Genomic DNA, 47,043 nt, shown 5'->3' with positions numbered 1-47,043 from the left:
CGAAGATCGCCGCGCTCCTGGAGCCCGAGCGGATCGGCGTCGAGCTCTCCGAGGAGTTCCAGCTCCACCCCGAGCAGTCCACCGACGCGATCGTCATCCACCACCCCGAGGCGAAGTACTTCAACGCACGTTAGTCGTACTCGTCGTACACTGGTCGGTCCAGTGCAGGCCGGTCGCCTTTTCCAGCGGGGAGCCCCCGCGGCGAAGGCGGCCGGCCTTCTCGTCCCTCATGGAGGTGTGCCGGATGACCAGTACGGTCCCCGCGTCCTTGACCCGTTCAGCCGAGGGCTCCGCCCTTCAGGCGGTCTTCCTCGACATGGACGGCACCCTCGTGGACACCGAGGGCTTCTGGTGGGACGCCGAGGTGGAGGTCTTCGCGGACCTCGGCCACCGGCTCGACGAATCATGGCGGGACGTGGTGGTCGGCGGCCCCATGACCCGCAGCGCCGGCTATCTCATCGAGGCCACCGGCGCGGACATCACCCTCGCCGAGCTGACCGTGCTGCTCAACGAGCGCTTCGAGGACCGCATCGGCCGCGGCGTGCCGCTGATGCCGGGCGCCGCCCGCCTGCTGGCCGAGCTGGCCGCGCACAATGTGCCCACCGCCCTGGTCTCGGCCTCCCACCGGCGCATCATCGACCGCGTCCTGGCCTCGCTCGGCCCGCAGCACTTCGCGCTGTCGGTGGCCGGCGACGAGGTGGCGCGCACCAAGCCCCACCCGGACCCGTATCTGATCGCCGCCCGCGGCCTGGGCGCCGACCCGGCCAGATGCGCGGTCATCGAGGACACCGCGACCGGTGTGGCGGCCGCGGAGGCGGCGGGCTGCCGGGTCGTGGCGGTGCCGTCGGTGGCGCCGATCGCGCCCGCCGACGGCCGGGTGATCGTCCGCTCGCTCGAAGAAGTCGACCTTGTCTTTCTCCGTACGCTCATCACCACGCTGAACTGATGCGTGTACTGTCCGTGTTTCTTGAATGCGGGGAAAACTCCGGGCGTCCGCTCTTTTCCTTTCCGTGGCCCTCCGCTTACTTTGCCGTGGCCCTGACAGATGAATTCACCGCGTGACGTTCGTCACTGTGAGTGCGCCCCTGGCCCGCGCCCCAGCCGCCCGGCGTCTCGATCATGAGACGCCGGGCGCACCTTTGTGTCCGGATTGATGGAGCCGTGTACGAATCATCCATGGCATAGCCATCCACTCACCGGCATTACTGATCACTCAGCGCTTACGGCCCAACTCGGGCCTGGTCAAGCATTCCTGGCATCGCCTACTAATCTCATCGCGAGAACTCCGTCGCATCACCGACGAGTCTCGGCGGCCACCCAGCCATGGGGAGCACAGTGCCGATCGCCCTGTTTACCCGGCCCGACGCACCGCTCCGAACGAGCGGCCGCGGCGGAGTGCCCGCGCGCCGACAACGCTGAACCGCAGTGCCGTATGAGGAGAACGTCCAGGATGAACCGCAAGACCTTGGTGCTGCCGGCCGTGGCCGGACTGCTCGCGCCCGCGCTCGTCGCCTGCGGCAGCACGGTCGGCGCGTCCAGCAGCGACAACGCCATCGTCGTGGGCACCACGGACCAGTTCACCGCGACCCAGGACGCCCCCGCGCCCCTCGACCCGGCCTACGCCTACGACACCGGCGCCTGGAACGTGCTCCGCCAGACCCTCCAGACGCTGATGCACGCCCCGCGCGGCGGCGGCGAGCCGGTGCCCGACGCCGCCAAGTCCTGCTCCTTCAAGGGCAAGGCCAGCGAGACCTACCGCTGCACGCTGCGCCCCGGGCTGAAGTTCGCCGACGGCACGCCGGTCACCGCCGAGGACGTCAAGTTCTCCATCCAGCGCGTCCTGGACATCGACGCCGACAACGGCACCGCCGCACTGCTGTCGAACATCGCCTCCATCGACGCCGCTGGAGACGAGGTGGTCTTCCACCTCTCGACGCCCGACGCGACCTTCCCGTACAAGCTCTCGACACCGGCCGCCGCCATCGTCAGCAAGAAGAACTACGACGGCAAGAAGCTCCGCGAGGGCTTCCAGGTGGACGGATCGGGCCCCTACACCATGAAGACCGAGACCGACGGCGAGCGGCTCACCAAGATCGTCTTCAATAGGAACCCCGAGTACAAGGGCGACCTCAAACTCCGCAACGACGAGGTCGAGCTCCGCTCCTTCGACGACGCCGAGTCCATGGGCAACGCCCTCGAGTCCGGCGACGTCGACCTGATGACCCGCGCGATGTCCCCCGGGCAGATCAAGGAGCTGTCGGAGAACCCCACAGAGGGCGTCGAGCTCACCGAGGTGCCCGGCCTGGAGATCCGCTACCTCGCCTTCGACACCGAGGACCCGTCGGTGAAGAACAAGGCCGTCCGCCAGGCCATGGCCGCCGTCGTCGACCGCGGCCAGATCGCCGGCCAGGTGTACGGCGCGACAGCCGAGCCGCTCTACTCGCTGATCCCGTCGAGCATCGCCGCCCACACCAACTCCTTCTACAAGAAGTACGGCGAGCCCAGCCGCCAGAAGGCCGAGGCCATCCTCAGCGGCGCGGACGTCGCCACACCGGTGAAGCTGAAGCTCCACTACACCACCGACCACTACGGCGAGGGCACCGCCAAGGAGTTCGAGGCGCTGCGCGACCAGCTGAACGCGACGAAGCTCTTCGACGTCAGCGTCGAGGGCGCCGAGTGGTCGACGTTCCGCCCCGCCCAGAAGAACGGCGACTACGCCGTCTACGGCCTCGGCTGGTTCCCCGACTTCCCGGACCCGGACAACTACATCGCCCCGTTCCTGGACGAGGGCAACTTCCTCAACACGCCCTACGTCAGCGACGTCGCCCGCGAGCTCATCCCGCAGTCGCGCCGCCAGGCCGACCGCAGCGCGGCGTCCCAGGCCTTCACGCAGATGCAGGAGATCGTCGCGAACGACGTCCCCGTGCTCCCGCTGTGGCAGGGCAAGCAGTACGTCGCGGCCCGCGACGAGATCACCGGAGTGGAGTGGGTGCTCAACTCCAGCTCCGATCTGCAGCTGTGGGAGCTGGGGCGCGGCGGCGCCTGACCCCCGATCAGAATTCGGCGGGGCAAATCGCCGCCCGCCGGTACACGAGACAGAGGCACGGTTCTGTGAAGGCACGTAACAAGTGGCTGACGGCCCCGCTCGCTGCGGGGCTGGCCGCCGGTCTGCTGAGCGGCTGCGGCAACGACAAGGACGGGGCCGCCGCGGGCGACAGCGAATCGCTCGTCATCGGCATGGCGGACGAGGTCCTGTCCACCGACCCGGCGGCAGGGTACGACCCGGGCTCCTGGCTGTTGTTCAACAACGTGTTCCAGTCGCTGCTCAGCTTCCCCAAGGGCAGCTCCACGCCCCAGCCGGAGGCCGCCGAGAACTGCACCTTCGACAAGGGCGGCAGCAAGGTCTACCGCTGCACCCTGCGCGACGGTCTGAAGTTCAGCAACGGCAACAGCCTCACCTCCGAGGACGTGAAGTTCTCCTTCGAGCGCGTCCAGAAGATCGCCAGCGACGACGGCCCGCTGCCTCTGCTCTCCACGATCGACAAGATCAAGACGCCGGACGACAAGACCGTCGTCTTCGAACTCAAGGTCCCCGACGCCACGTTCCCGAGCAAGATCGCCTCGGGCGCCGGCTCCATCGTCGACCACCGCGAGTACCCGGCCGACCAGCTGCGCACCGACGGCAAGGCGGTCGGCTCGGGGCCGTACAAGCTCGACTCGTTCGGCGACGGCGAGGCGGCCTTCGCCCTCAACGACGAGTACAAGGGAACCGCCCAGGCACAGAACTCCGGCGTCACCCTGAAGTTCTTCCACGGCGACCAGAAGGAGCTGGCCTCCGCGCTCAGCAAGGGCAAGGTCGACGTCGCCTACCGCGGCCTCCCGGTGGACGTCATCACCGACCTCCAGGGCTCGGCCTCGGCCGACGCCGCGGGCATCGAGGTCGTCGAGGGCACCAGCGCCGAGGTCCAGCACCTGGTCTTCAACCTCAACGACCCCGTCGTCGGCAAGCTGGGCGTCCGCAAGGCCATCGCGCACCTCATCGACCGCGACGCGCTGGTGCGGGACGTGTACCAGTCCACGGCGACCCCGCTGTACTCGATCGTCCCGGCCGGCATCACCGGCCACAACACCGCCTTCTTCGACCTGTACGGCGGCACTCCGCAGCCGGAGCGGGCCCAGCAGGCGCTGCGCTCCGCCGGGATCACCGGCAAGGTCCAGCTCACCCTCTGGTCCACGCCGACCCGCTTCGGCCCGGCCACCGACCACGAGATGAACGCGATCGCCAAGCAGCTCAACGCGAGCGGCCTGTTCGACGCGACGGTGAAGTCGGTCAGCTTCGAGCAGTACGAGAAGGACATCGCGGCCGGGAAGTACGGCGTCTATGTGAAGGGCTGGGTTCCGGACTACCCGGACCCGGACAACTTCACGCAGCCGTTCTTCGGCGAGGGCAATGTTCTCGGCAACAACTACGAGAACAAGAAGATCACCGAGACGATCCTCCCGGCGACGGCGGCCGTCGCGGACCGCGCCTCGACGGAGGACCAGTACGGAACCCTCCAGGACGAGGTCGCGGCCGACCTCCCGATCCTCCCCCTCTGGCAGGGCAAGCAGTACGCGGTGGCCTACGGCAGCGTCAGGGGCCTGGAGTGGACCCTGGACGCCTCGACGGTCTTCCGCTTCTGGGAGCTGAAGAAGGAGGCCTAGCCCGCCCTCCAGGCGCGGGGCCCGGGGTCAAACCCCTGATCCCCGCGCCTACCCAGCCCCGTGGGGGTCCCCCCGGACGAAGTCTGGGGGAGCTTGAGGCGGCCTGGTTCGGAGGGGCCTCCTCCAGACTCAGGTGGCCAAATCCAGCCCCGCCGGCGCTTGAGGCGGCCTGGTTCGGGGGTGCCTCCTTCAGGCTCGGGCGGCCCAATCCAGCCCCGTGGGGGTCCCCCCGGACGAAGTCTGGGGGAGTTTGAGGCGCGGGGTCTGGGGCGGTGCCCCAGCAGGTCCCAGGTCCCCGGCCCCCAGATCACTGCGCTCCCGGCCGCACCAACCCACTCTCGTACGCGTACACCGCCGCCTGCACCCGGTCCCGCAGCCCCAGCTTCGTCAGCACATGGCCCACATGCGTCTTGACCGTCGTCTCGCTGACGAACAGATCGGCCGCGATCTCCGCGTTCGACAGCCCCCGCGCGACCAGCTTCAGCACCTCGACCTCGCGCTCCGTCAGCGTGTTCAGCGTGTCCGGAACCGGCTCCTCGCCCGACGGCAGATGGTCCGCGTACTTGTCCAGCAGCCGCCGCGTGATGCTCGGAGCCAGCATCGCCTCGCCCGCCGCGACCACCCGGATCGCCTGCACGAGCTCATTGGCGGGCGCGTCCTTCAGCAGGAAGCCGCTCGCCCCCGCCCGCAGCGCCTCCACCACGTACTCGTCGAGGTCGAACGTGGTCAGCACCAGCACCTTCGCCGGGCCGTCCCGCCCAGGACCGGTGATCTGCCGGGTCGCCTCGACGCCGTCCATCCGCGGCATCCGGATGTCCATCAGCACCACATCGGGCTGCAGCGCCCGCACCTGGTCGAGCGCCTGGAGGCCGTCCCCGGCCTCGCCGACGACCGCGATGTCCTGCTCCGCCTCCAGAATCATCCGGAAGCCGGTGCGCAGCAGCGGTTGGTCGTCGACCAGTAGGACGCGGATAGCCACGGGTACTCCTTCTTCTAGACCGGGCCCATTCTGCCCTGGTCATCCTCCGCCGAAGCCGCCGGGGAAACGCTCAGCGGATATACCGGGGGAGTGCCCCCGAATTCCGGACAGACCGCCTGGTGGTCGCACCAGCCGCAGAGCTTGGTCGGCCGGGGCCGCCAGTCGCCCGTCTCGGTCGCCAGCCGGATCGCGTCCCACAGCGCCAGCAGCTTGCGCTCGATGCGCTCCAGGTCCGCCGGCACCGGGTCGTACGTCAGTACGTCGCCGCTGCCCAGATACACCAGCTGAAGCCGCCTGGGAACGACGTTTTTCAGCCGCCAGATCACCAGGGCGTAGAACTTCATCTGGAACAGCGCGCCCTCGCTGTACTCCGGGCGCGGCGCCTTGCCCGTCTTGTAGTCGACGATCCGCACCTCGCCGCTGGGCGCCACGTCGACCCGGTCGATGACGCCGCGCAGCCGTAGCCCCGACTCCAGCTCCGTCTCGACGAACATCTCCCGCTCCGCGGGCTCCAGCCGCGTCGGATCCTCCAGCGAGAACCACCGCTCGACCAGCTGCTCCGCCTCGCCCAGCCACCGCCCCAGCCGCTCGCCCTCCGCGTCCTCGGCGAACAGCTCGCCCAGCTCCGGCCTCGACTCCAGCAGCCGCTGCCACTGCCCCGGAATCATCGCCTTCGCCCGCGGCGCCGTCCGCTCCACCGCCGGGTCGTCGAAGAGCCGCTCCAGCACGGCGTGCACCAGCGTCCCGCGGGTAGCCGCCTCGCTGGGCTTCTCCGGAAGCCTGTCGATCACCCGGAACCGGTACAGCAGGGGACACTGCATGAAGTCGCTCGCCCGCGACGGCGACAACGAGGAGGGCTGCTGACTCGTACTCATGACTCAGACCCTACGGCCCGCCACTGACAGCGAGCGGAATACCATCGACCTCAGACCCTCGCGCAGGGATGATCGAGCGAGCGGCCAGTCTCGAAGAAGGGAACCCGTGAACGAGGACGACACGAGCGGCGAGCGCGAGCGGCCGCGGTCCGGCACGGAGGGTCCGCCCCCCGACCGCGACAAGCCGCCGCGCTCCGACGGCCCGGGCGGCGGCATTCTGATGGGCCGCCCCTTCGGCGTGCCGGTGTACGTCGCCCCCAGCTGGTTCATCGTCGCGGCCCTGATCACCTGGGTCTTCGGCGGCCAGCTCGACCGCGTGCTCCCCGAGCTCGGAGGCGCACGCTACCTCGTCTCGCTCTTCTTCGCGGTCGCCTTCTACGCCTCCGTGCTGGTGCACGAGCTGGCGCACACCATCGCCGCGCTCCGGTTCAAGCTCCCGGTGCGCCGTATCCAGCTCCAGTTCTTCGGCGGCGTCTCGGAGATCGAGAAGGAGTCCGAGACCCCCGGCCGCGAGTTCGTCCTCGCCTTCGTCGGCCCGCTGCTCTCCCTCGTCCTGTCCGGCGTCTTCTACCTCGGGATGAAGGCCGTGGAGCCGGGCACCGTCCCCGGCGTGCTGCTGGCCGGCCTGATGATCTCCAACCTGATCGTCGCCGCGTTCAACCTGCTGCCCGGCCTGCCGCTGGACGGCGGCCGGATGCTGCGCGCCGTCGTCTGGAAGATCACCGGCAGGCCGATGGCCGGCACGGTCGCCGCGGCCTGGGTCGGCCGCGCGCTGGCCGTCGCAGTCCTCGTCGGCCTCCCGCTGCTCACCCACACCGGCGCCCTCGGCAACGCCACCGAGGACATCGGCGGCATGGAGACGGTCACCGACGCCCTGCTGGCGGCGATCCTCGCGGCGATCATCTGGACCGGCGCGGGCAACAGCCTGCGCATGGCCCGGCTGCGTGAGCACCTCCCCGAGCTGGAGGCCCGCACCCTCACCCGGCGCGCGGTCCCCGTCGAGTCCGACACCCCGCTCTCCGAGGCCCTGCGCCGCGCCAACGAGGCCGGCGCGCGCGCCCTGGTCGTCGTCGACGGCCACGGCGAGCCGAAGGCGCTGGTCCGGGAGACGGCCATCGTCGGCGTCCCCGAGCACCGTCGCCCCTGGGTCGCGGTCAGCGGCCTCGCCCAGGAGCTCACCGAGGGCATGAAGGTCTCCGCGGAGCTGGCGGGCGAGGCGCTCCTCGACAAGCTCAGGGAGTCCCCGGCGACGGAGTACCTCGTGGTGGAGGCCACGGGAGAGATCTACGGCGTGCTCTCCACGGCGGACGTGGAACGCGCCTTCGTCGCCGCCATGGCCCGCCCGCAGTCCTGACCCCGACGCCGCGGTCCCGACACCGAGGCCGGCGTCCTGACCCCCCGGGGGAGCGCGCGGGCCGCCCGGCCGCGCGCCCCCACGCCCGGACTTGGTCCTCGGGGCCGGTCAGGGCCGGTAGGCTGGTCACATGTCCGAACCGACCGGTGCCGCCCGCCGACGCGGGCCCTTCAAGGTCGGGGACCAGGTCCAGCTCACCGACCCCAAGGGACGCCACTACACGTTCACGCTCGAAGCCGGGAAGAATTTCCACACCCACAAGGGTTCCTTCCCGCACGACGAGCTGATCGGCGCTCCCGAGGGCAGTGTTGTCCGAACCACGGGAAACGTCGCCTACCTCGCGCTGCGCCCCCTGCTCCCCGACTACGTCCTGTCCATGCCCCGCGGCGCCGCCGTGGTCTACCCCAAGGACGCGGGCCAGATCCTGGCCTTCGCCGACATCTTCCCCGGCGCGCGCGTCGTGGAGGCCGGGGTGGGTTCGGGCTCGCTGAGCGCCTTCCTGCTGCGTGCCATCGGCGACCACGGCATGCTGCACTCCTACGAGCGCCGCGAGGACTTCGCCGAGATCGCCCAGCAGAACGTGGAGCGCTACTTCGGGGAGCCGCACCCCGCCTGGCAGCTCACCGTCGGCGACCTCCAGGACAACCTGACCGACGCCGACGTCGACCGCGTGATCCTGGACATGCTCGCCCCCTGGGAGTGCCTGGAGGCCGTCTCCAAGGCGCTCGTGCCCGGCGGCATCCTCTGCTGCTACGTCGCGACCACCACCCAGCTCGCGCGGACCGTCGAGTCCATCCGCGAGATCGGCTGCTTCGCCGAGCCGCAGCCGTGGGAGTCGATGATCCGCAACTGGCACGTCGAGGGCCTGGCCGTCCGTCCGGACCATCGGATGATCGGCCACACCGGCTTCCTGGTCACCGCCCGACGGCTCGCTGACGGCGTGGAGCCGCCGATGCGCCGCCGCCGCCCCGCCAAGGGCGCGTACGGCGACGACTACGAAGGCCCCAACAAGGGCTGAACCGGAACAATCAGACAACGTGCGGACGCCGCCGCCGAGTTCCCGCATCCCCGCGGAGAACTCGGCGGCGGCGTCCTGGCGTTGACCCCTTCTTGACGGACCCAGCCGGATTCCTGACAGACACGTCGGACCCCCCTGTTCCACACCGCATGTGACCTATGGCACGATGCGAGCCACCCCCACCGGCACCGCCTTCACAGGAGACATCCGCGTGCAGACCTCCGCCGTACCGGACCTCGCGCACACCCACGCCCGCCCGGTGCACTGGCTCGCCACGGCGGCGGCCATGGCCGCGGTCGTCGCGGCGGCGGGACTGCTGCAGCCCGAGGCCGCCACCGCCTCCCAGGCAGGCGGCGCCGGACCCGGGACGGGCGCCGTCGCGGCCCCCGACCCCGCCCCCGCGCCCGACGCGGACACGGCGGCCTTCCCGCTCGCCTGCGGCGGGGCGAAGAGCGTCGTGACCAAGAAGGCCACCGGCGACCTCGACGGCGACGGCAGTCCCGAGACCGTCGCCGTGGCCCGCTGCGACGCGGGCTCGGGCACCCCGCCCAGCGGCGTCTACGTGCTGACCCGCACGCCGGACGGCTCCCGCGTGGTGGCGACCCTGGTGGAGCCCGCCCAGAAGCTGAGCGTCGGCGACTTCGCCGTCCGTGACGGAGCGGTCACGGCGACCCTCTTCGGCTACTCGTCGCCGAGCGTGCCCAGCTGCTGCCCGGACGTGCAGGAGAAGGTCAAGTGGCGCTGGCAGGGCGGGAAGTTCGTCCGGACCGCCCAGGCCGACGCGCGGGGTGTGTGATCCGTCACTCCGCGTCGGGGCCGTACACCTCGACGCTGTCCGCGACCCGCCGTACATGGATGCAGTCGCCCGGGCACTCCTTGGCGGAGTCCACCACGTCGCGCAGCAGGGGCAGCGGCACCGGCGTTGTCGCGCCCGGGGCCTGCAGAAGCTCGTCGTCGGCGCTCTTCACATAGGCGAGCCCGTCGATGTCGAGCTCGAAGACCTCGGGGGCGTACTGCGCGCAGATCCCGTCCCCAGTGCAGAGGTCCTGATCGATCCAGACCTCCAGAGCCTCTCCGACGCCTTCGGTGGGGACCTCGTGCTGCACGGTCATATCTCCTGCCGTTTCCTTCGTCGGGTGTAGCAATGTGAAGCAAGTCGCGCCAGCCCTGACGGGTGTTGAACAGTTCGACGATACAACCGGCGGCTTTCCGATGTTGATGGGTGGGTATTCCCCTGGCGTGAGGGAGAGCGCAAGGGTGAAGATCGGACACACCCCTACCGTCTTTGTGATCTAGGGGTTTCAATCACCACCCACCCAGGTAGGGTCAGGAAGCGTCCAGCTCCCCTTGGAGGAGGTGAGGACCGTGGCAGCCCACGACGACGACATCAACCGCGGCATCCGGCCGGGGCGGGGGTCTGAAGACCCAGCCGGCCAGGTTGCCTATCTCGAGCAGGAAATCGCCGTCCTGCGCCGCAAGCTCGCCGACTCTCCGCGTCATACGAGGATTCTCGAAGAGCGGATCGTCGAGCTGCAGACGAACCTGGCCGGCGTGTCCGCTCAGAACGAGCGGCTCGCCAATACGCTCCGTGAGGCCCGCGACCAGATCGTGGCCCTCAAGGAGGAGGTCGACCGGCTCGCACAGCCGCCGGCCGGCTTCGGTGTCTTCCTGCAGGCGAACGAGGACGGCACATGCGACATCTTCACCGGGGGCCGCAAGCTCCGGGTGAACGTCAGCCCCAGCGTCGAGCTCGACGAGCTCCGGCGCGGCCAGGAACTCATGCTCAACGAGGCGCTCAACGTGGTCGAGGCCATGGAGTACGAGCGCGCCGGGGACATCGTCACCCTCAAGGAGATCCTCGAGGACGGCGAGCGCGCCCTGGTGGTCGGGCACACCGACGAGGAACGGGTGGTGCGGCTCGCGGAGCCGCTGCTGGACATCACCATCCGCCCCGGCGACGCCCTGCTGCTCGAGCCCCGCTCCGGCTACGTCTACGAGGTGGTCCCCAAGAGCGAGGTCGAAGAGCTCGTCCTCGAAGAGGTCCCGGACGTCGACTACGAGAAGATCGGCGGTCTGGGCGGCCAGATCGAGATGATCCGCGACGCGGTCGAGCTTCCCTACCTCTACCCGGACCTCTTCAAGGAGCACGAACTGCGCCCGCCGAAGGGCATCCTGCTCTACGGCCCGCCAGGCTGCGGCAAGACGCTCATCGCCAAGGCCGTCGCCAACTCCCTTGCCAAGAAGGTCGCCGAGGTGACCGGCCAGCCCGCGGGGAAGAGCTACTTCCTCAACATCAAGGGCCCCGAGCTCCTCAACAAGTACGTCGGCGAGACCGAGCGGCACATCCGCCTCGTCTTCCAGCGTGCTCGTGAGAAGGCCAGCGAGGGCACCCCCGTCATCGTCTTCTTCGACGAGATGGAGTCCCTCTTCCGCACCCGCGGCTCCGGTGTCAGCTCGGACGTGGAGAACACCATCGTCCCCCAGCTGCTCGCCGAGATCGACGGTGTGGAGGGCCTGGAGAACGTCATCGTCATCGGCGCCTCCAACCGCGAGGACATGATCGACCCCGCGATCCTGCGACCGGGCCGGCTCGACGTCAAGATCAAGATCGAGCGTCCGGACGCGGAGGCGGCGAAGGACATCTTCGCCAAGTACCTCACGGCCTCGCTGCCGCTGCACGCGGACGACCTGTCCGAGCACAGCGGCTCGAAGGACGCCGCTGCCCACGCGATGATCCAGTCCGTCGTGGAGCAGATGTACGCGGAATCCGAGGAGAACCGCTTCCTCGAGGTCACGTACGCCAACGGCGACAAGGAAGTCCTCTACTTCAAGGACTTCAACTCCGGCGCGATGATCCAGAACATCGTCGACCGGGCCAAGAAGATGGCCATCAAGGCCTTCCTCGACCACAACCAGAAGGGCCTTCGGGTCTCCCACCTCCTCCAGGCTTGCGTGGACGAGTTCAAGGAGAACGAGGACCTGCCCAACACCACCAACCCGGACGACTGGGCCAGGATCTCCGGCAAGAAGGGCGAGCGGATCGTCTTCATCCGCACCCTCGTCACCGGAAAGCAGGGCGCGGACACCGGGCGTTCCATCGACACGGTGGCGAACACCGGTCAGTACCTGTAGATCGCATATCGGCTGCGGATGCTGGGGGTCCCCCCGCCGAAGGCAGGGGGGACGAGCATCCGCAGCCGGTTGCTTTCCCGACAGGTCCGACCACACCGGAGCAATGACGAAATTGATCTCCCCACCAGCGCAGAGGCGTTCTAGGCTCTTCGGTACCGCCGAGTCGCGCAGTGCGGGGACGGGCACCGCACACGCACCGGAGCAACAGCGGTACTTGAGCGCCGTTCCCGGAGGGGAGCGCCGCCGGGCAAGGAGGGCCGCATGACCGTACGGCGAGTAATGGGCATCGAGACGGAGTACGGAATCTCCGTCCCGGGCCACCCGAACGCCAATGCCATGCTCACCTCGTCCCAGATCGTCAACGCCTACGCGGCGGCGATGCACAGGGCGCGGCGCGCCCGCTGGGACTTCGAGGAGGAGAATCCGCTGCGGGACGCCCGCGGCTTCGACCTCGCCCGCGAGGCCGCCGACTCGAGCCAGCTCACGGACGAGGACATCGGCCTGGCCAATGTGATCCTCACCAATGGCGCGCGGCTGTACGTCGACCACGCCCACCCCGAGTACAGCTCGCCCGAGGTCACCAATCCGCGCGACGCCGTCCTGTGGGACAAGGCCGGCGAGCGGATCATGGCGGAGGCCGCCGAGCGCGCCGCCCAGCTGCCCGGGGCCCAGCCGATCCACCTGTACAAGAACAACACCGACAACAAGGGCGCGTCCTACGGCACGCACGAGAACTACCTGATGAAGCGGGAGACCGCCTTCTCGGACATCGTGCGCCATCTGACGCCGTTCTTCGTCTCCCGCCAGGTCGTCACCGGCGCGGGACGGGTCGGAATCGGCCAGGACGGCCACGAGCACGGGTTCCAGATCAGCCAGCGAGCGGACTATTTCGAGGTCGAGGTCGGCCTGGAGACCACCCTGAAGCGGCCGATCATCAATACCCGCGACGAGCCCCACTCCGACGCCGAGAAGTACCGCCGCCTCCATGTGATCATCGGCGACGCGAACCTGTCGGAGATCTCGACCTACCTCAAGCTGGGCACGACGGCCCTGGTCCTGTCCATGATCGAGGACGGCTTCATCGCCGTCGACCTGGCGGTCGACCAGCCGGTGCGCACACTGCACCAGGTCTCCCACGATCCGACGCTCCAAAGGCTGATCACTCTGCGCAGCGGCCGGACACTCACCGCTGTCCAGCTCCAGATGGAGTACTTCGAGCTGGCCCGCAAGTACGTGGAGGAGCGTTTCGGCGCGGACGCCGACGACCAGACCAAGGACGTCCTGGTCCGCTGGGAGGACACGCTCAACCGGCTCGAGAACGACCCGATGAGCCTGTCCGGCGAGCTGGACTGGATCGCCAAGCGGGAGCTCATGGAGGGCTACCGAAGGCGGGACAGCCTGGACTGGGACGCGGCACGCCTCCATCTGGTGGACCTCCAGTACGCCGACGTACGCCCCGACAAGGGCCTGTACAACCGTCTGGCGGCCCGCGGGAAGATGAAGCGGCTGCTGGACGAGCCGGCCGTGGAGCGGGCCGAGACGAAGCCTCCTGAGGACACGCGCGCCTATTTCCGGGGCCGCTGTCTGGAGCAGTACGCCGACGACGTGGCCGCGGCCTCCTGGGACTCGGTCATCTTCGATCTGCCGGGCCGTGACTCCCTGCAGCGGGTCCCGACCCTGGAGCCGCTGCGCGGCACGCGCAACCACGTCAAGGAGCTCCTGGACCGGTGCCGTACCGCGGAAGACCTGGTCCGCGTGCTGTCCGGGGGCTGAAATGGTCCTCGTCAGGGAATCATGAAGGTGGTCCCCGGACGTTGAGTCAAGTGCGGGGCCGATGTCGGACCCGGCTTGTAGGGTCTGATCAAGAGCGTCGAACCGAGCGGGGTGAGGTGTATGGCGACCAAGGACACCGGCGGCGGACAGCAGAAGGCCACTCGTTCCACCGAGGAGGTCGAGGAGCAGGCGCAGGACGCGCAGGCTGCGGAAGACCTCAAGGAACGCCAGGAGAAGCTGAGCGACGACGTCGACTCGGTGCTCGACGAGATCGACGATGTCCTCGAGGAGAACGCCGAGGACTTCGTGCGGTCCTTCGTTCAGAAGGGTGGACAGTGACTTCGCCTTCAAATCGAAGGCGTCGGTGAGAGTGTGAACGTGTCAGGCGAGGACGGCGTGAAGCGCTGCTCGCGGTGCGGTGAGTGGAGACCGCGGGCAGCCTTCGCAAGCAACAGATCGACTCGTGACGGGCTGCAGGCGTACTGCCGGGAATGCTGGGCTGAATACCATCAGGCACGGCAGCTGGCCAAGGGCAGGAAGGTGCGACCGAGGGTCCCGGTTCCCGCGGGGTACAAGTTCTGTCATGGGTGCGGCGAGACAAAGCCTCACGAGGAGTGGCATCGCAATGCCAGCGCCTCTGACGGCTTGTCGACGCGTTGCAAGGCGTGCCGGGTCATTCAAGGGCGGGCGGGGCACCTCAAGAGGCAGTACGGCATCACCGAGGCCGACCGGGACGAGATGATCCGGTCCCAGATGGGTGTCTGCTCGATCTGTCTCGCCGCTCCCGCAGTTCATGTGGATCACTGCCACGAGACGGGTAGGGTCCGTGGCGTACTGTGCTTCAACTGCAATTCGGGCATCGGCAAGTTGGGAGACGATCCTGACACCCTGGGTCGGGCCATCGCATATCTGGAGGGAAACGCGTGGAAGCCAACACTCGTAGCACCGGGCGTCTACCAGCTGCCTTCCTGACGCCGGGCTCCTCGTCCTTCATGGACTTCCTGGGCCAGCACTCCCCGGACATGCTGCCCGGCAAGCGCGTGCTGCCGCCCTTGCAGGGAGCGATCGAGGCCCCGCACGGCACGACCATCGTGGCGACGACGTTCCCCGGCGGCGTGGTGCTCGCCGGCGACCGGCGGGCGACGATGGGCAATATGATCGCGCAGCGCGACATCGAGAAGGTCTTCCCGGCCGACGAGTACTCGGCCGTGGGCATCGCCGGCACCGCCGGCCTCGCGGTGGAGATGGTCAAGCTCTTCCAGCTGGAGCTGGAGCACTTCGAGAAGGTCGAAGGCGCCCAACTCTCCCTGGAGGGCAAGGCCAACCGGCTCTCCACCATGATCCGCAGCAATCTCGGCATGGCGATGCAGGGCCTGGCCGTGGTCCCGCTCTTCGCCGGCTGGGACGTCGACCGCGAGAAGGGCCGCATCTTCTCCTACGACGTGACGGGCGGCCGCTCCGAGGAGCACGGCTACGCGGCCACCGGCTCCGGCTCGATCTTCGCCCGGGGAGCGATGAAGAAGCTCTACCGCGAGGACCTGACGGAGCAGCAGGCCACCACCCTGGTCATCCAGGCGCTGTACGACGCGGCCGACGACGACTCGGCGACCGGCGGACCCGATGTGGCCCGGCGGATCTACCCGATCGTGACCGTCATCACCGACGACGGCTTCCGCCGGCTCACCGAGGCGGAGTCCTCCGAGATCGCCCGCTCCATCCTGGAGCGCCGTCTCGAGCAGCCCGACGGCCCGCGCGCCGCGCTGCTCTGACATGTTCCCCCAGCTACCGCCGGGCGGTGCTCCCCAGCCACTGACAGAAAGGGACGGATAGCCGGTGACGACGCCGTTCTATGTCTCCCCAGCACAGGCCATGCAGGACCGGGCGGAGTACGCCCGTAAGGGCATCGCCCGTGGTCGCAGCCTCGTAGTGCTGCAGTACGCCGACGGCATCGTGTTCGTCGGCGAGAACCCGTCCCGTGCGCTGCACAAGTTCAGCGAGATCTACGACCGCATCGGCTTCGCCGCGGCCGGCAAGTACAACGAGTACGAGAACCTGCGCATCGGCGGCGTCCGCTATGCCGATCTGCGTGGATATACCTACGACCGCGACGATGTGACGGCTCGTGGGCTGGCCAACGTCTACGCCCAGACGCTGGGCACCATCTTCTCCAGCGCGGCCGAGAAGCCGTACGAGGTGGAGCTGGTCGTCGCCGAGGTGGGCGTCACGCCGGACGGCGACCAGATCTATCGGCTGCCGCACGACGGCTCGATCGTGGACGAGCATGGCTCGGTCGCGGTGGGCGGCAACGCCGAGCAGATCAGCACCTTCCTCGATCAGCGGCACCGGGAGGGAATGTCCCTGGCCGAGGCGCTGAAGCTGGCTGTGCAGGCCCTGTCCAATCAGACCAACGGCACGGAGCGGGAGATTCCCGCCGAGCGCCTTGAGGTTGCGGTCCTGGACCGTACGCGCCCGCAGCAGCGCAAGTTCAAGCGCATCGTCGGACGGCAGCTGTCCCGGCTGCTGGAGGCCGACGGCGCCGCGTCCACTCCGACGGACGCGCCGTCGGACGAGGAGACCGACGACGGCGAGTAGCCGCCTCGGCTTGTCCGCAGGCGCCCCGGACCGCCCCGCGCGGTCCGGGGCGCTTTCCGTGCTGCCTGGGAGGGCCTAGGGCAGCGCCCAGTGGTGCATGCGCTCCCCGCGCCGTGTGAGCCAGCTTCCGTCGCCGAGCGGGACCGCCTCGCAGCCGACCGGCGCCGGGTAGCGGACCCGGCCCAGGGGCTTCAGGGTGGCCGCGTCGCAGAGCCAGTGGCGTACGGTCGCCGGCCGGCCGGGCAGATAGATCTGGCCGGTGACCAGGACGTGCGCGGAGTCCAGCAGGAACGCGTCGGAGAACTCGTCGTTGTCGGGGTCCACGGCCAGTGTGCCGAGGTCGATGAGGGTGTGCGGGTCGTCGGAGGCCATCTCGTGGGAGGCGAGCTCGTCGCGGTCGTCGTTGGGGGCGATGCCCTCGGCGCGGCGGATCGTGAGCACGCGTGAGGCGCCGGGCACGAAGTCGATCACCTCGCGCATCGGGGCGCCGCCGCGGATGTGCAGTCCGTCGTGGCGCGGCTCGATCCACCAGGTCGACCAGCTGTGCCAGGCGGTCCAGCAGGAGAGGGCGAGGAGCGAGCCGTCCGGATGCCATCGCTGGGTCACGTCGGAGGCGACGGCCCCGATGGGCCGGCGGGCCAGGACCTCGCCGGTGGCGGCGTCGAGGAGGAGCAGCGTGTCGCGGGCGTACTCGCGCTTTTGTGCGTCGTCGTAGACGAGCACGGCTGGGGCGCCTTTGGCCGCGAGCGTCGGCACGACGACGCTGACGTGACGGCCGTCGGGGCTCACCGCGGGTGATCCGGGCGGTCTGGAGCTCCACTGGCTGCCGTGCCAGGGGGCGTGGGCGACCTCCCAGCGGTCGCGGCCGTCGGGGCCGATCCGGCGGATCCTGGCGGTCTCGGCGGCGACGAGGCCGCCGGCGGGCAGCGGGGTGGCGCTGGCGTCGGGCGGGAGGGGCTGGGCGTGGAGCGGGGAGCCGTTGCCGGCGAGGAACGCGTCGCGGTCGTGGATCTCCAGTCGGTGGTCGGTCCAGACGGCGAGGCGGCCCTCGGGCAGGGGCTCCACGCGGTCCGGCGCGGGGACGGTCCCGATCAAGGTGGCGTCGATGGGGGTCTCCGCCGAACTCATCATGATCGTGATCGTTCCACGACGGGGCGCACGGGCTCAAGCGCAGGGGTCGTTGTCAAGCCGCCGCGCGGGAGCGGTGTGCGGGCGTGGGGGCGAGGGGCGGCGCAGGACGGCACAGGCGGGCACAGGCGGGCACACGGCGGCGCGGGAGGGCGTGGGCCCGGCGCGTGGTCAGCGCGTGGGGGCGGGCGCGGAGGAGTCCCGTACGACCAGCGTCACCGGCAGGTCGCCCTCCTCGGGCGGGCGGCCGTCGAGCACGGCGAGCAGCGCGGCCATGCCCCGTTCGCCGACCTGTTCGGCGGGCAGGCTGAGGGTGGTGAGCTCGGGCTCGACGGCCGTCGCGAGCGCGAGGTCGTCGAAGCCGGTGACCGAGACGTCCTCGGGCACCCGCAGTCCCAGTCGGCGCACGGCCTTGCACGCGCCGGCGGCCAGGACGTCGTCGTCGCAGACGACCGCGGTGGCGCGCGGTCCGGGCGCGGCCAGGGCCCGCAGCGCGGCCTCGCGCCCGCCGGGCACGTCCAGGGGCGCGGAGACCTGGTGCAGCCGGGCGTCCGGGACGGAGCGCAGGCGCTCCTGGAGCGCGCGGGCGCGCACGTCGAAGGTCCAGGACGGGACGGCCGAGGAGAGGTGCAGGAAACGGCGGTGGCCGAGGGCCAGCAGATGGTCCGTCATCTGCCGCATCCCGTCCGCGATGTCGAGGTTCACATGGGCCGCGGCGCCCGACTCGGCCGGGTCGCTGTCGAGCATCACGAGCGGGAGGTCGGTGCCCCGGATGGCGTCGAGGGCCTCTGCGGCCATGGAGGAGGCGATCACCCCGTCGAGCGCCGCCCGTGCCGAGGCGAAGGGGTCCCTCGCGGGGCCGACGCCCTCGGGGGAGGGGTAGAGGACGACGCCGAACCCGTGCTCGGCGGCGACGGCCGCCGCGCCGGTGTAGACGCGGGCGAAGAATTCGTTGGTCAGGGCCGGCACCACGAGGAGGGCGGTCCTGGTCTGTCCGAGCCGGAGGCTGCGGGCCGCGAGATTCGGCCGGTATCCGAGCTCCTGCGCGGCCTCCCGCACGGCCTGCGCGGTCCGCTCGGAGACGCGCCCGCGCCACTTGTCGCCCAGCACGAGCGAGACGGTGGCCTGCGAGACCCCGGCGAGACGGCCCACGTCCCTGCTGGTGGGGCGGCTCGGCGGGGCGTGTGACATGGAGGCCGTCCTCAGTCGGTGGGTGGACCCGTGGGCTGTCGACATGGTACGTATGACGGACGACGTTATACGTAAAACCTCGGCTCGCCGCCGGGGGAGAAGGGCGGATCATGGCCGGGGCCACCGGATACCTCGACATCCTCAGAGCGCCGCACGCCGCCCGGCTGCTCGCCGGGACGCTCGTGGGACGTCTCCCCAACGGCACCGGCCACATCGCGATCGTCCTGTTCACCCGCGCCGAGGGCGGCAGCTACACCCTCGCCGGCGCCCTCGCCGCCGTGTACGGCCTGGCCACCGCCGTCGGCCAGCCCCTCCTCGGCCGCGCCGTCGACCTGTACGGACAGCCGCGCGTACAGCTCCCCGCCGCCGTCGTCTCCGCCCTCGGCATGGCGCTCTTCGCCGTCGTCGGCATCGGCGCGCTGCCCCTCGCGTACACGGCGGTCGCCGTCGCCGGACTCTTCACGCCGCCCCTCGAAGGCGGGCTCAGGGCGCTGTGGCCCAGCGTCCTGGGCGGCCGCGAGGACCGGGTGCACCGGGCGTACGCCATGGACGCCGTGGCCCAGGAAGTCATGTTCACCGTGGGTCCGTTGCTCGTCACCCTGCTCGTGGCGCTCTTCTCGCCGGCCGCGGCGCTCCTGGTCATCAACGTCGTCGGCGTGCTCGGCGCGCTCTCCGTGGTGCTCTCCGCCCCGTCCCGAGCCTGGCGCAGCGCGCCCCGCGAGGCGCACTGGCTGGGCGCGCTGCGCTCGCCCGGGCTGCTGGCGCTGCTCGGCGCGTTCTTCTTCGTGGGCCTCGCCCTCGGCTCGATAACCGTCGCCGGCGTCGCGTACGCCGACGACCACGGCCGCGCGTCGGTGTACGGCTGGCTGATGGCCGCCCTCGGCCTCGGCGCGCTCATCGGCGGCGTGGCCTACGGCGCACGGCAGTGGACGGGCGCGCCGGAGCGGCGGCTGCGCCTCATCGTCGCCCTGCTCGCGCTCTGCTACCTGCCGCTCGTCCTCACCCCCGGCGTGGTCGCCATGACCGCCCTGTCCGCCCTCGCCGGCGTCTTCCTCGCGCCCGCCATCGCCTGCGCCTTCATCGTGGTCGACCGGCACGCGCCGGCGGGCACCGTCACCGAGGCCTTCTCCTGGCTGGTCACGACCTTCGGCGTGGGCGCCGCGGTCGGCACCGCCTTCGCCGGGCCCGCCGTAGAGCTGGGCGGCACCCCCTGGGGCTTCGCCGTCGCAGGGGCGGGCGGAATAGCCGCCCTGCTCGTCCTGACGGCCACTCAGCGGGTACTCGCAGCTCCCGCCGGCGCCAAGGACATCTCGCCCTCCATCGCGGGCTCATCTGAAAATGATCGAAACGGTGCTGCCGAACTCGGTTTCAGCTCAGGCCGTGAGGCGTAATGTTCAGTCATGGACCGCCGCATTTTCGGGCTGGAGAACGAGTACGGCGTCACGTGCACGTTCAGGGGACAGCGCCGACTGTCACCTGACGAAGTGGCGCGCTACCTCTTCCGCCGTGTTGTCTCATGGGGCCGCAGCAGCAATGTCTTCCTGCGGAACGGCGCCCGTCTGTACCTCGACGTGGGCTCGCATCCGGAATACGCAACTCCCGAATGCGACAATGTGACCGAACTGGTCACACACGACAAGGCCGGCGAGCGCATTCTCGAAGGCCTGCTCGTCGACGCCGAACGCCGCCTGCACGAGGAGGGAATCGCGGGCGACGTCTATCTCTTCAAGAACAACACCGACTCGGCGGGAAACTCCTACGGCTGCCACGAGAACTATCTCGTCGCCCGCCACGGAGAGTTCTCCCGGCTCGCGGACATCCTCATCCCCTTCCTCGTCACCCGGCAGCTGCTCTGCGGCGCCGGCAAGGTGCTGCAGACCCCGCGAGGCGCGGTCTACTGCGTCAGCCAGCGCGCCGAGCACATCTGGGAGGGCGTCAGCTCCGCCACCACCCGCTCGCGCCCCATCATCAACACCCGCGACGAGCCGCACGCGGACGCGGAGCGCTACCGCCGCCTCCACGTCATCGTCGGCGACTCGAACATGTCCGAGACGACCATGCTCCTCAAGGTCGGCGCGACCGACCTCGTGCTGCGCATGATCGAGGCGGGCACCGTGATGCGCGACCTGACCCTGGAGAACCCCATCCGGGCCATCCGCGAGGTCAGCCACGACATCACCGGCCAGCGCAAGGTGCGCCTGGCCAGCGGGCGGGAGGCGTCCGCGCTCGAGGTGCAGCGGGAGTACTACGAGAAGGCGGTGGACTTCGTCGACCGGCGCGGCATCCGCACCGGCGTCGTCGAGCAGGTCCTCGAGCTCTGGGGCCGCACGCTGGAGGCGATCGAGGCCGAGGACCTCGACCGCATCGGCACCGAGATCGACTGGGTCATGAAGTACAAGCTCATCGAGCGGTACCGGGCCAAGCACAACATGACCATGTCGCATCCGCGGGTCGCCCAGATAGACCTCGCGTACCACGACATCCACCGCCGGCGCGGGCTGTACTACCTCCTGGAGCGCAAGGGCCAGGCCGCCCGCATCTGCAACGACCTGAAGATCTTCGAGGGCAAGTCGGTGCCCCCGCAGACCACCCGGGCGAGGCTGCGCGGCGACTTCATCCGCCGGGCCCAGGAGCAGCGACGGGACTTCACCGTCGACTGGGTCCACCTCAAGCTGAACGACCAGGCGCAGCGCACCGTGCTGTGCAAGGACCCCTTCCGGTCGGTCGACGACAGGGTGGAGAAGCTCATCGCCGGCATGTAGCCGCCGCCGGTGGGAACGCCACTCGGGCCCCGTGCGTTTCTCGTGCGGGGCCCTTGGCACGCCTAGAGTGTCGGGGAACTACTGTGCCGTCTGAGATCTGAGGAACACGTGCGCCGACTTGCCGGCCTTCTCGTCGTCCCGCTGCTGCTGCTCTCGGCAGCGGCGTGCGGCAGCGACGACAAGGACAAGGACTCCGACTCCCCCACGTCCAACGGACTGCCTGCGATCACCGCCGGCGCGAAGTTCGGCGAGAAGCCCACCCTCGCCAAGGGCGAGGGCGACCCGCCCAAGGACCTGAAGGTAGAGGTCATCAGCGAGGGCAAGGGCGAGAAGACCAAGAAGGGCGACGCGCTCCAGGTCAACTACCTCGGTCAGACCTGGGTTTCCGACAAGCCCTTCGACAACAGCTTCGACCGCAAGCAGCCGCTCGACCTCACCCTCGGCGCCGGGGACGTCATCCCGGGCTGGGAGAAGGGCCTGGAGGGCCAGAAGGTCGGCAGCCGCGTCGAGATGTCCATCCCGCCGGCGCTCGGCTACGGCGACCAGGCCAAGGGCGACCAGATTCCGGCCAACTCCACGCTGGTCTTCGTCGTCGACATCCTCAAGGCGAAGTCGTACCCCGCCTCCGCGACGGGGACCGAGGTCGCGCAGGACAACATCGACCTGCCCAAGGTGGGGGTGAACACCGACGGCAAGGCCCCGTCGGTCACGATCCCCAAGTCCGACCCGCCCGCCAAGCTCGTCTCCAACTATGTGCTGGAGAGCAAGGGCGACGTGATCAAGGACACGGACAGCGTGGTCGTGCGCTACGAGGCGTACCTGTGGAAGGACGCCAAGAAGTTCGACTCCACGTACGCGGCGAACAAGACCCAGACCTTCCCGCTGCCGAACCTGACGCTCAAGGGCCTCAAGGACGGCCTCGTGGGCAAGAAGGTCGGCAGCCGGCTGCTGCTGGTGATCCCGCCTGACCAGGCCTTCGGCGACCAGGAGACGCAGGGCATCCCGAAGGACTCCACGCTGGTCTTCGCCGTGGACGTCGTTGGAAAGGTGTAAGACTGTCCCGGTTGCCCCGTTCATCATTTAGAGGAGCAGTTCAGTGAGCATCGAGAAGCCCGAGATCGACTTCCCGGGTGGCGAGCCGCCGAAGGACCTGGAGATCAAGGACATCTGGGAGGGAGACGGCGCCGTGGCGAAGGCCGGCGACTTCGTCTCCGTCCACTACGTGGGCGTGGCCTTCTCCACCGGTGAGGAATTCGACGCTTCCTGGAACCGCGGCAACCCGCTGCAGTTCCAGCTGGGCGCCGGACAGGTCATCGCGGGCTGGGACACGGGCGTGCAGGGCATGAAGGTCGGCGGCCGTCGCCAGCTGACCATCCCCGCGCACCTCGCGTACGGCGACCGCGGCGCCGGCGGCGGCGCGATCGCCCCGGGCGAGACGCTGATTTTCGTCTGCGACCTGGTATCTGTCTGATCACATACGGACAGCAAGAGGGCCCATGCCGCTCGGCATGGGCCCTCGGCTTTGCCCGGACACCCCGGGGCGGTACGGTCAACGAGCAGAAGCGACTTCAGCAGGAGGGTGTTAGGCGTCGATGGCCATTGCCAAGGCCGAGCGGTTGATGAACCTGGCCCTGTGTCTGCTGGGCACCCGGCGCGCGCTCAGCAAGCGTGAGTTGCGCGGGTCGATCGAGGCCTACCTGGAGGCCGGCTCCGACGACTCCTTCAACCGGATGTTCGAGCGCGACAAGGACGATCTGCGCGAACTCGGCCTGGTCATCGAGACGGTGGAGAACCTCGACGGCGAGATCGGCTATCTGGCCCGCCGCGACTCCAACCGGCTGCCCGCCATCACGCTCGACGCCGAGGAGGCCGCCGCCCTCGGCCTCGCCGCCAAGGTCTGGCAGCAGGCCCGGCTCGCCGGAGCGGCCAGCGGCGCGCTGCAGAAGCTGCGCGCGGCCGGAATGCCCGAGGCGGAGGACTCCTACGAGATCCACCACAGCGCCCTCGAGCCCCGCATCCCCGTGCACGAGGCCGCCTTCGAGCCGCTGATGCTCGCCTGCCGGGACCGCCGGCCCGTCGTCTTCGACTACCGCAAGGCCACCGCCGCCCGCCCCGAGCAGCGCCACGTCGAGCCGTGGACCCTCGAGTGCTGGCGCGGCCACTGGTATCTGGCCGGCTGGGACCGGGACCGGGGCGCCGAGCGCGTCTTCAGGCTCTCCCGGATCACCGGCAAGGTCCGCTCGCGCGCAGGGTCCTTCACCGCGCCGGTGCCCGACGTCGTCACCGTCCGCGAGACCGTCGAGACGTGGGCCGGCGAGACCGCGACCCGCTCCGCGCGGATCCGGCTCCGCTCGGGCTGCGGCTACCCGCTGCGCGCCCGGGCGCAGTCCGTCCGGGAACTCGGCGACGGGTGGGACGAGTTGGAGATTCCGTACGGCCATGGGCTGGACGCCTGGCTGGTGGAGTTCGGCCCGGACGCGGTCGTGCTGGAGCCCGCGGATCTGCGGGCCGACGTCGTGGACCGGCTGCGCGCCGTGGCCAAGGGCTGAGGGGAACTCGTACGACCATGGCCGCCAACGCCATCGACCAGACCCGGCGCATGCTCTCGCTGGTGACCTATCTGCGCGAGCGCCCCGGCGCGCGCGTCGGAGACGTCGCCCGCGCCTTCGGGATCACCGAGGACGAGCTGATCTCCGACCTCGACGTACTGCCCATGTGCGGGACCAGCTTCCGCGGCGGCGACCTGCTCGACATCGACACCGACGGCGAGCGGATCTGGTGGCGCAACCCCGACGCGTCGGGCGCCAGCACGGCCGAGCCGCTGCGGCTCGCCGCCGACGAGGCGACCGCTCTGCTGGTGGCCGCGCGGGCCGTCGCCACCCTGCCCGGGCTGCGCGAGGGCGACCGGGAGGCGCTGCTGCGGGCCACCGCGAAGCTGGAGGCCGCCGCCGGCGAGGCCGCCGGAGCGAGCTCCCGGCTCTCGGTCACCTTCGAGTCCGAGGGCGGCGTCTTCGCCGACGTGGACCGGGCGATCTCGGAGCGGCGGCGGCTGTGGCTGCGCTACTACTCCCCGGCGCGCGACGAGCTGACCGAGCGCGAGGTCGACCCCATCAGGCTCTTCGCCGTCGGCCATACGTACATGGAGGCCTGGTGCTACCTCTCCGAGGCGCGCCGGACCTTCAGGCTCGACCGGGTCGCCGAGATCCGTCTCCTCGACGAGCCCTCCGCGCCGCCCGAGATCGAGCTGCGCGATCTGTCGGAGGGGCTGGTGCAGCCCTCCGCCGAGGACCCGGAGGTCGTGGTCGAGGTGGGTCCCGGCGGCCGCTGGGTCGCCGAGTACTACCCGCACGACAGCGCCGAGGAGCTCCCCGACGGTGGCCTGCGCATCACTCTGCGTACACCGGACCCCGCGTCCCTGCGGCGGCTCGGGCTGCGGCTGGGGCAGGACGGCCGGATCGTCTCCCCGCAGGACCTGGCGGAGAGCGCTCGGCGGGCGGCCCGCGAGGCGCTCGCGGCCTATGACGGCCAGGACTAAGGAGATGCGCGACCGATGACGGTGATGACGGGAACCGTGGCCCCGGTGGGGCCCGTCCTCTTCAAGGCCGCCTGCCCCGACTGCCGGGCCCGCCTGGAGCTCGCGGCCGGCGCGCTGCGGCTGGCCATCGGGGCGAGTCGCCGCACCACCTTCTACTCCTTCACCTGCACCGAGTGCGGCTCGGCCGTCCGCAGGCCGGCGGGGGAGCGGATCATCGAGCTTCTGACCGGCGGCGGAGTGCGGACGCTGCGTCTGCACTCGACGGTCTAGCGCGGGGTCGGCGGCCGCACGGCCGGGGCCGAGCTCCTCGCGGACGCCGGGACGCCGGTCGGTCACTGTCCGGTCATCGCCAGGCGCCCGGCGATGACCGGACACCGCACGGGGCCGCCGTCCGGCCGGCCCGTCGCGACGCACTAAGGTCGGAACATGTTCTGGCCCATGCTCGCCATCGCCCTGGGATTCCTCGGGATCGCCGTACTCGGAGTCCTCGGCGTCAAGGTCTTCGTCGAGGCCCAGCGCCTGGGCCGCCAGGTGGCCCGCACGACCGAGCGGATCAACCGCGCGGCGGAGGATCTGGAGCGGGCGGCGACCGATCTGGCCCGCACCGGCGAAGCCTTGCGGTAGCCGGTGCGCTCTGCTGCGTCACAGGTCCGGGCGGTACGCTGAGGGCAGCGGCAACAGGCTATGAGGCGCCCGCCGCAAACGCGTGTACGCAAGGGGATTGCCCAGCGTTTACCCGTGAGAGTTACGATCGCAGCCAGTCGTCGTTCGGACACCAGTCCAGGGCGATCAGCAGCTCAGCCCCATGCCGCCTCGGTGAGAAGGTAGACACACGCTATGTTCCGACAGATCGGCCCCACCGAGATCATCCTGATCCTCCTCGTCGTCGTCTTGCTGTTCGGAGCCAAGAAGCTTCCCGAGATGGCCCGTTCGCTGGGCAAGTCCGCTCGCATCCTGAAGAGCGAGGCCAAGGCGATGAAGTCGGAGGGCCAGCCGGCTGCGACTCCGGCCGACCCGCCGCAGGACCCGGCCCAGGGTCAGACCGCTCCTCGTACGATCAAGGCGGCGCCCGGCGATGTCACCAGCGCTCGTCCCGTCAACGAGCACACCGACACCACCCAGCGCTGACCCCAGGGCTCGCCTGACGGCGGCCTGCCGCACGAGATGAGGACGTGGGTTGCTGAAGCCTGCCCGCTCGAAACAGAAGGAGAAGGACCCCGAGGGGCGGATGCCGCTCGCGGACCATCTCCGTGAGCTGCGCAACCGGCTCGCCAAGGCGATGCTGGCGATCGTGATCGCGTCGATCGTGGCTGCCTTCTACAGCCAGGAGCTGATGGAGTTCCTCTCCTCGCCGGTGCCCCGCTGTGAGAAGGGCGTGCTCGAGACGGGCGGCAAGTGCGCGACGATCGCGTACAACGACCTGCTCTCGCCGTTCACCACCACGGTGAAGGTGACCTTGATGGCGGGCATCATCCTCACCTGCCCGATCTGGCTGTACCAGCTCTGGGCCTTCGTCGCGCCCGGCCTGCACAAGAGCGAGAAGAAGTACGCGTACTACTTCGCCGCCGCCGCCGCACCCCTCTTCGCTGCCGGTGTGTACCTCGCCTACCTGATCATGCCGGTGAGCATGAAGGTGCTGCTGAGCATCACCCCGGACCCGGCCGCCAACTTCCTCGATGTCGACAAGATCCTGGACTTCACCGTCCGGATGGTCCTGATCTTCGGGTTCTCCTTCGAGCTCCCGCTGCTGCTGATCATGCTGAACGTCGCGGGCGTCGTCACCGGACGCCGGATGGCCGGCTGGTGGCGCGGCGTCGTGATGGGCATCTTCGTCTTCGGCGCGATCGCCACGCCCTCGACCGACCCGCTCGGCATGGTCGCCCTGGCAGGGCCGATCATCGTCCTCTACTTCGCCGCGGTCGGATTCGCGATGCTCAACGACAAGCGCCGACGCCGCAACGACCCGGACGCCGAGCTGGACGACGACGAGGCGTCCGAGCTGGACCTCGCTCCGGGCGACATCGGCAGCGTCGAGGTCGTGCCGGCCAGCCGGGCGCTGCCGGAGCAGGCGGGCGGAGACGGCGACGGACGCTCCACCCGGCTCAACGGGTACGACGACATCACCTGACCTTCCAGGGTCCCGCCCCAGACTCCGTCAGGCGGGACCCCAGCGACCAGCCAGATCAGGTACGCGGCCGGGGCGCGCACGCCGCGCGGCCGGCCGCTCGTGCGTCGAGGGACGCGTGGGGCGCAAGTCCTCCAGCCCGTCCCGTACCGCCTCGCCCCCGTGCAACGCGTCCGCTCGGTCACGCCAGGGGCGCACGACGGGCCCTCCACGGTGCTTGCCCCGGTCAATTAAAGATCGCGCCCACTGTCAGAGGCGCCGGGTAGGCTCATCAGCAAGATGACCGAGGACCTCTCACCCGCCGAGCGCTATGCCGCCGCCCGCATCCGCGCCGTAGAGGAGGCCACTGCGCTGGCCCCCTTCCGCGCGATGTACGAATTCGATCTGGACCCCTTCCAGATCGAGGCCTGTCAGGCCCTGGAGGCGGGCAAGGGCGTGCTCGTCGCCGCTCCCACCGGTTCCGGGAAGACCATCGTCGGCGAGTTCGCCGTCCACCTGGCCCTCGAGCAGGGCCGCAAATGCTTCTACACCACGCCCATCAAGGCCCTGTCCAACCAGAAGTACACCGATCTGGTCCGGCGGTACGGCCCCGAGAAGGTCGGCCTGCTCACCGGGGACAACAGCGTCAACTCCGAGGCGCCCGTGGTCGTCATGACCACCGAGGTCCTGCGGAACATGCTGTACGCGGGCTCGCAGTCGCTGCTCGGCCTCGGGTACGTCGTCATGGACGAGGTGCACTACCTCTCCGACCGCTTCCGCGGCGCCGTCTGGGAGGAAGTGATCATTCACCTCCCCGAGTCGGTGACCCTGGTGTCACTGTCGGCGACCGTGTCGAACGCGGAGGAGTTCGGCGACTGGCTGGACACCGTCCGCGGCGACACCGAGGTGATCGTCTCCGAGGAGCGGCCCGTTCCGCTGTGGCAGCACGTCATGGCCGGCCGCCGGATGCACGACCTCTTCGAGGAGGAGACCGACCACGGCGGCCGCGGCGCCGGCCGGCGCGAGGTCAACCCCGATCTCGTCCGGATGGCCCGGATGGAGAACCAGCGCACGTACAACCCGCGCGACCGGCGGCGCGGGAAGATGGTCCGCGAGGCCGACCGCGAGCGGGAGCGCCGCCAGCGCAGCCGGATCTGGACGCCGGGACGGCCCGAGGTCATCGAACGGCTGGACGCCGAGGGGCTGTTGCCCGCGATCACCTTCATCTTCAGCAGGGCAGGCTGCGAGGCCGCGGTCCAGCAGTGCATGCACGCGGGGCTGCGGCTCAACAACGACGCGGCGCGGCTGAAGGTGCGCGAGATCGTCGAGCAGCGGACCGTCGCCATCCCGCGCGAAGACCTGCACGTTCTGGGCTACTACGAATGGCTCGAAGGCCTCGAGCGGGGCATCGCCGCCCACCACGCGGGCATGCTGCCGACGTTCAAGGAGGTCGTCGAGGAGCTGTTCGTACGGGGCCTGGTCAAGGCCGTGTTCGCCACCGAGACGCTGGCGCTCGGCATCAACATGCCCGCCCGCTCGGTGGTGTTGGAGAAGCTCGTCAAGTGGAACGGCGAGCAGCACGCCGACATCACCCCCGGCGAGTACACCCAGCTGACCGGTCGGGCCGGGCGGCGCGGCATCGACGTCGAGGGCCACGCGGTGGTCCTGTGGCAGCGCGCCATGGACCCGACCGCGCTCGCGGGACTGGCCGGCACCCGCACGTACCCCCTGCGCTCCAGCTTCAAGCCGTCGTACAACATGGCCGTCAATCTGGTGCAGCAGTTCGGGCGGCACCGCTCGCGCGAGCTGCTGGAGACCTCGTTCGCGCAGTTCCAGGCGGACAAGTCCGTCGTCGGCATCTCCCGCCAGGTGCAGCGCAACGAAGAGGGACTCGAGGGCTACCGCGAGGGCATGACCTGCCATCTCGGCGACTTCGAGGAGTACGCGCGGCTGCGCCGCGACCTCAAGGACCGCGAGACGGAGCTGGCCAAGCAGGGCGCGGCCCAGCGGCGGGCGGCGGCGGCGACCTCGCTGGAGCGGCTGAAGCCCGGCGACGTCATCCACGTCCCCACCGGGAAGTTCGCGGGTCTCGCGCTGGTCCTCGACCCGGGCGTCCCCGCCGGACGGACCAACGGACACCGCGGGTTCGAGCAGCACGACGGTCCGCGGCCGCTCGTGCTGACCGCCGAGCGGCAGGTCAAGCGGCTGGCGTCGATCGACTTCCCGGTGCCCGTCGAGCCGTTGGAGCGGATGCGGATCCCCAAGTCCTTCAATCCGCGCTCGCCGCAGTCCCGGCGCGACCTGGCGTCCGCGCTGCGTACGAAGGCCGGGCACATCGTGCCCGAGCGGCGCCGCAAGGGGCGTTCGGAGGCCGCCGACGACCGCGAGATCGCCCGGCTCCGCACCGAGCTGCGCGCGCACCCCTGCCATGGCTGCGACGAGCGCGAGGACCATGCGCGCTGGGCGGAGCGGTACCACCGGCTCCAGCGCGACACCCAGCAGCTGGAGCGCCGTATCGAGGGCCGGACGAACACCATCGCCCGCACCTTCGACCGGATCGTGGCGCTGCTGACCGAGCTGGACTACCTCCGTGCCGACGAGGTCACCGACGACGGCAAGCGGCTCGCCCGGCTGTACGGCGAGCTGGACCTGCTGGCCAGCGAGTGCCTGCGGGCCGGTGTGTGGGAGGGGCTCAGCCCGGCCGAACTGGCGGCGTGCGTGTCGGCGTTGGTCTACGAGGCCCGGCAGGCGGACGACGCGGTCGCGCCCAAGGTCCCGGCGGGCAGGGCGAAGGTCGCGCTCGGCGAGATGGTGCACATCTGGGGCCGGCTGGACGCCCTGGAGGAAGAGTTCAAGATCAATCAGGCGGAGGGCGTCGGCCAGCGCGAGCCGGACCTCGGCTTCGCCTGGGCGGCCTACCAGTGGGCGTCCGACCGCAGCCTGGACGAGGTGCTGCGCGAGGCGGAGATGCCCGCGGGCGACTTCGTACGGTGGACCAAGCAGGTCATCGACGTGCTCGGGCAGGTCGCGGCCGCCTCCCCCCGGGAGGGCAGCACCGTCGCGAAGAACGCGCGCAAGGCGGTGGAGGCGCTGCTGAGGGGCGTGGTGGCGTACAGCTCGGTGGGCTGAGGCGCGGGGGCCCGTAAGGCCCTGGTCGCCGCGTCCCCTGCGTGAGTCCTACGTGCTCGACGCATGTGCTTGATGCGAGGGCCCCCGTTCACCGGCCGGTGAACGGGGGCCCTCGCATCGGGTGGCCCAGCCCCGGAGTCAGCTCCAGAAGCTGTCCTCTTCGTCGATGTCCTCCGTGCACTCGTCGATGTCGGAGATCTTGCCGCCGACGATGGTGAAGAAGAGTCCCTGGCGGATCTCGATGCCCCGGTCGCCCCGGTCGGCGTGGACCGTGTGGAAGGACATGACATGCCCGCGGCCGTCGGCGAGCACGGCTTCGAGCAGGACCTGCATGGTGCCGTCGGTCATCTCGCCCAGCTTGCGGTACAGCTCGAGTACCGCCTCCTGGCCCTTGTGGTGTCCGGACAGCGGGTTGCTGCCCGGCACGTGGTGGACGACGTCCTTCGTCATCAGACTGCTGAGCTTGTTCATGTCGCCACTGCCGAATGCTGCGTAACCCTGCCGTACCAGGACGCAGTCCGGGTGCTCAGCCATAGCGAATCACACCTTTCGTCCCCTTAATCCCTTCCGTTCCATCTTCCGCCGGGCGTGGAGGGCTGTCCACGCGGCATCCCGACCGAAGCGGTCGCCCTCAGTCCTCGCTCCACTGCGGAAAGCGACCGCCTCCCCGTGTGCGACGATCGGCGCCATGAGCAGCACCACGGGAAAGCGGGTCGGACGGCCGCGGGCGCAGCAGCGCCCGGACAGCGGGCTGTCCGCGCGCGAGGAACTCCTCGCGGCGGCAGCGGAGTTGTTCACGACCCGCGGCTACGCGGCCACCACGACCCGCGCCGTCGCCGATCGGGCGGGCATGCGCCAGGCGACGATGTACCACTACTTCAGCGGCAAGGAGGACCTGCTCGCCGAGCTGCTCGAGTCGACGGTCGCCCCCTCCCTGACGCTGGCGCAGGAACTGCTCGCGGACTCCTCCCGCTCGGCGGAGGACCGGCTGCGCGCGCTCTGCCGCTCCGACGTCGAGCTGCTGTGCGGCGGCGCGCACAACCTGGGCGCGCTGTACCTGCTCCCCGAGGTGCGAGGCGACCGCTTCGAGGTCTTCCACCGCGTGCGCGCCGACCTCAAGGCCGCCTACGGCGCGCTCCTGGCGGCGACCGGCCCCGGCGGCGCGCTGGACGAGGGGGAGCTGGCGCTCCGTACGGACCTGGTCTTCGGCCTGATCGAGGGCGTGATCCTGGTGCACCGGTCCGACCCGGAGCGGCCGGTGGAGGCCTTCGCCGCGGCCACGGCGGACGCCGCGCTGAGGATCGCGGGAGTCGGCGTCTGACAAGCCGTCCGCCCCCCCCGCCCAAGCGAACTCAACTCGCCCTGCTCCAGAACCAATCCATCACGCCCGTAGCGACGAATGACCGGCGAGAGGCAGTCCCCCCACAGTCGTCCAAGGAGGGTGTGAAGTGACCGTGTCCCTGTCCCTGTCCCCGGCTTCCGCGAGGGCCGTGCCGGTGTCCCGCTGGCGGAAGGCCGTCGTCGAGCGGGGTTTGCGCAGTGCTGTGGGGCGGCTGCCCCTGCGGGTGCGGTTCGGTTCGGGAAGGGCGGTCGGGCTGGGCGGACCGCTGGTCGAGGTGCGGGACGCGCCGGCGTTCTTCCGGCGGGTGGGGGCCGGCGGGTTCGTCGGGATCGGCGAGTCGTACATCGCGGGCGAGTGGGAGGCCCAGGACCTCGTCGGCGTGCTGACCGTGCTGGCCGAGCACGCCGGCGGCCCCATGCCCGCCTCGATCCGGCGCATTCTGCGGTCCGCTCCCCAGGACGCCGGGCATCTCAGGCCGCCGGGCGAGGAGTTCGTCGCACGCTACCTCGACGAGACCCTCTCCCACTCCGGCGCCCTCTTCCGCGCGCTCCCCGCCCAGCGCCCGCTGCTCGCCGCCGCCCAGCACCGGAAGATCGACCGGCTGCTCGACCTGGCCGAGGTGGGGCCGGGGACCCAGCTGCTGGAGATCGGCGCCGGGTCGGGGGAGACCGCGATCCGGGCGGGTCGCCGCGGCGCGCGGGTGCTGACCGTCGCCGGCTCGCTGGAGGAGCTGGCGCTGGCGCGCGGGAGGGTGGCCGCGGCGGGGCTGGAGGGCCGGGTGACCGTGCTGCTGCGCGACTACCGCAGAGTGCTGGGCAGCTACGACGCCATCGTCAGCGTCGAAGCCGTGCAGGCCGTGGACGCGGAGTTCGTCATGACCCTGGACCGGCTCCTCGCGCCCGGCGGGCGGATCGCGCTGCAGACCGTCACCGCGGCCCACGACCGGCTGCCGGTCGTCCGTACCGCCTCGGCCTGGATCCACAAGCACGCGGTCCCGGGCGGCCCGCCGCCCGCCGCTCAGGAGATCGCGCAGCTCGTCGCCTCCCGTACGGGGCTGCGGATCGCCGCCCGCGACAGCTTCGGCGCGCACTACGCCGAGACGGTGCGCCTGTGGCGCGAGCAGTTCGAGCACGTCCCGGCCGACGATCGCCTCCGCCGTACCTGGGGCTTCTATCTGGCCTGCTCGGAGGCCGGCTTCCGGTCCGGGTGCGTGGACGTCGAGCAGCTGCTGCTCACCGGTCCGTAGTCAGCGGGTCCGGGTAGTCCAGCCGGGCCCGCTCCAGCCCGTCCAGCTTCCAGGGCTCGTGGACCGCCGGACCTTCCAGGTCCGCGAGCTCCGGAAGCCATCGGCGTACGTAGTCGCCCCGCGGGTCGTGCCGCCTCGCCTGGGCCAGCGGGTTGAGCACCCGGTTGGGGCGGGTGTCGGTCCCGGTGCCGGCCGACCACTGCCAGTTGAGCTGGTTGTTCGCGATGTCCCCGTCGACCAGGTGGTCCAGGAAGTGGCGGGCGCCGATGCGCCAGTCCACGGACAGCGTCTTGGTCAGATAGCTGGCCGCCAGCAGCCGCCCGCGGTTGTGCATCCACCCCTCGTGCAGCAGCTGGCGCATCGCCGCGTCCACGATCGGGCAGCCCGTGCGGCCCGCCTTCCACGCGGTGATCTCCTTCTCGTCGCGCCGCCACCGGTCGCCGCGCGGGCGGTAGTCGGCGTGCGAGGCGTCCGGCCGGGCCGCGAGGACCTGGTGGTGGAAGTCCCGCCAGGCCAGCTGCCGTACGAACGCCTCCGCGCCCGGACCGCCCTTGGCCCGCGCCCGGTTGACCAGCTCCGCCGCGGAGAGCGTGCCGAAGTGCAGGTGCGGGGAGAGCCGGGACGTCGCGTCGCCCGCGAGGTCGTCGTGCAGCTCCGCGTACGCCTCGATCCCCGCGCTCGTGTCGCGGAGCCAGGCCCTCAGCCGTCGACGGCCCTCCTCCTCGCCGCCCTCGGCGACCGCGGGCGCCGCGTCCTTGACCGCGCTGCGCCTCGGCAGCGGATGCCCCGCGAGCTCCGGGACCCGGATGGCGGGGGGCACGGCCACCGTCCCCCGTACGCCCGCCGCCTCCCAGCGCCGCAGATACGGGGTGAACACCGCGTAGTGGTCGCGGCCCGCCGGCGTGATCCGCCCCGGCGGCAGCGCGGTGATCACGCCGTCGTGCACATGCAGCGCGCACCGCAGCGGCCCGAGCGCCTCGCGCAGCCGCTCCTCCCTGCTCGCGGCGTACGCGCTGACCCCGGCCGAGAGGTGCACCTGCCGGGCGCCGCTCTCCACGACCACCCGGCACACCTGCTCGACGACCTCGCCGGTGCGGATCACCAGCCGCCCGCCGAGGGCGTGCAGTCCGGCGTCCAGCGAGGCCAGGCAGTCGGCGAGGAAGGCTCGCCGATTCGGAGCGTCGAAGCGCGCCTTCCGTACGCCCGAGTCGACCACGAACAGCGGGACCAGCTCGTCGGCCCCGGCCGCTGCCGCGCGGAGCGCCGGCTGGTCGTGCACCCGCAGGTCGGAGGTGAAGAGCATGATCGAGACACTCATTCGGCCGTCCTTCGTCGTACGGAGACGCTTCGTCAGGCGGGGAAGTTCACCAGGGCCACGGGATCGGAGGTCGGCTTGGGCGAGCCGCCCGCCGGCTCGACCGTGATGCCCATCCCGGACGCGGCGTCGAGCGGCCCGTCCATCAGCGTGGCGCTGTCGGTGCGGGCGGGGTCCACCAGTCCGGCCGGACGCATCGTGCCGCCGTCGTTGAACCAGAGCTGGTAGACCTTCCCCTGTGGGGGCTCGGGCAGGCCGGAGGCGAGGAAGGCCGCCTTGTCCCGGTCCTTGGAGACGACCACCGTGCCGCGCGCGTTCGACGGCAGCTTCACGGCCGCCACCTGGGCGTCGGGCGCGGCGAGCACCGCCGCCAGCTGCTCGACCTGCTTCTGGGAGCGCTGCGCCTCCAGGCGGGCGTCCTTGGCCTCCTGGTTCTGCCAGACGGCGACCCCGCCCAGGCCCGCCGCGGCCGCCAGACAGGCGGCCAGCGCGAACCGCGAGGCCCTGCGCCGGCGGCGCTGGCGGCTCTCGGAGTGCTTGCCCCGGTACTGCACCCGGGGCGGATCCTGGCGCTCGGCGGCGATCTGCTGCATCACCCGCGACTTGAGGGCGGGCGGCGGGGTCGCCGCCACCGCCATGCCCAGCCGCACGGCGGTGGCGTTGAGCTCGCGCACCTCCTGCGTACAGGCCGGACAGATCTGAAGATGCCGCTCGAACTCGGCGCGCTCGTCCGGCGCGAGTGCGTGCAGCACATAGGCGCCGGTGAGCGTGTGCAGATCAGCGGTGGTCATGCGTTCACCCCCAGGCAGTCGCGCAGCCGGATCAGCCCGTCACGCAGTCGTGTCTTGACCGTGCCCAGCGGCACGGCGAGCAGTTCGGCCACTTCCCGGTAGGCCAGCCCCCGGTAGTACGCGAGCGTCACCGACTGGCGCTGAAGCTCCGTCAGCGTACGCAGGCACCGCCGTACTTGTTCGCGCTCCAGACTCGCCTCGACCTGCTCGGTGACCTGGTCGTACGCGGGCGTCTGGTCCAGCAGCGCCGCCCGCCGCTCGCGGTCCGAGGCGGCTTGGGCGGACCGCACGCGGTCCACGGCCCGGCGGTGCGCCAGGGTGAGGACCCAGGTCATCGCCGAGCCGCGGGACGGCTGGAAGCGCGCCGCGCTGCGCCAGATCTCGATCAGCACCTCCTGGGTCACCTCCTCCGACTGAGCCGGGTCGCGCAACACAGTGCGCACCAGTCCCAGCACCGGCCCGCAGACCCTGTCGTAGACACGGGAGAACGCCTGTTGGTCTCCCATGGCCACCAGGCCGAGCAGTTCCTGCAAGTCGGGTCCCGCAGATGCGGGGCCGCCGATGTGCACGGCTTCTTTCACGCGGCTTCCTCCACCGTTCGGACATCTCGTGTGTCCGGACTGAATTTCACCAGGCATCCGCTAGGCATTCGTAGCCGAACGCCGCTCGGATTGGTCTAGTTGCGCAGATGGTCGCATGCGTGAGGGGTGACCACCGCACTCGCGATATGTCGCGGTCGGCGGCTCGTGGGGGAGGGCTAGGCGGCTGGGCCCTGTCCGTACGGGCGTTCGTACGGCGCAGAGGCCTCGGCGCGGCCCGCGGATCCGGTCGCGGATCGGGTCTTCGCCGCGCGCAGCGCCAGGAAGACCAGGAGCGCGATCGGCGAGAGCAGGATCGTCAGAACCAGCAGCGGGCCCATGACCAGGGGACTCATCCCGAGCCGCCGCGCCTCGAGGTACATCCACTGGCCGAGCAGCAGATCCCAGGCGATGACCTGCGTCCAGATCGCCCCGGCGCCGTTGGCGAGGAGCGTCAGATCCCGGAAGCCGTCGATGTCGGGGCTGCTGACGGCCGCCCAGAGCTCGGGGAGGACCGGGATCGCCAGGGCGAGGTAGACGATCAGGACCGGGACCACGGTCAGCGGCGATGCGGCGATGCGGGCTGTGGTCGGCCAGTTGGGCGCGAAGACGAGCAGCAGCCAGATCGGGCTCGCCAGCCAGAAGGAGAGTTCGAAGAGGAATCCGGTCATGCCGCGAGCTCCTTGTCGCTGTCGCTGTCGCCGTCGCCGTCGACTGCGGTGGGGTGGGAGGGAGTCGTGCGCAGGGAGGCGTACGAGGCGAGGGCGGCGGCGACGGCGATCGTCGCCGCCGCGGCGAGGGTCGCGCCGTCCGGGTGGATCAGCGGCTGGCCGCGCAGCGCCTGCCAGGTGACCAGGGCGAGCACGGCGGCGTACGTCCCCGAGGCGGTGAGGACCAGCCGCAGCCGCACGCGCTCGTCGCGCAGCCGGGCGACGCGCGGCGCCAAGGCGATCAGCAGGAGCAGGAAGAGCGGGATCAGTTGGAGGGCGTGCATGCCGACGAAGTGCGGGATGCGCAGATCGCCGCCGGTCGTCGACCAGCCGGTCAGCGGCATGGAGGCGCCGCCGTCCGGCACGCCGACGCTGTGCGCGCCGACGACGGGGGAGCCGTCGCGGCCGCCTGCCGCCTTCTGCTCGGGCGTGGCGCCCGTCATCAGATTGCCCAGGCCCGCGCCGACCACCGCGATGGCCGCGCCGAGGCGCATGGCCCAGGCGGCGGGGCGGTCGGCGAGCGACGAGCGGAACAGCAGGATCGCGATGATCAGCGAGCTGACCCAGAGGATGACGATGGTCGCGCCCATGACGGTGAAGAGCGTTCCGTCGAGCTCGGTCTCGTAGTTGAAGTGGCTGCGCTTGCCGCGGACCACCTGTCCGACGATGACCGCCATCTCGACCGTGCCGGCGAGGGCGACGACCGTCCCGGCCCACCAGCCCGTCCGCCGGGCGCGCGTGGACAGCGAGAGCATCCAGGCCAGCGAGAGCGCGTAGATCATCAGCGAGACCGAGAACTTGAGCGGCTTGAACCAGATCGGCGAGCCGACCAGGGTCCGGTCGTCGACGACCATGCCCACGCCGGACACGACGGCCGAGACGGCCATCGCGGCGGCGAAGACCGTGAGCGGCCGGTGCCATGAACGCCATGAGGACATAGAGACCCCCGTGTGAGTGTGAATAGATAGCGGCGCTATCCGCTATCCGATAGTGGGACTATCTATGATGGGATGTGGCGTTGGCAAGGGCAGAGGGGTGAGCAGGCAGTGCGCATCGGCGAGTTGAGCCGCAGGACCGGAGTCCCGGTGCCGACGATCAAGTACTACGTACGCGAAGGGCTGCTGCCGGCCGGGCAGTTGACCAGTCCCAACCAGGCGAGCTATGGCGAGGCGCACGAGCGCAGGCTGCGGCTGATCCGCGCGCTGCTGGACGTGGGCGGCCTGAAGGTGTCGGCGATCGGCGAGGTCCTGGCGGCGGTCGACGATCCGGGGAAGTCCGTTCACAACGTGCTGGGCGAGGCGACCGAGCGGATCACTCCGACGTACGGGGGCGGCGAGCCGGACGAGGAGGCGGAGGCGGCCCGCAGGGCGGTCGCCGACCTCATCGAGCGTCGCGGATGGCGGGTGGGCGCCGACTACGCCTCGGCGCAGGCGCTGACCGCGGCGCTGGCCGCCCTGGGCCGGGCCGGGCACGGGGCGTTCGCCGAAGTGCTCGACGACTACGCGGACGCGGCTGAGCGCGTCGCGCGGACGGACGTCGACTTCGTCAGACGCCGGGTGGGTCTTGACGACCTGGTGGAGAGCGTGGTGGTCGCGACGGTGCTGGGGGACGCGATGCTGACGTCGCTGCGGCGGATGGCGCATGTGGACGCGTCGGCGCGGGTGTTCGGGGCGGAGGGGGGCTCCGAAGGGGACTCCGGCCGGGGCTTCGAAGGGGGCTCGGAAAAGGACTCCGAGTAGGAGTCCGAAAGGGCTTCGAGCGGGAGAGGGACTCCGAGCGGGAGGGGGGAGTCCTCTTGCGGCGGCCTGACGAGGACGGTCCTGCCTCTAATCCGTCCTGCCTCTGATCCCGTCCTGTCTCTGATCCGGTCCCGTCCCCGGACGCGGCAGCGCCCCGGCGGGTCGTCCGCCGGGGCGCTGCTCGTCGCGCTGGCTGTGCCGCGCGGCTGTGTCTGTGTGCTGCGTCTGTGCGCTGAGGCTGTGTACCGCGTCTGTGTGCCGCGTCAGGCCGTGGACTCCTGCTCGCGCTCCACCTGCTCGTTCCACTCGCGCTTCACCGCACGCCAGGCCTCGTCCGTCTGGCCCAGGCGCCAGTAGCCCGAGATCGACAGGTTCTCCCGGGGAACCTGGCGGTCCCGGCGCAGATGGCGGCGGAGGTCCTTCACGAAGGCCGCCTCGCCGTGGACGAACGCGCAGACCGAGCCCGCGGGGAAGTCCAGCCCCGTCACCGCAGCCGTCAGCGCCTCGCCCACCGGGCGGTCGCCGCGGTGCAGCCAGGTGATCTCCACGCCGTCCGGCGTGACGATCTTCTGCTCCTCCTCGGGGCCCGCCACCTCCACGAACGCGTGGACGACCGCGCCCGCCGGCATCCGCTCCAGCGACGCCGCGATGGCCGGCAGCGCGCTCTCGTCGCCCACCAGCAGATGCCAGTCCGCCGCCGGATCGGGGGCGTAGCCGCCGCCCGGGCCCAGGAAGCGCGCCGTGTCGCCGACGCGCGCCCGCGCCGCCCAGGGGCCGGCGAGGCCCTCGTCGCCGTGGACCACGAAGTCGACCGTCAGCTCGCGGTGGACCGGGTCCCAGCTCCGCACGGTGTACGTACGGTTGGCCGGCCACTGGTCGCGGGGAAGCTCCGCGCGGATCTGCTCGATGTCGAACGGCTCCGGGTAGCTCACGCCCTCGGGGGCGAACAGCAGCTTGATGTAGTGGTCGGTGAACGCGCCGATCTCCAGCCCGGCCAGCGACTCACCGCCCAGCACGATGCGCACCATGTGCGGAGTGATCCGCTCCGTGCGAACCACCTGGGCCTCGCGGGCCTTCTGCGACGTGCGGGCCGGTCGTTCTGCCACGGCGTCTCCCCTGAACTCACGAACATGTGTCCTGCTTAGGCTTGCCTAAGCTAACACCTCAGTGCTGAAGAGTGGACAACAGTCGCGTCAGCGCGCCGCCCAGTCCCCACTGGGACGCGAGCTCGTCGAGGGTCGCCGGATCGCGGGGCTCGGAGGGGAGCGCCGGGTCGAAGTCGGGCAGCGGAGCGTCCGAGGCGACCCGGACCACCTTCGGCGCCACCGCGACATAGTCCCTCGCCTCGTCCAGCCGCTTGCGCTGCGAAGGCGTCAGCTTCGAGCGGGGGTCGTCGACGGCCGCCATGATCCCCGCCAGATCGCCGTAGGCGTCCAGCAGCTTGGCCGCGGTCTTCTCGCCGATGCCCGGCACGCCCGGCAGCCCGTCGCTCGGGTCGCCGCGCAGCAGCGCCAGATCCACATAGCCCGGGCCGTCCACGCCGTACCGCTCGCGCAGCCACGCCTCGTCGGTGACCTGGAGCGTGCCCACGCCCTTCAGCGGATACAGCACCCGTCGGCTGCGGGCGTCGTCGACCAGTTGGAACAGGTCGCGGTCGCCGGTCACGATGTCCACCGGGCCCGTGGCGCGCGCGGTGAGGGCGCCGATGACGTCGTCCGCCTCATAGCCGTCCGCGCCGACCCGGGCGATCCCGAGCGCGTCCAGCACGTCCACGATCACTGGGACCTGCGGGGAGAGGGTGTCCGGGGTCTCCTCCTCGTCCGGGCCGGTCTCGGTCTCCACCGCGACGCGGTGCGCCTTGTACGAAGGGATGAGCTCCACTCGCCAGTGCGGCCGCCAGTCGTTGTCCCAGCAGGCCACCAGGTCGTCCGGACGGTGGTCCTGGACCAGGCGGGCGATGAAGTCGAGCAGGCCGCGCACGGCGTTGACCGGTGTGCCGTCCGGCGCGCGGACCGAGTCGGGGACCCCGAAATAGGCCCGGAAGTACAGGGAAGCGGTGTCGAGGAGCATCAGGCGTCGCGTCACACGCCCGATGATGCCGCACCGCGCTGACACACACCTTCCGCGCAGGTCCAGGACGTGTCCGGTGAGGTGGCTCACCTCTGTGTTTGCCCCGTGGGGCCTCGGGCAGGCGCGGATCCGGAGCGGCCCCCCGGCACCCGGCCTACGTACTGCCTCCGCACGGACTCCGTGCGGAACGACGCAGGTCGCACCGGGGCAAGCGGGCGGAACCCGCGCTGCTCCACGGCTCGCGTGCGGGGGTGGCGGGCCGTTTTTTCGGTTCAACGCGTGAGGTGTATGTGTCCAGGCTGCAGGCCGACCACTTGTACAAGGTGTTCGGACGACGACCCGATGAAGCGGTGCGGAAGCTCGAAGACGGCGCGAGCCGCGACGAGCTGCGCGCCGACGGAACGACAGCCGCGGTGATCGACGCCTCGTTCGCCGTCGAGCCGGGCCAGATCTTCGTCGTGATGGGTCTGTCCGGGTCCGGCAAGTCCACGCTGCTCCGCATGCTGAACGGACTGCTGGAGCCGACCGCCGGACGCGTGCTCTTCGACGGCCAGGACCTGACCGCGCTCAGCCCCCGCGAGCTGCGCGCCGTCCGCTCCACCAAGATCAGCATGGTGTTCCAGCACTTCGCGCTCTTCCCGCACCGCAGCGTCCTGGAGAACGCCGGCTACGGCCTGGAGGTGCAGGGCGTGCCCCGCGCCGAGCGCGACCGGCGCGCCGCCGAGGCCCTGGAGCTGGCCGGCCTCGCCGGCTGGGAGGACTCCTGGCCCGACGAGCTCTCCGGCGGCATGCAGCAGCGCGTCGGCCTCGCCCGCGCGCTCGCCACCGACGCCGACCTGCTGCTGATGGACGAGTCCTTCAGCGCGCTCGACCCGCTGATCCGTCGCGATATGCAGGACCAGCTGCTGGAGCTGCAGAAGCGGCTCAAGAAGACCATCGTCTTCATCACCCACGACCTCAACGAGGCCATGCGCATCGGCGACCAGATCGCGGTGATGCGGGACGGCCGGATCGTCCAGCTCGGCACCGCCGAGGACATCCTCGTCACCCCGGCCAACGACTACGTCGCCTCCTTCACCCAGGACGTCGACCGCTCCCGGGTGCTGACCGCCGGCGCGATCATGGCCGAGCCGCACACCGTCATGGGCACGACGACGGACGACGGCCGGGAGCTCCGTACGCCCCAGGACGTCCTCGAGGCCGCGCCCGCCGCGGTGCCCGAGTCCACCCCGATCGTCGAGCTGTTCACGCCCTGCTCCGCCAGCGGTGTGGCCGTGGCCGTGACGGACGAGAAGGGCAGGCTCGTCGGGGTCGTCACGCGCGACCGGCTGCTGGCCGTCCTCGGCGAGCCCATGGCGCCGAGCCAGCCGATGGCCTCGGTCGACGCGACCGACCCGAACGAGTCGAGCGACCCGAGCGAGCCGACGTCGAAGGCGTCCGATGCTCCTAAGACGTCCAAGGCGTCGGTGAAGTCGGCGGAGCCGGCGAAGTCGCCGGCCGACGCGAAGACGCCCGCCGGCGTCCCCGCCCAGGCGGCCGCGCCCGACTCGGACGCCCTCGTCAAGGAGGTGGCCCGCAATGCCTAGGCTCCCCCTCGGCGACTGGGTCGACAGCGGTGTCGACTTCCTCCAGAAGCACCTCGCCTGGCTCTTCGACGCGATCAGCTCCGTCGTCACCGGTCTGTACGACGGCATCGACGCCGTGCTCACCGCGCCCGAGCCACTGCTGTTCGCGGGCATCCTCGCCGTCGTGGCCTGGTGGCTGCGCGGTCTGACCGCGGGCGCCCTCGCCTTCGTCGGCTTCGCGCTGATCGACTCGATCGAGCTGTGGGACGACGCGATGTCGACCCTCTCGCTGGTCCTCGTCGCCACCATCGTCACGCTGGCCATCGCCGTCCCGCTGGGCATCTGGGCCTCGCGCTCCAAGGCCGTCAGCGCCGTGACGCGGCCCGTGCTCGACTTCATGCAGACGATGCCGGCGATGGTCTATCTGATCCCCGGCATCATCTTCTTCGGCGTCGGCGTCGTCCCCGGCATCATCGCGACGATCATCTTCGCGCTGCCTCCGGGCGTACGGATGACCGAGCTCGGCATCCGCCAGGTCGACGGCGAGCTCGTGGAGGCCGCCGAGGCCTTCGGCACCACGCCGCGCGCCACGCTGCTCCGCATCCAGCTGCCCCTCGCCCTGCCGACGATCATGGCCGGCATCAACCAGGTGATCATGCTGGGGCTCTCCATGGTGGTCATCGCCGGCATGGTCGGCGGCGGCGGCCTGGGCGGCGCGGTCTACCGCGCCATCGGCAACGTCGACATCGGCCTCGGCTTCGAGGCCGGCATCTCCATCGTCATCCTGGCGATGTACCTGGACCGCATCACCGGCGCGCTCGGCCAGCAGGTCTCGCCGCTGGGCCGCCGCGCGCTCGCCAAGGCGAAGGCCGCGGCCGGCGGCTGGAAGATCTGGAGCCACCGTCCGCAGCCCGCCGTCGCGGTCGTGGGCGTGGTCGTCCTCGCGCTCGTCGCGGGCGGCATGAGCATCTTCGGCGGCCCCAAGGCCGGCGCCGTCACGGGCGCGAACGACGTCGGCCACGGCGACAAGATCTCCCTGGGCTACATCCCCTGGGACGAGGGCATCGCCTCCACCTTCCTGTGGAAGGAGCTGCTCGAGCAGCGCGGCTTCGAGGTCGACGCCAAGCAGCTGGAGGCCGGCGCGCTCTACACCGGCATGGCCGCCGGCCAGATCGACTTCCAGACAGACGCCTGGCTCCCGGTCACCCACGCCCAGTACTGGGACAAGTACCGGAACAAGCTCGATGACATGGGCTCCTGGTACGGCCCCACCTCGCTGGAGCTCTCCGTCCCGTCGTACATGAAGGGCGTCGACTCGCTCGAGGACCTCAAGGGCAAGTCGGGCCAGTTCAAGGGCCGGATCATCGGCATCGAGCCGAGCGCCGGAATGATGGGCATCCTCAAGGACAAGGTCCTGGGGGACTACGGCCTGGAGGGCGAGTACAAGGTCGTCGACGGCTCCACGCCCGGCATGCTCGCCGAGCTGAAGCGGGCGTACGACAAGAAGCAGCCGATCGTCACGACCCTGTGGTCCCCGCACTGGGCCTACAGCAAGTACGACCTGAAGAAGCTCAAGGACCCGAAGGGCAGCTGGGGCGCGGGCGACGGCGTGCACACCCTGGCCCGCAAGGGCTTCGCCGACGACAACCCCGAGGTCGGCAAGTGGCTCAAGAACTTCAAGATGTCCGAGAAGCAGCTCACGGACCTCGAAGCGAAGATCCAGACCACGGGCAAGGGCAACGAGCAGGACGCCGTCCGAGCCTGGCTGAAGGAGAACCCGGGACTGGCCGAGAAGCTGGCGCCGGTATAGCGCGCGGCGTTGGCGGAGCGCTATAGGCCGACTGAGCCGCTATAGAGCGCGCCTACGGACAGCGCGTCTACGGACGCGGGGTGGGTCCCGCCTGACGGGGGGCCCACCCCTCTGCCTGTCCCGCGCCGGTCCGCGGGCGCCGTGCCTCCCTTGCCGGTCACCGGGGACGGCGTGCACACCCCGGCCCGCGGACGCCGTCCCTCCACCCCGGCCCGCGGACGCCGCCCCTCCCGCGCCGGTCCGCAGGACGCCGTGCCTTCCGCGCCGGCTCGTGCGTCGCCCGTGTGGGGTCACCCCTGCCGGGCCGTCCCCCTCCCGTCCTCATCCGGCTGGATATCGCCCTCCGCCCTGGTCAGAGCCCCTGCGTCGGCCGCGGAACGCACGCGCTCCGTGAGCACGGGCGGCCCGAAGCTGCGTAAGGTGAGGACAGGACCAGGGGAGGGGAGTCGGCTGATGGAAGCGAAGGACGCGAAGGACCCGAAGGAGGCCGAGCCTCTCCGGGTGGGCGCGGCCGTGCGCAGACGCCGCCGGGCGCTGGACCTCACGCTCGCCGCGGTCGCCGAGCGCAGCGGCCTGTCCGTCCCCTTCCTCAGCCAGATCGAGAACGAGCGCGCCCGCCCCAGCATGCGTTCGCTCCAGCGGGTCGCGGACGCCCTGGAGACCACGGCCGTCCAGCTCCTCGCCGCCTCCGACCCCGCCCGCACCGTCGACCTCGTGCGGGCCGACGAGGAGGAGGAGCTGCCGTTCGGCTCCGGCGTGCGCGCGCTGGTGCGCGGACACCATCAGCTGCACGCTATGGAGTTCCTGGGAGAGCAGGACGCGGGGCGCGAATTCCAGCACCGCAACGACGAGTTGATGTACGTCGCCGACGGCGCGGCCGAGGTGGAGGCGGAGGGCCGGGCCTTCCGGCTGGCGCGCGGCGACAGCCTGTTCCTGTCCGGAGGAGTGCGCCACCGGTGGCGCGCCACCGCCCCGGACACCCGGATCGTGATCGTCGCGGTCGCCGACCACATCGAGGCGACGGAGGCGTAGGGCCGTCATGCGGGTCGTCTCCCTGGTGCCCTCGCTGACCGAGGCGGTGGCCGTCAGCGCCCCCGGGCTGCTGGTCGGCGCCACCGACTGGTGCGCCCATCCCGCGGACCTCGACGTCGTACGGATCGGTGGTACCAAGAACCCCGACGTCGCGGCGGTCGTCGCGCTGCGGCCCGACCTCGTGATCGCGAACGAGGAGGAGAACCGGGCGCCCGACCTCGCCGAGCTGCGGGCCGCCGGCGTCGAGGTGCTGGTCACCGAGGTACGCGAGCTGGGACAGGCCTTCACCGAGCTGGAGCGGGTGCTGGCGGCGGCCGGATGCGGGACGGCGCGGCCGAGGTGGCTGGACGAGGCGGAGGAGGCGTGGTCGGCGCTCGAGCCGGTCGATCCCTCCGCGCGCCGCAAGGCGATCGTGCCGATCTGGCGGCGGCCCTGGATGGTGCTGGGACACGACACCTTCGCCGGCGATCTGCTGGCCAGGATCGGCGTGGACAACGTCTATAGCGCGCACGCGGAGCGATACCCCCGTATCCCGCTGGACGAGCTGCGCTCCGCCGGCGCCGACCTGGTGGTGCTGCCGGACGAGCCGTACCGCTTCACCGCGGACGACGGGCCCGAGGCGTTCCCCTCGCTGCCCGCCGCCCTGGTCGACGGCCGTCATCTCACCTGGTACGGACCGTCGCTGGCCGAGGCTGCCCGGGCGCTGTCAGCAGCGCTCCGCTGAACAGGCCGCGCAGCGTGCGGACTCCGGTCACGGCCCAGACGGCGACGAGGAGCGCATAGAGTGCGACGGCCAGCCACTCCAGGGCGACGAGACCCGTGTGGCGCGTCAGCCCCTCCAGGCCGGTCACACAGGTCCCGATCGGGAAGGTGAAGGCCCACCAGGTCATCGCGAACGGCATCCCGTCCCGCGCCGCCCGCACGACCATCGCGCCGGCCAGCACCAGCCACATCAGGGCGAACCCCATCACCGGCACGCCATAGACGACCGCGAACGCGCTGAGCCCGTCGGCGTACGGCGCCGAGATCGCGCCCGGGGCCACGTCGGCGAGCTTGTTGACCGCGGTCGTGGACTGCCCGAGCGGGCCGAGGACCAGGAAGAGGGTGGGAGTGAGCACCAGGGGCAGCGGACCGTGGTGGATCAGCCGGGAGAAGATCATCGGGAGGATGAGCATCGTGGCGATCAGGCTGACGCCGAACAGGGCGTAGCTCAGCAGCAGCATCGCCTCCTGCCACTGGCCCGCCGGGAGATGCGGGACCAGCAGGGGCCCGAGGGACGCGGCGACCATGGGGGAGACGACGGGCAGCAGCCAGACCGGGGAGGCGCTGCCGGGGGTCACCTTCTGCCGTACGACCATGAGGTACGGGACGACGACCGCGGCCGACAGGCCGATGAGCGTGCCGACGACGAACAGGACCGCCCCGGTCGCCACGGCCGCGCTGTCGCCGATCACGTCCTGGCCCACGGTCAGCGCGCCGATGCCGACGGCCAGCATCGCCATGGACAGACAGCCGTAGAAGGGCGCGACGCCCGGGTCCAGGAGGTGCTCGCGGGCCTGGTCGCGGTGGTGGATCCAGTGGGCGGCGCGGGCGGTCAGCACGAGGACCAGCAGCGCGGCGGCGAAGGCCCATACGGCCGTGCAGACGGCCCGCAGACCGGGGACGTCGACGGGGAGGGCCGCGCCGGCGTTGGCGACGATGGCGGTGCCCATGACGGTGGCGTACCAGTTCGGCCCGAAGTGGCGCAGGGAGGGCAGCCGTGCGGCGGCGAGAGCCTTGGCGGTGGCGGCAGGGCGGGGTTGCACGGCGATGACCATGTCTCCACTGTCACGCTGGGCGCAGGGCCTCACCAGGGATCATTCTCCTATGGTCCCATAAGCTGGTCTTATGAGCAATGAGATCGAGCAGCGCGTGCCCCTCTCCCACCGGGTGCCCGACCTGGGGGCGCTGGAGCTGCTGCTGGCCGTCGCCCGGCACGGGAGTCTGGGGCGCGCGGCGCGCGAGCTCGGGATCACCCAGCCCGCGGCGAGCAGCCGGATCCGCTCGATGGAGCGGCAGCTGGGGGTGGCCCTGGTCGACCGCTCGCCGCGCGGCTCGCAGCTGACGGACGCGGGCGCGCTGGTCACGGACTGGGCGCGACGGGTGGTGGAGGCGGCGGAGGCCTTCGACGCGGGGGCGCAGGCGCTGAGGGGGCGGCGGGACTCGCGGCTGCGGGTGGCGGCGAGCATGACCATCGCGGAGTACCTGCTGCCGGGCTGGCTGATCGCGCTGCGCACGGAGCGGCCGGGGACGGCGGTCTCGCTGCAGGCCGGGAACTCCGCCGGCGTGGCGCAGCGACTGCTGGCGGGGGAGGCGGACCTGGGGTTCGTGGAGGGCCTGGCGGTGCCGGAGGACCTGGACGGCACGGTCATCGGCCACGACCGGCTGCTGGTGGTGGCGGCGCCGGGCCATCCCTGGGCTCGCAGGCGTACGCTGGCGGCACAGGCTGCCCCGAAGCACGCGGCGAGCGAGGTCCACCCCCACAGCAGACCTTCCTCGCCGGCGGAGACCGCATGCGTGCTCCGGGACC

46 protein-coding genes are annotated in these 47,043 nt (G+C 70.8%); 32 read left to right on the top strand and 14 right to left on the bottom strand.

Annotated features, from left to right (window positions below; genetic code table 11):
* Positions 1-5 precede the first annotated feature (5 nt).
* The 4 genes from AB0M39_RS29365 (at position 6) to AB0M39_RS29350 (ending at position 4,704) form a co-directional block, all read left to right on the top strand.
* Positions 6-134 (top strand): vitamin B12 dependent-methionine synthase activation domain-containing protein, encoded by a 129-nt coding sequence (locus tag AB0M39_RS29365; protein ID WP_365368975.1) that lies wholly within the window; start codon positions 6-8, stop codon positions 132-134.
* Positions 135-244: 110 nt separating this feature from the next.
* Positions 245-946, top strand: coding sequence for an HAD family phosphatase (locus AB0M39_RS29360; RefSeq protein WP_365368971.1), 702 nt, complete (start codon positions 245-247; stop codon positions 944-946).
* 504 nt (positions 947-1,450) lie between these two features.
* Complete coding sequence (locus AB0M39_RS29355) at positions 1,451-3,046, top strand: ABC transporter substrate-binding protein (protein ID WP_365368970.1); 1,596 nt, start codon at positions 1,451-1,453, stop codon at positions 3,044-3,046.
* Between the two features lie 65 nt (positions 3,047-3,111).
* Positions 3,112-4,704 (top strand): ABC transporter substrate-binding protein, encoded by a 1,593-nt coding sequence (locus AB0M39_RS29350; protein WP_365368969.1) that lies wholly within the window; start codon positions 3,112-3,114, stop codon positions 4,702-4,704.
* Between the two features lie 307 nt (positions 4,705-5,011).
* Here the strand turns inward: AB0M39_RS29350 and AB0M39_RS29345 are convergent, their stop codons facing one another.
* Complete coding sequence (locus AB0M39_RS29345) at positions 5,012-5,683, bottom strand: response regulator transcription factor (RefSeq protein WP_365368968.1); 672 nt, start codon at positions 5,681-5,683, stop codon at positions 5,012-5,014.
* 14 nt (positions 5,684-5,697) lie between these two features.
* On the bottom strand, positions 5,698-6,558 hold the full coding sequence (locus AB0M39_RS29340) for a PD-(D/E)XK nuclease family protein (protein WP_365368967.1): 861 nt from the start codon (positions 6,556-6,558) through the stop codon (positions 5,698-5,700).
* A gap of 106 nt (positions 6,559-6,664) precedes the next feature.
* On the opposite strand from AB0M39_RS29340, the gene AB0M39_RS29335 reads away from it, so the two are divergent.
* The 3 genes from AB0M39_RS29335 (at position 6,665) to AB0M39_RS29325 (ending at position 9,726) form a co-directional block, all read left to right on the top strand.
* Positions 6,665-7,912 (top strand): site-2 protease family protein, encoded by a 1,248-nt coding sequence (locus AB0M39_RS29335; RefSeq protein ID WP_365368966.1) that lies wholly within the window; start codon positions 6,665-6,667, stop codon positions 7,910-7,912.
* A 130-nt stretch (positions 7,913-8,042) separates the two neighbouring features.
* Entirely contained in the window at positions 8,043-8,930 is an 888-nt protein-coding gene (locus AB0M39_RS29330; protein ID WP_365368965.1) for a tRNA (adenine-N1)-methyltransferase, read from the top strand.
* 211 nt (positions 8,931-9,141) lie between these two features.
* Positions 9,142-9,726 carry a hypothetical protein gene (locus AB0M39_RS29325; protein WP_365368974.1) on the top strand — a complete coding sequence of 195 codons (585 nt, stop codon included), beginning with the start codon at positions 9,142-9,144 and terminating at the stop codon, positions 9,724-9,726.
* A gap of 4 nt (positions 9,727-9,730) precedes the next feature.
* Here the strand turns inward: AB0M39_RS29325 and AB0M39_RS29320 are convergent, their stop codons facing one another.
* Positions 9,731-10,042, bottom strand: coding sequence for a ferredoxin (locus AB0M39_RS29320; RefSeq protein WP_365368964.1), 312 nt, complete (start codon positions 10,040-10,042; stop codon positions 9,731-9,733).
* Between the two features lie 253 nt (positions 10,043-10,295).
* Between AB0M39_RS29320 and arc the strand changes: the two genes are divergently transcribed.
* The 6 genes from arc (at position 10,296) to prcA (ending at position 16,427) form a co-directional block, all read left to right on the top strand.
* Positions 10,296-12,062, top strand: a complete 1,767-nt coding sequence (gene arc / locus AB0M39_RS29315; RefSeq protein WP_365368963.1) for a proteasome ATPase — start codon at positions 10,296-10,298, stop codon at positions 12,060-12,062.
* Positions 12,063-12,323: 261 nt separating this feature from the next.
* Positions 12,324-13,835, top strand: coding sequence for a depupylase/deamidase Dop (gene dop / locus AB0M39_RS29310; protein WP_365368962.1), 1,512 nt, complete (start codon positions 12,324-12,326; stop codon positions 13,833-13,835).
* 120 nt (positions 13,836-13,955) lie between these two features.
* Positions 13,956-14,174, top strand: a complete 219-nt coding sequence (locus AB0M39_RS29305) for a ubiquitin-like protein Pup (RefSeq protein WP_018848997.1) — start codon at positions 13,956-13,958, stop codon at positions 14,172-14,174.
* Between the two features lie 39 nt (positions 14,175-14,213).
* Positions 14,214-14,807, top strand: coding sequence for an endonuclease domain-containing protein (locus AB0M39_RS29300; protein ID WP_365368961.1), 594 nt, complete (start codon positions 14,214-14,216; stop codon positions 14,805-14,807).
* A complete protein-coding gene (prcB, locus tag AB0M39_RS29295) occupies positions 14,759-15,604 on the top strand; it encodes a proteasome subunit beta (protein ID WP_365368960.1) in 846 nt (281 codons plus the stop codon). Before AB0M39_RS29300 ends, prcB begins: the two co-directional genes overlap by 49 nt.
* Before the next feature lie 64 nt (positions 15,605-15,668).
* A complete protein-coding gene (prcA, locus tag AB0M39_RS29290; protein ID WP_365368959.1) occupies positions 15,669-16,427 on the top strand; it encodes a proteasome subunit alpha in 759 nt (252 codons plus the stop codon).
* Positions 16,428-16,502: 75 nt separating this feature from the next.
* Here the strand turns inward: prcA and AB0M39_RS29285 are convergent, their stop codons facing one another.
* Both AB0M39_RS29285 and AB0M39_RS29280 read right to left on the bottom strand, forming a co-directional pair.
* Complete coding sequence (locus AB0M39_RS29285) at positions 16,503-17,558, bottom strand: hypothetical protein (protein ID WP_365368958.1); 1,056 nt, start codon at positions 17,556-17,558, stop codon at positions 16,503-16,505.
* Positions 17,559-17,726: 168 nt separating this feature from the next.
* Complete coding sequence (locus AB0M39_RS29280; RefSeq protein WP_365368957.1) at positions 17,727-18,746, bottom strand: LacI family DNA-binding transcriptional regulator; 1,020 nt, start codon at positions 18,744-18,746, stop codon at positions 17,727-17,729.
* 110 nt (positions 18,747-18,856) lie between these two features.
* On the opposite strand from AB0M39_RS29280, the gene AB0M39_RS29275 reads away from it, so the two are divergent.
* From AB0M39_RS29275 to AB0M39_RS29225, 11 genes are all read left to right on the top strand, one after another.
* Positions 18,857-20,137: an MFS transporter gene (locus tag AB0M39_RS29275; protein ID WP_365368956.1), complete on the top strand. Its 1,281-nt coding sequence runs from the start codon at positions 18,857-18,859 to the stop codon at positions 20,135-20,137.
* Between the two features lie 9 nt (positions 20,138-20,146).
* Positions 20,147-21,508 carry a Pup--protein ligase gene (pafA, locus tag AB0M39_RS29270; RefSeq protein ID WP_356910987.1) on the top strand — a complete coding sequence of 454 codons (1,362 nt, stop codon included), beginning with the start codon at positions 20,147-20,149 and terminating at the stop codon, positions 21,506-21,508.
* Between the two features lie 108 nt (positions 21,509-21,616).
* Positions 21,617-22,561 carry an FKBP-type peptidyl-prolyl cis-trans isomerase gene (locus AB0M39_RS29265; RefSeq protein WP_365368955.1) on the top strand — a complete coding sequence of 315 codons (945 nt, stop codon included), beginning with the start codon at positions 21,617-21,619 and terminating at the stop codon, positions 22,559-22,561.
* Between the two features lie 43 nt (positions 22,562-22,604).
* On the top strand, positions 22,605-22,979 hold the full coding sequence (locus AB0M39_RS29260; protein ID WP_365368954.1) for an FKBP-type peptidyl-prolyl cis-trans isomerase: 375 nt from the start codon (positions 22,605-22,607) through the stop codon (positions 22,977-22,979).
* A 121-nt stretch (positions 22,980-23,100) separates the two neighbouring features.
* Positions 23,101-24,057, top strand: coding sequence for a WYL domain-containing protein (locus AB0M39_RS29255; protein WP_365368953.1), 957 nt, complete (start codon positions 23,101-23,103; stop codon positions 24,055-24,057).
* A gap of 17 nt (positions 24,058-24,074) precedes the next feature.
* The gene (locus tag AB0M39_RS29250) at positions 24,075-25,043 is read left to right on the top strand and encodes a WYL domain-containing protein (RefSeq protein ID WP_365368952.1); all 969 of its coding nucleotides are present in this window, start codon (positions 24,075-24,077) and stop codon (positions 25,041-25,043) included.
* A gap of 15 nt (positions 25,044-25,058) precedes the next feature.
* Complete coding sequence (locus tag AB0M39_RS29245; protein WP_365368951.1) at positions 25,059-25,313, top strand: hypothetical protein; 255 nt, start codon at positions 25,059-25,061, stop codon at positions 25,311-25,313.
* A gap of 156 nt (positions 25,314-25,469) precedes the next feature.
* On the top strand, positions 25,470-25,667 hold the full coding sequence (locus tag AB0M39_RS29240) for a hypothetical protein (RefSeq protein WP_365368950.1): 198 nt from the start codon (positions 25,470-25,472) through the stop codon (positions 25,665-25,667).
* A gap of 213 nt (positions 25,668-25,880) precedes the next feature.
* The gene (tatA, locus tag AB0M39_RS29235; RefSeq protein WP_365368949.1) at positions 25,881-26,171 is read left to right on the top strand and encodes a Sec-independent protein translocase subunit TatA; all 291 of its coding nucleotides are present in this window, start codon (positions 25,881-25,883) and stop codon (positions 26,169-26,171) included.
* Positions 26,172-26,271: 100 nt separating this feature from the next.
* A complete protein-coding gene (gene tatC / locus AB0M39_RS29230; RefSeq protein WP_365368973.1) occupies positions 26,272-27,171 on the top strand; it encodes a twin-arginine translocase subunit TatC in 900 nt (299 codons plus the stop codon).
* 276 nt (positions 27,172-27,447) lie between these two features.
* Complete coding sequence (locus AB0M39_RS29225) at positions 27,448-30,276, top strand: DEAD/DEAH box helicase (RefSeq protein WP_365368948.1); 2,829 nt, start codon at positions 27,448-27,450, stop codon at positions 30,274-30,276.
* Between the two features lie 138 nt (positions 30,277-30,414).
* Here AB0M39_RS29225 and AB0M39_RS29220 read toward each other — a convergent pair whose 3' ends face one another.
* Positions 30,415-30,810, bottom strand: coding sequence for a nuclear transport factor 2 family protein (locus tag AB0M39_RS29220; RefSeq protein WP_365368947.1), 396 nt, complete (start codon positions 30,808-30,810; stop codon positions 30,415-30,417).
* Positions 30,811-30,964: 154 nt separating this feature from the next.
* Between AB0M39_RS29220 and AB0M39_RS29215 the strand changes: the two genes are divergently transcribed.
* Both AB0M39_RS29215 and AB0M39_RS29210 read left to right on the top strand, forming a co-directional pair.
* Complete coding sequence (locus tag AB0M39_RS29215; RefSeq protein ID WP_365368946.1) at positions 30,965-31,597, top strand: TetR/AcrR family transcriptional regulator; 633 nt, start codon at positions 30,965-30,967, stop codon at positions 31,595-31,597.
* Positions 31,598-31,724: 127 nt separating this feature from the next.
* Positions 31,725-32,864, top strand: coding sequence for a class I SAM-dependent methyltransferase (locus AB0M39_RS29210; RefSeq protein WP_365368945.1), 1,140 nt, complete (start codon positions 31,725-31,727; stop codon positions 32,862-32,864).
* Here AB0M39_RS29210 and AB0M39_RS29205 read toward each other — a convergent pair.
* The 5 genes from AB0M39_RS29205 to AB0M39_RS29185 form a co-directional block, all read right to left on the bottom strand.
* Entirely contained in the window at positions 32,851-34,182 is a 1,332-nt protein-coding gene (locus tag AB0M39_RS29205) for a deoxyribodipyrimidine photo-lyase (RefSeq protein WP_365368944.1), read from the bottom strand. The two genes, AB0M39_RS29210 and AB0M39_RS29205, sit on opposite strands and share 14 nt — an antisense overlap.
* Before the next feature lie 32 nt (positions 34,183-34,214).
* Complete coding sequence (locus tag AB0M39_RS29200; RefSeq protein ID WP_365368943.1) at positions 34,215-34,970, bottom strand: anti-sigma factor; 756 nt, start codon at positions 34,968-34,970, stop codon at positions 34,215-34,217.
* A complete protein-coding gene (locus AB0M39_RS29195) occupies positions 34,967-35,551 on the bottom strand; it encodes a sigma-70 family RNA polymerase sigma factor (protein ID WP_365368942.1) in 585 nt (194 codons plus the stop codon). Before AB0M39_RS29195 ends, AB0M39_RS29200 begins: the two co-directional genes overlap by 4 nt.
* Before the next feature lie 176 nt (positions 35,552-35,727).
* Entirely contained in the window at positions 35,728-36,219 is a 492-nt protein-coding gene (locus AB0M39_RS29190) for an ABA4-like family protein (RefSeq protein WP_365368941.1), read from the bottom strand.
* A complete protein-coding gene (locus tag AB0M39_RS29185) occupies positions 36,216-37,196 on the bottom strand; it encodes a hypothetical protein (RefSeq protein ID WP_365368940.1) in 981 nt (326 codons plus the stop codon). Before AB0M39_RS29185 ends, AB0M39_RS29190 begins: the two co-directional genes overlap by 4 nt.
* 108 nt (positions 37,197-37,304) lie before the next feature.
* On the opposite strand from AB0M39_RS29185, the gene AB0M39_RS29180 reads away from it, so the two are divergent.
* The gene (locus tag AB0M39_RS29180; RefSeq protein ID WP_365368939.1) at positions 37,305-37,997 is read left to right on the top strand and encodes a MerR family transcriptional regulator; all 693 of its coding nucleotides are present in this window, start codon (positions 37,305-37,307) and stop codon (positions 37,995-37,997) included.
* Positions 37,998-38,260: 263 nt separating this feature from the next.
* Here AB0M39_RS29180 and AB0M39_RS29175 read toward each other — a convergent pair whose 3' ends face one another.
* Positions 38,261-39,103, bottom strand: coding sequence for a siderophore-interacting protein (locus tag AB0M39_RS29175; RefSeq protein ID WP_365368938.1), 843 nt, complete (start codon positions 39,101-39,103; stop codon positions 38,261-38,263).
* A gap of 58 nt (positions 39,104-39,161) precedes the next feature.
* Entirely contained in the window at positions 39,162-40,067 is a 906-nt protein-coding gene (locus AB0M39_RS29170) for a 5'-3' exonuclease (protein ID WP_365368972.1), read from the bottom strand.
* Between the two features lie 290 nt (positions 40,068-40,357).
* Here AB0M39_RS29170 and AB0M39_RS29165 point away from each other — a divergent pair, with 290 nt between their 5' ends.
* The 4 genes from AB0M39_RS29165 (at position 40,358) to AB0M39_RS29150 (ending at position 45,198) form a co-directional block, all read left to right on the top strand.
* Complete coding sequence (locus tag AB0M39_RS29165; RefSeq protein WP_365368937.1) at positions 40,358-41,653, top strand: betaine/proline/choline family ABC transporter ATP-binding protein; 1,296 nt, start codon at positions 40,358-40,360, stop codon at positions 41,651-41,653.
* Positions 41,646-43,442: an ABC transporter permease/substrate binding protein gene (locus tag AB0M39_RS29160; protein WP_365368936.1), complete on the top strand. Its 1,797-nt coding sequence runs from the start codon at positions 41,646-41,648 to the stop codon at positions 43,440-43,442. Before AB0M39_RS29165 ends, AB0M39_RS29160 begins: the two co-directional genes overlap by 8 nt.
* Positions 43,443-43,895: 453 nt before the next feature.
* On the top strand, positions 43,896-44,474 hold the full coding sequence (locus AB0M39_RS29155) for a helix-turn-helix domain-containing protein (protein ID WP_365368935.1): 579 nt from the start codon (positions 43,896-43,898) through the stop codon (positions 44,472-44,474).
* A gap of 7 nt (positions 44,475-44,481) precedes the next feature.
* Complete coding sequence (locus AB0M39_RS29150) at positions 44,482-45,198, top strand: helical backbone metal receptor (RefSeq protein ID WP_365368934.1); 717 nt, start codon at positions 44,482-44,484, stop codon at positions 45,196-45,198.
* On the opposite strand, the gene AB0M39_RS29145 is transcribed toward AB0M39_RS29150, so the two are convergent.
* Positions 45,137-46,291 carry a TDT family transporter gene (locus tag AB0M39_RS29145; RefSeq protein WP_365368933.1) on the bottom strand — a complete coding sequence of 385 codons (1,155 nt, stop codon included), beginning with the start codon at positions 46,289-46,291 and terminating at the stop codon, positions 45,137-45,139. The two genes, AB0M39_RS29150 and AB0M39_RS29145, sit on opposite strands and share 62 nt — an antisense overlap.
* A gap of 70 nt (positions 46,292-46,361) precedes the next feature.
* On the opposite strand from AB0M39_RS29145, the gene AB0M39_RS29140 reads away from it, so the two are divergent.
* Positions 46,362-47,043: LysR substrate-binding domain-containing protein (locus tag AB0M39_RS29140; RefSeq protein ID WP_365368932.1), on the top strand; the 682-nt coding region annotated here is incomplete at its 3' end.

The organism is Streptomyces sp. NPDC051907, assembly GCF_040681075.1.
Lineage (GTDB): Bacteria > Actinomycetota > Actinomycetes > Streptomycetales > Streptomycetaceae > Streptomyces.
The sequence above is the reverse complement of the archived record's forward strand: the minus strand, read 5'-3'. Positions and strand labels throughout refer to the sequence as shown.

Coding starts and splice junctions, on each gene's coding strand:
- AB0M39_RS29360 (WP_365368971.1), top strand. CDS start 245: ATGACCAGTACGGTCCCCGCGTCCTTGACCCGTTCAGCCGAGGGCTCC.
- AB0M39_RS29355 (WP_365368970.1), top strand. CDS start 1,451: ATGAACCGCAAGACCTTGGTGCTGCCGGCCGTGGCCGGACTGCTCGCG.
- AB0M39_RS29340 (WP_365368967.1), bottom strand. CDS start 6,558: ATGAGTACGAGTCAGCAGCCCTCCTCGTTGTCGCCGTCGCGGGCGAGC.
- AB0M39_RS29330 (WP_365368965.1), top strand. CDS start 8,043: ATGTCCGAACCGACCGGTGCCGCCCGCCGACGCGGGCCCTTCAAGGTC.
- AB0M39_RS29320 (WP_365368964.1), bottom strand. CDS start 10,042: ATGACCGTGCAGCACGAGGTCCCCACCGAAGGCGTCGGAGAGGCTCTG.
- dop (WP_365368962.1), top strand. CDS start 12,324: ATGACCGTACGGCGAGTAATGGGCATCGAGACGGAGTACGGAATCTCC.
- AB0M39_RS29305 (WP_018848997.1), top strand. CDS start 13,956: ATGGCGACCAAGGACACCGGCGGCGGACAGCAGAAGGCCACTCGTTCC.
- AB0M39_RS29285 (WP_365368958.1), bottom strand. CDS start 17,558: ATGATGAGTTCGGCGGAGACCCCCATCGACGCCACCTTGATCGGGACC.
- AB0M39_RS29280 (WP_365368957.1), bottom strand. CDS start 18,746: ATGTCACACGCCCCGCCGAGCCGCCCCACCAGCAGGGACGTGGGCCGT.
- AB0M39_RS29275 (WP_365368956.1), top strand. CDS start 18,857: ATGGCCGGGGCCACCGGATACCTCGACATCCTCAGAGCGCCGCACGCC.
- pafA (WP_356910987.1), top strand. CDS start 20,147: ATGGACCGCCGCATTTTCGGGCTGGAGAACGAGTACGGCGTCACGTGC.
- AB0M39_RS29255 (WP_365368953.1), top strand. CDS start 23,101: ATGGCCATTGCCAAGGCCGAGCGGTTGATGAACCTGGCCCTGTGTCTG.
- AB0M39_RS29250 (WP_365368952.1), top strand. CDS start 24,075: ATGGCCGCCAACGCCATCGACCAGACCCGGCGCATGCTCTCGCTGGTG.
- AB0M39_RS29245 (WP_365368951.1), top strand. CDS start 25,059: ATGACGGTGATGACGGGAACCGTGGCCCCGGTGGGGCCCGTCCTCTTC.
- AB0M39_RS29240 (WP_365368950.1), top strand. CDS start 25,470: ATGTTCTGGCCCATGCTCGCCATCGCCCTGGGATTCCTCGGGATCGCC.
- tatA (WP_365368949.1), top strand. CDS start 25,881: ATGTTCCGACAGATCGGCCCCACCGAGATCATCCTGATCCTCCTCGTC.
- tatC (WP_365368973.1), top strand. CDS start 26,272: ATGCCGCTCGCGGACCATCTCCGTGAGCTGCGCAACCGGCTCGCCAAG.
- AB0M39_RS29225 (WP_365368948.1), top strand. CDS start 27,448: ATGACCGAGGACCTCTCACCCGCCGAGCGCTATGCCGCCGCCCGCATC.
- AB0M39_RS29220 (WP_365368947.1), bottom strand. CDS start 30,810: ATGGCTGAGCACCCGGACTGCGTCCTGGTACGGCAGGGTTACGCAGCA.
- AB0M39_RS29215 (WP_365368946.1), top strand. CDS start 30,965: ATGAGCAGCACCACGGGAAAGCGGGTCGGACGGCCGCGGGCGCAGCAG.
- AB0M39_RS29205 (WP_365368944.1), bottom strand. CDS start 34,182: ATGAGTGTCTCGATCATGCTCTTCACCTCCGACCTGCGGGTGCACGAC.
- AB0M39_RS29200 (WP_365368943.1), bottom strand. CDS start 34,970: ATGACCACCGCTGATCTGCACACGCTCACCGGCGCCTATGTGCTGCAC.
- AB0M39_RS29190 (WP_365368941.1), bottom strand. CDS start 36,219: ATGACCGGATTCCTCTTCGAACTCTCCTTCTGGCTGGCGAGCCCGATC.
- AB0M39_RS29185 (WP_365368940.1), bottom strand. CDS start 37,196: ATGTCCTCATGGCGTTCATGGCACCGGCCGCTCACGGTCTTCGCCGCC.
- AB0M39_RS29170 (WP_365368972.1), bottom strand. CDS start 40,067: ATGCTCCTCGACACCGCTTCCCTGTACTTCCGGGCCTATTTCGGGGTC.
- AB0M39_RS29160 (WP_365368936.1), top strand. CDS start 41,646: ATGCCTAGGCTCCCCCTCGGCGACTGGGTCGACAGCGGTGTCGACTTC.
- AB0M39_RS29155 (WP_365368935.1), top strand. CDS start 43,896: ATGGAAGCGAAGGACGCGAAGGACCCGAAGGAGGCCGAGCCTCTCCGG.
- AB0M39_RS29150 (WP_365368934.1), top strand. CDS start 44,482: ATGCGGGTCGTCTCCCTGGTGCCCTCGCTGACCGAGGCGGTGGCCGTC.
- AB0M39_RS29145 (WP_365368933.1), bottom strand. CDS start 46,291: ATGGTCATCGCCGTGCAACCCCGCCCTGCCGCCACCGCCAAGGCTCTC.